Here is a 56909-nt window from a genome sequence, read left to right on the forward strand (position 1 = left end):
CAGGCCCGGGTGGTCGATCTCGACGGCTGGGTGGCGTTGCCGGCGTTCGTGCCGCCGAAGGAGCGCCGCGGTCTGGTGCTGATTGATCCGCCGTTCGAACGGAAGGACGAGTTCGAGCGGATGGCCGACGGATTCAGTGCGGCGTACGCGAAATGGCCGACCGGCAGCTATCTGCTCTGGTACCCGGTGAAAAGCCGCCGCGCCACCGATACCCTCGCCCGCCATGTCACCGAGGTCGCCGGCGCGGCCGGCGGTGCGGGAAAATGCCTGCGGCTGGAATTCAGCGTGGCGCCGCAGAGCGCCGAGGGCGGCCTGACCTCAGCCGGTGTTCTGGTGGTGAATCCGCCCTGGACATTGGCCGGCGAGCTAAAGGCCATCCTTCCCGAATTGGAAAAGCCGCTGGGCCAGGGCGGCGCCGGCCGTTTCAGGCTCGAATTGCCCAAACTCTAGCTACTCGGATCCGAACCGCCATCCGATGCGAAAAGTCGCATCTGGACCGTAGGCAATCCCCGCAAATTCGTATTATGCTTTAGTCCATTAGGACTGGCTTTACGTTACCCGCTTCCGCGAATGGAGGCGGCGGAGTGACAAGGCCTCAAGGCGTATTTCACGGACCCGCGGCACGCGGGTCTAGCTCGCATGGCCAAGCTTTCCGGCAGCGCAATGCCAGGCCGCGTCGATGCGCTGGCGCGTAGCGGCAAGCAATGCGGGGAGGAGTTTCCGGATGGCCATGACGGGAACGGTGAAGTTCTTCAACGGTGAACGCGGCTATGGTTTCATCAAGCCGGATGACGGCGGTCGCGATGTGTTCGTACATATCACGGCGGTCGAGCGCGCCGGACTGAAAGACCTGATCGAAGGTCAGCGCATCGCCTTCGAGGTCGAGCCCGACAAGAAGGGCAAAGGCCCCAAGGCGGTCAATCTGGTGCTGTCCTGACCTGTGCGACGGTCGAGGCGTGCATGATATGCGCGCCTTTGCCCCGCATCGAAATCGACCGGTCGGAGAAGAAGCGGGCCGCGATTCCGGCCGGGTCGAGATCCCTGACATCGCGGAAGCCAAGCCCTGACAATTTGGCGCACAGATCGTCGGTGTCGAAATAGCCCTTGATGGTCTCTCCAATCGCGGCGACCCGTTGCGCCAATGCGTCGTGCGCGGCGCGGCGCGCTGGATCCACCATGGTCTCCGGCGGGTTGACATAGTCGAAGACCACGTCGGCGCCGCCAGGCAACGCAGCGATGTAGCCCAGCGTTGCGAGGATCGCGGACTCGGTCAGATACGGCACCACTCCCAGCCAGGTGAAGAACGTCCGTTTTGTGCGGTCGAATCCGGACGCCGTCAGGCAGTCGGCCAGGGTGTCGCGTTCGAAATCCACCGGCACATAGCGGACATGATCCGGCACCGGGATCGCCGCCTCGGCCAGCCGTTGACGCTTCCACGCCTGGGTCTCGGGATGATCGACCTCGAAGATGCGTAACGTCGCGGCGGGCGTTGTCCGATACGCATAGGTGTCCAGCCCCGCGCCCAGCACGACGAGCTGGGCTGCGCCGTCGCCGGCCGCCTGCGCGAGGGCGTCTTCGGCAACGCGGCTGCGAACCGCAATAAACCAGCGCAGCTTTTTTCTCGCGGGATCGTTCTCGAGATTGCGGAGCAACGCATCGGCGTCGGAACCAAGAATGCGCAGCGCCAGCGGATCGCTGAAGATCACGCCGCGATCAAGCGTCTGATGCGCGGCGCGCAGACCGGCGGCGCCGAGGGCAGTCTTGCTGGGTTGTCCGAGCTGCATCGCGCCAGCTTAGTCGGGCGGCATTCGGCTGTCCACGCGGCGAACCGGTCGGCGCGGTTAGCATGGCGAAGTGGACAAAAAAATCCCGGCCCACCGGGCCGGGAGTTGTGATGGTGACGTTTTTTTGTCGCGAGTATCTTGATCGCGATTAGAAGTGATAATTGACGCCAGCGCGGACCAGGCCGAATTGGTAGCCGTTCGGCAGGCCGGTGATGCTGAATCGGCTGTCGGACAGATCGACATAGAGGTATTCGACCTTGGCACTCCAGTTCGGCGCGAAGCCGAATTCGGCGCCGACGCCTGCGGTCCAGCCGGCGGAGGTGTGGGATTCCGACAATCCGAAGGTCTCGGCGCGCAGGCCGCCGAACGCCAGACCGCCAGTGCCGTAGAACAACACGTTGCTGAATGCGTAGCCGACCCGGCCGCGCACCGTGCCGAACCACGGGTTGGAGAACTTCCAGGGTGCGAACGTCTCTTCGGCGCCATTGGCCTGGATATCGCCTTCGACGCCGAACACCAGCGCGCCGGACTGCCAATTGTAGCCGCCCTGGATGCCGCCGGCGAAGCCCGACGGCTTGGCGGCGCTGTTGGTCACATCGCCCCAATTGTAACCGAGATTGCCGCCGATATAGGGCCCGGCCCAGCTATAGGCATTGAGCGGCTGATTGACGGTGTAGGGCGCACGCGATCCATACGAGAGATCGGCGGCCTGCCCCGCTGTCACACCCGCGGCGAATACGGCCGCCGCCGCCATTGCAATCTTGCTCATCTCGACTCTCCTCGACGCCGCGGCCGGATCTAAACCGGCCGCCGGTCATGCCGTCGGCCTATGAAACCGAGCGACGAAAGCCGGCCCGCATGGTTACGGGTTTCCAGCTTTTTCTGAGAAGATTTATCGAGAGTTTTAAGTTAAGCGGTTGTTAAACCGGCTCCGTGGCAAGGTATTGTTGTTAATAGGGCCTTACTTTCATGGTGCTTGGAACCACCCGGCGGCTGGATCGCCGCGACCGCAGATCGACGTTGCCGCGCTGGCAGCGGCGGGGCGGAGCACCTAGCTTAAATCCATGATTCACGACCCCACCGAGATTCCCGATGCGCCCGCCGCGGCGGCATCGGAATCCGTCGCACCGACGCCGGTCTTGGCCGAACCATCGCCGCGGTCGACGGCGGCGTCGCAGGATATCGACGCCGCAACGGCCTCGCTCGCCGCCGACGAGGACGACGAATCGCGGCTGCCGGAGATTGTCGACGATTCCGTCGACGCCGTCCCGGAAGGACCGCTCGCGGTCGGCCGCGCCGCGATCGCGCATGCCGTGCGTCATGCGCCGACCTCGCCCGGGGTGTACCGGATGCTGAACGCGGCCAACGACGTGCTCTATGTCGGCAAGGCCAAGAACGTGCAGAAGCGGCTGTCGTCCTATGCGCGGCCGACCGGCCATGTGATGCGGATCTCGCGGATGATCGCCGCCACCGCGATGGTGGAAATCATCTCGACCGCGACCGAGACCGAGGCGCTGCTGCTCGAGGCCAATCTGATCAAGCAGCTGCGACCGCGCTTCAATGTGCTGCTGCGCGACGACAAGTCGTTTCCCTACATCCTGATCAGCGGCGATCACTGGGCGCCGCAGATGCTCAAGCATCGCGGCGCGCAATCGCGGCCGGGGCGCTATTTCGGCCCGTTCGCCTCGGTCGGCGCGGTCAACCGCACCATCACCGCGCTGCAGCGCGCGTTTCTGGTGCGCTCCTGCACCGATTCGTTCTTCGAAAGCCGCACCCGGCCCTGCCTGCTCTATCAGATCAGGCGCTGCGCCGGCCCCTGCACCAGTGAGATCGATTTTCCCGGCTACACCGAGCTGGTGCGCGAGGCGACGGACTTTTTGTCCGGACGAAGCCGATTGGTGAAGCAGGAACTGGCCGCCGAAATGGAGAAGGCTTCCGCCGAGCTCGCCTTTGAAACAGCCGCGCTCTATCGCGACCGCCTGGCGGCGCTGTCGGCGATCCAGTCGCAGCAGGGCATCAACCCGCGCACCGTCGAGGAAGCCGACGTGTTCGCCATCCATCAGGAGGGCGGTTATTCCTGCGTCGAGGTGTTCTTCTTCCGCACCGGCCAGAACTGGGGCAACCGCGCCTATTTTCCGCGCGCGGAGAAGTCCTTCACCGCCGAGGAGGTGCTGGCGTCGTTCCTGACCCAATTCTACGACGACAAGCCACCGCCGAAGCTGATCCTGCTGTCGCACGAGATCGAGGAAAGCGAATTGCTGGCGAGCGCCCTCGGCATCAAGGCCGGGTTCAAGGTCGAAGTGGCGACGCCCAAGCGCGGCGAGAAGAAGGAGCTGATCGTCCACGCCTTGACCAATGCGCGCGAGGCACTCGGTCGCAAGCTCGCCGATACCGCAACGCAAACCCGGCTGCTGCAGGGGCTGGTCACGACGCTCAAGCTGCCGCATCCGCCGAAGCGGATCGAGGTCTACGACAACAGCCACATCCAGGGCAGCAACGCGGTCGGCGCGATGATCGTCGCCGGGCCGGACGGCTTCGTGAAGAATCAATATCGCAAGTTCAACATCCGCTCTGAGGGTCTGACCCCGGGCGACGATTACGCGATGATGCGTGAGGTGTTGCAGCGGCGGTTCAAGCGACTGCTGGCGCCGCCGGCCGAAGGCGAGGCGGCCCGGCCGAAGGACGACGACGTGCCGCAATGGCCCGACCTCGTCATCATCGACGGCGGCCGCGGCCAGCTCAACGCGGTGCGGGAGATCTTCACGGAACTCGGATTGACCGGGGTGACGCTGATGGCGGTCGCCAAGGGGCCAGACCGCGACGCCGGCCGCGAAACCCTGTTCATGCCGGACCGCGAGCCGCTGAAGCTGGAGCCGCGCGACCCGGTGCTGTATTTCATCCAGCGATTGCGGGATGAGGCGCATCGGTTTGTCATCGGCTCGCATCGAAAGCTGCGTAAGAAGGATATCCGCGAAGCCGGCTTGCAGGAGATTCCCGGCATCGGGCCGTCGCGCAAACGCGCTTTGCTGCACCATTTCGGCACCTTGAAGGAAATCGAGCGGGCCTCGATCGGCGATCTCGGCAAGGTTCCGGGGATCAGCGCCGAAAGCGCGCGCAGGATTTTCGACTATTTTCACGCCCGGCCGGGGTAACGGGTTGCTGCCACGTCACCAGAGTCTGCTTGCCGAAGCACCCACTCCTGGTCTTCACCTTTTCCTGAAACCGAGCGGATAGGCCGCCTCGGGAGGTTGACCTTCAAGCGCGGGCAGTATTGGTAACTCAGATGAACAATGTTTCGACCAGAAGGTCGGCGAAGCATTCGCTGTCTCTTCCAAATCTTCTGACCTACGCCAGAATCGCTGCGATCCCGGTGGTGGTCGGCTGCATCTATGCGCAGTCGATCATGGACGGCCCGCTGTGGCTGCGCTGGCTCGCGTTGGCGGTGTTCATCGCCGCAGCGGTGACGGATTTCCTCGACGGCTACTACGCGCGAATTTGGGATCAGCATTCGGCCTTCGGCCGGATGCTCGATCCGATTGCCGACAAGCTGCTGGTAGCATCCTGCCTGTTGATGTTGGCGGCCGATGGCATCATCCACGGCTGGACGCTGTGGGCGGCGATCGTGATCCTGTGCCGGGAAATCCTGGTCTCAGGCCTGCGGGAATATCTCGCGGCATTGCGGGTCAGCGTGCCCGTCACCAAGGTCGCCAAGTGGAAGACCACGATCCAGCTGATCGCGATCGGGTTCCTGCTGGCGGGCGAGGCCGGCGACCAGGTGCTGCCGTTCACCACCCAGCTCGGCCTGCTGCTGCTGTGGATCTCGGCGATCTTCACCATCTATACCGGCTACGACTATTTCCGCGCCGGCATCCATCACCTCATCGAAGAGGATGAACGATGAAGGTGAAGTATTTCGCCTGGGTCCGCGAACGCATCGGCTTGGCTGAGGAAACGGTGGAGCCGCCGGCTGGGGTGCGCACCGTCGGCGACCTGATCGACTGGCTTGCGACCCGCGGCGATGAATACGCGCATGCATTCGAGACCCCGGGCGTGATCCGCGCCGCGATCGATCACACCCATGTCAAGCCGGACATGACGATCGCCGGCGCCCGCGAGATCGCCTTCTTTCCGCCGATGACCGGCGGCTGACCTTGCGGCAGCACTGGCGATAACGACATGACGGTTCCGGTGACCATCCGTATCCAGGACGCCGATTTCGATATCGCGCGCGAAATCGAAGCGTTGACCCGCGGCCGCACCGACATCGGCGCGGTGGTGAGCTTCTCCGGGATCTGTCGCGGCAGCGAGGCCGACCAGGATATCGCGGCGCTGACGCTGGAGCACTATCCCGGCATGGCCGAAGCCGAGATCCAGCGCCATGTCGACGACGCGCTGTCGCGCTGGCCGCTGACCGGCCTGACCGTCATCCACCGCGTCGGTCGCCTTGTGCCGGGCGACAATATCGTGCTGGTGCTGACCGCATCGGCACATCGACAGGCGGCGTTTTCCGCCGCGGAGTTTCTGATGGACTATCTAAAAGCCAATGCGCCGTTCTGGAAGCGCGAGGAGCGCGCCGATGGCTCGACCTGGGTCGAGGCGCATCACCGCGACGATGAAGCTGCAGCCCGCTGGGAAAAGAACTGATGGCCAAAATGAAGAAGAGCAAGATGGCAAGAGCCAAGACCACAAAAGCCACGACAGCCAAAGCAAAGGTGGGAAAAGCCAAGGCACCAAAGGCCAAGGCGGGACAAGCCGCCAAGCCGGCGGCGAAAAGCCGCGAGGCCGCGGCGGCATTTCCCAAGGTCGCGCCAGGCGAACTCCGCACCCTGTTCGATTTCGTCCGCTACGCGGTCAGCCGCTTTGCCGAAGCCGATCTGGCGTTCGCGCACGGCACCACCGATCCGGTGGCGGAAGCCGCGTTCCTAGTCTGCGACACGCTGAACCTGCATCCCGACCAGTTCGACATCTTCGCGATGGCGCGGGTCACCGCTGCGGAAGCCGAACAGCTGCTCGAGGTGATCCAACGCCGGGTCACGACCCGGAAGCCCGCGGCCTATCTGGTCAACAAGGCCTACATGCTGGGGCTGCCGTTCTATATCGACGAACGGGTGATCGTGCCGCGCTCCTTCATCGGTGAAATTCTCGGCTCGCATTTCGACGGCGGTGACGGCTCGCTGATCGAGGACCCCGAGGCGGTCGAATCCGTGCTCGACCTCTGCACCGGCTCCGGCTGCCTCGCCGTGCTGGCGAGCCAGCGCTTTCCCAATGCGCGGATCGACGCGGTCGATCTGTCGCCGGACGCGCTCGAAGTCGCCGCGCACAATATCGACATCTATCAGCTCGACGATCGCGTCACGCTGCTGCAGGGCGATCTGTTCGCCCCGCTCGGCGACGCCCGCTACGACCTGATCATCTCCAACCCGCCCTATGTCGACGATGAGGGCATGGACGATCTGCCCGACGAATGCCGCTACGAGCCGGAACTCGCCTTCTACGGCGGCGCCGACGGGCTCGATCTGGTGCGCCGAATTCTCGCCGAGGCCAAACAGCATTTGACGCCGCAGGGCGGCCTGCTCTGCGAAATCGGCCGCGGCCGCGACAACATCGAAGCCGCCTTCCCCGACCTGCCGCTGCTGTGGCTCGACACCGAAGAGTCCGAAGCCGAAGTGTTCTGGATCGCGGCGGTAGATCTGTAGGACGCTCTTCACCTTAATCGCGCCGCGCGCTCAATCCTCATGGTGAGGAGCCCGCCCCTTGGCGGGCGTCTCGAACCATGAGGCCAGGACGCATCCTCATCCTTCGAGACGCCGCGCAAGATGCGCGGCTCCTCAGGATGAGGGGTCGTGCGCAGCGAGAGACCTACGCGCTGAATTTCAGAAACGTGAATTCGGTGTCGTCATAGGCGCGGCGTTCGAGTTCCGCGAAGCCTTCGGGCGCGACGAAGCCGGCGTCCCTGGCCTCCTCGACCACCACGAGCGCCTCGGGGACCAGCCAGCCGCCGTCGCGTAGCGAGGCCAGCGCCTTTTCGGCGAGTTTCATACGGTACGGCGGATCGAGAAACACCAGCCCGAACGGCTCCATCGGATGCGCCGGGCCGAGATTGCCGGCGTCGCGGCGATACACCTTGGTGACGCCGCCGAGCCCCAGCGCCTCGACATTGGCGCGCAGCAGTGCCCGCGCTTCCGCGCCGTTGTCAACAAACAGCGTGAACGCCGCGCCGCGCGACACCGCCTCGATGCCGAGCGCGCCGGTGCCGGCGAACAAGTCGAGCACGCGCGCGTCCAGCATCGGGTTGTCGTAAGCGTGCATCAGGATGTTGAACAGCGACTCGCGCAGCCGGTCCTGGGTCGGACGAATCTCGCGCGACGCCGGCGCCACGATGTTGCGGCCCTTCAGCCGTCCGCCAACCACGCGCATCGTGTCACTCGTCGCGCGGCTTCAGGTCGCGCTTGCCCTTGTAGGGGCGGGTCGGGCGGCGCGGCGGGCCGTAGCCGCCGGCTTCCGCCTCGTTGCGGGCGCGGGATTCGTCGCTGCCGGTGCGCTGCACCAGCACGCGGCGGCCCTTGCGGTCTTCCACCGCGCCGCGCTTGAACACCGGCTTCTTGACCACGACGGGATCGAGATCGGTATCGCCCTTGCTGGCGGTCGGACGGCCAAAATCGGCACCGGCGAGAGCGGCGACCTTCTCGCCGAGCTGTTCGCGCAGCACCCTTGTCTTGACCTCCTCGACCTCGCCCTCCGGCAGTTCGCCGAGCTGGAACGGACCGTAGGACACCCGGATCAGCCGGTTCACCTCGAGCCCGAGATGCGCCAGCACGTTGCGGACTTCGCGGTTCTTGCCTTCGCGGATCGCGAATACCAGCCAGACATTGGCGCCCTGGTCGCGCTCCAGCTTGGCGTCGATCTCGCCGTATTTGACGCCATCGACCTCGACGCCCTTGCGCAATTCGTCGAGCTGCGCCTGCGTCACCTCACCATGGGCGCGAACGCGATAGCGCCGCAGCCAGCCGGTTTCGGGCAATTCCAGCGCCCGCGCCAGGCCGCCGTCATTGGTCAGCAGCAGCAGGCCTTCGGTGTTGAAATCGAGCCGGCCAATAGAGATCAGCCGCGGCAGGCCTTCCGGCAGATTGTCGAACACGGTGGGCCGGCCCTCCGGATCCGAATGCGTGGTCATCAGGCCGCGCGGCTTGTGGAACAGGAACAGTCGGGTGCGCTCGCGCGGCGGCAACGGCTTGCCATCGACGGTGATGACGTCGCGCTCGGTGACGTCGAGCGCCGGCGAATTGATCTGGCGGCCGTTGACCGAAACGCGGCCCTGCGTGATCCATTCCTCGGCATCGCGGCGCGAGCACAGCCCGGCGCGCGACACCACCTTGGCGACCCGCTCGCCGGCCTTTTTTTCCTTCGGCGGACGCGCGACGCGTTTTTCAAAATCCGGCTTGCGTTCGCGATAGGCGCCACGGCCGCCGAACGCCGGGCGCTTGGCGAACACCTTGCTGTCGTCTTCGTTGTCGCGGCGCGGACGCTCGGCAGCCGCATCGTTGCGCGGATGCTCGTGCCAGTCGCCGCGCGGCTCGCGGGGCCGGTCGAATTTCGGGCGCTCGCGGACCGGCCGATCGCCGACCGGGCGATCCTCGCGCGGACGGGAAAACCGCGGACGCTCGGCGCGCTCCTCGCGCGGCTTGTCGAAACGCGGCTTGTCGAAGCTGCGCTCGCCGTCGCGCGCGGGGCGCGAATTGCGTCCGGCATGATCGGGCGACGAAGCGTCGCGCTTCTGCCACGGCTTGGTCTCGCCGCGATCGGGACCGCGATCCGGGCGGCTGCCGAAATCCTTGCGCGGGCCGCGATCCGGCGCGCCGCGACCGAATTTGCGCTCGCCGCCGAATTTCTTGTCGCCGTCGCGCGACGGTCGTGCGCTGAAAGGACGGTCGCCCGACGGCCGCGGCCGATCGCCGTCCTTGCGGAAGCCTTCGCGCGGCGCGTAAGGGCGTTTCTCGCCAGCACCTTCGCGGGGGGTGTAAGGGCGCTTCTCGCCAGCGCCCTCGCGCGGCGTATACGGGCGTTTGTCGCCAAATTTCTTGTCACCGAATTTCTTGTCGGCGAACCGAGCCGCCGGTCGGCCCTCGCTACGCGCCTCACCGCGCTCGCTGCGCGGGGTGTAGGGACGCTTGTCACCGCCACCCTCGCGTGGCGTGTAGGGACGCTTCTCGCCACCGCCTTCGCGCGGCTTGTAAGCCCGCTTCTCGCCGCCGCCGTCGCGCGGGGAAAACTCCTTGCGCGGGCCGCGATCCGGGCGGTCGCCGCCGCTACGCGCGGGGCGCGGCGAATCGGAAAAATCCCGGCGCGGCGGGCGCGCGTCGTCGCGGCGCGGCGCCGACCCTTCACGCTTGCCGGCGTAGGGCTTACCCGGTCCGGAATACGGCTTGGTGCCGTAGCTCTTGCGCTCACCGCCGGCGTCGGCCGGCTTGGCGACGTAGCTGCCGGCCTTCTTGGCGAATTTCTTCTCGGGGCCGCGGGCGGCGCCGGAGCGGCCCTTGCCACCACCGGATTTGCCGCCGGGCGGTCGGCCGCGCGAGGGGCCGTTGTTTTTGTCGTTGTCGCGGGGCATGACTGGTCTCACTTGCGTCGTCGGAATGGCGATCAGGCTGACGGGAACGGGCTCGCGCGACGCTGACGCGCGCTCTTTGACCAAGGCGCAATGTCACGCAAAACCGGCATCCACTTTTGCTGAATGCGCCCTCCTAGCAGGTTTTTCGGGTTGATACGAGATATGACGGCAGCATCTTTCATGGATTTGGCGCTGAAAGCGGCCGAAATCGCGCAAATTGCCGGAGAAGTGCCGATCGGTTGCGTGGTCGTGCGCGACGGCGAGGTGATCGCCAGCGCGGGCAACCGCACCCTGACCGATCGCGATCCGACCGCCCATGCCGAGATCGTGGCGATCCGGGACGCCGCGCGGCGCATCGGCAGCGAGCGATTGGTCGACTGCGATCTCTACGTCACGCTGGAGCCGTGCACGATGTGCGCCGGCGCGATTTCGTCCGCGCGGATCCGGCGGCTGTACTACGGCGCAGCGGATCCCAAGGGCGGCGCGGTGGACTCCGGCGTGCGGTTCTTCGCACAGCCGACCTGCCATCACGTGCCGGAAGTGTACCCGTCGGTCGGCGAGACCGAGTCAGCGACGCTGCTGCGGGAGTTCTTCAAGGCGCGGCGGTGAGGGCCGCACTGCCGTCATCACCCGCGAAAGCGGGTGACCCAGTAACGGCTGACGCCTGCGAGTACTGGGTGCCCCGCTTTCGCGGGGCATGACAGTAGAGAGCGTGGCGCGTCGGTGCGCTGTCTCGAACGCCGTCACGTCGTCGCAAAGAATTCCAGCAGCGCTTTTACCGTCGCCTCCGGATCTTCCTCGGTGAGGAAGTGTCCGGAATTGACCGGTCCGCCCCGCACGTCGGTCGCCCATTTCTTCCAGGTGTCGAGCGGCGTCGCGACGGATTGCGCGATGCCGGCGTCGCCCCACAGCGCCAGCATCGGCACCGCGATCTTGTGGCCGGCGTCATGATCGGCCTTGTCGTGTTCGAAATCGGCATAGGCGCCGGCACGATAATCCTCGCACATCGCGTGCAGCCGCATCGGATCGTTGAACGCCGCGAGATAGTGCTGAAGCGCCCTCGGATCGAACGCGCTGAGATCCTTGCTCTTGCTCCAGCTCGCCAGCTTGGTCTTCAGGAAAAAATCCGGGTTGGCGCCGATCAGCGTTTCGGGCAGCGGCGCCGGCTGTGCCAGGAAGCTCCAATGATAGATCTTGAGCGCGTAGGCGCGGTCGATCCGCATCCAGTATTCATAGGTCGGCAGGATATCGAGCACCGCGAGCTTGCTCAGCCGGCCGGGATGATCGAGCGCCATCCGATAGCTGACGCGGCCGCCGCGATCGTGGCCGGCCAGCGCGAACCGCACATGGCCGAGTTGCTCCATCGCGTCGATCAGCTGCGCTGCCATCGCGCGCTTGGTGTAGGGCGTGTGATCGGCGTCGCTCTCCGGCATATCGGACCAGCCATAGCCCGGCAGATCGGCGATAATCAGGGTGAACTTCTCCGCCAGGCGCGGCGCCACAAGGTGCCACATCACATGGGTCTGCGAGAAGCCGTGCAGCAGCAGGAGCGGCGGTCCCTTTCCGCCGACGCGAGCGAAGATTCGGCCGGACCGGGTGTCGATCCACTCGGACGCATAGCCGGGAAACAGGTCGGCGAGGTCGGGCATGGCGGATTCCTCAATCACTTCGAGCGAGCACGACGCAAGATCCTCATCCTGAGGAGCGGTCCGAAGGACCGCGTCTCGAAGGATGAGGCCGCCCCCACCCTTCGAGACGCGCGCAAACGCGCGCTCCTCAGGGTGAGGGCGGAACAACTCCACTAGCTGCCGCGACGTGACAACCCAACTACTTGCCGCGGCGTTCCCGCGCCACCGCCTGCCAGCCGATGTCGCGGCGGCAGAATCCCTCGGGCCAGTTGATCACCCCGATCGCCTCGTAGGCGCGGCGCTGCGCTTCGGCGACGGTCTTGGCCGAGGCGGTGACGTTGAGCACGCGGCCGCCATTGGCGAGAATCCAGTCGCCCGACGCGATGGTGCCGGCGTGGAAGATCTCGACGCCTTCGATTTTGGCGGCGCGGTCGAGCCCGGCGATGCGGGTGCCCTTCTCGTAGGCGCCGGGGTAGCCCTTCGCCGCCATCACCACGGTCAGCGCCGGATCGGGAAACCAGCGCAGGCTGAAATTCTTCAATTGCCCGTCGCAACAGGCGAGCAGCGCCGGCACGATGTCCGACATCATCCGCAGCATCAGCACCTGGGTTTCCGGGTCGCCGAAACGGACGTTGTATTCGATCAGCTGCGGACCGTCCTCGGTGATCATCAATCCGGCGAACAGCACGCCCTTGTAGGGCGTGCCCATTGCGCGCATCGCCCGCAGCGTCGGGGTGATGATCCGGTCCATGGCCAGTTGGCAGATCGCGTCCGTCATCACCGGTGCCGGCGAATAGGCGCCCATGCCGCCGGTGTTCGGCCCCTTGTCGCCGTCAAAGGCGCGCTTGTGATCCTGCGCTGTGGCCAGCGGCACCGCGTGCTCGCCGTCGCACAGCACGAAGAACGAGGCTTCCTCGCCGACCATGAACTCCTCGACCACGGCCTCGGCGCCGGCTTCGCCGAAACCACCGCCCAGCATCATGTCGATCGCGGCCTCGGCTTCCGGCAGCGTCATCGCCACCACCACGCCCTTGCCGGCGGCTAGGCCGTCGGCCTTGATCACGATCGGCGCGCCCTGGGCGCGGATATAGGCCTTGGCCGCGTCCGAATCGCTGAACCGCTCATAGGCGGCGGTGGGAATAGCGTGAGCCTTGCAGATGTCCTTGGTAAAACCCTTGGAGCTCTCCAGCCGCGCCGCCGCCTTGCTGGGACCGAACGCCTTGATCCCGGCGGCTTCGAGATCGTCGACGATCCCGGCGGCCAATGGCGCTTCCGGCCCGACCACCACCAGATCGACGGCGTTGGCCTTGCAGAACGCGATCACCGCGGCGTGGTCGGCAATATCCAGCGCGACGCAGGTCGCCTGCTCGGCGATGCCGGCATTGCCGGGCGCGCACCACAATTTGGTCAACAGCGGCGACGCCGCGATCTTCCACGCCAGCGCATGTTCGCGCCCACCTGAACCGAGCAGCAGAATATTCATCGACAAGCCAGACCCGGAACGCGGTGGACGATGCGCGAGGGTGTAGCATGGCCCGGGCGCACCGCAACAAGCCGCGGCGCGAAGCTCACAGGGAGATTGGGCGATCCGTCGCGAGGCCGGCGGATTTCGCCCGCCAGGCCCTGACCAGCGCGATTCCCCAGCCGAGGAAATAGCCCGAGCAGGCACCCGAGACCGCCTGGCCGGCGATCGCGACACCGGCGAACGCATCCAGCTTCATCGCCGCCACCACCGCGACCGCATATTGCAACAGGAACACCGTCAGGTTGCGAACCAGCGGCACGACGCTTCCCGGGCGCACGACATTGCCCTGTTCGTCGACATCGATCGCACCGGCGCCGCGAATCAAAGCGACGGTCAGGAATACGGCCGCCGCCGCAAACCAGATCAGCACCAGGCTTGCCGCCTTGCCGCCGAGGACAAGGCGGGACAGTCCCATCAGCAGGAACACCGCCGGCACGATCAGGACGCGCCAGATCGGCCGGGTCGTCGGCCGCAGTGCCTGACCGCCCTGCCAGGCGAGGAAGGCCAGCAGCGCGAACACCCAGATCGGCGTGTTGACGAGAATTTGCATCGCGGTCTGCATCGCTTTGTTTCCTGTCTGATGGTTGCGGCTCAGGTCGGCGGCATCGCGATGATGTCGCGCAATGTCGCAACATGCCGGGCGAAGGCGCCGCGACCGACGACGGTGACGGTCACGGTGGTCTGCGGCTTCTTGCCGACAAAGGCTTTGTCCACCGCGACGTAGCCGGCCTTGGCCAGCGTCTCGATATGCGCGCCGAGATTGCCGTCGGTCGCGCCGGTGAGTTTCTTCAGCCGGGCGAATTCGAGCCCCTGCCCAGCCGGCAGCGCGTTCAGCGCCGCCATGATCCGCAGCCGCAGCGGCTGGTGAATGATATCGTCGAGTTCGGCCATGGCTCAGCTCCGGCGCATCCAGAGGCCGCCGAGCATCAACCCGCCACCGTTCACCGCCGCCATCCACAATTCGAACCACGGGCCGAGATACGCATAGCCGATCAGTGTCAACGCCGCGGTCGTGAGCCCGATCGCCACGAAGACGTTGCCGACCCAAAGTCCGACGATGACGTAAGCGAGCATGAAATACAGCGGCCAGAACGTGCCGGTCTCGCGGGGGCCGAAATGCCCCAGCCAGCAGGCGAAGGTGCCGAAAGCGATGAACAGCACGAAGGCGGCGACCGCGCGGTGATCGAAGCTCCGCACGCCGGTGCGCGGAGCGGTCACCGTGCTGATCAGGAACGAACCGCCGGTGCCGACGACGTAGATTGCGATCCACGACGCATCGGCGTAACGCGGCCAGGCGAAGGTGATGAGATGTCCCACCAGCGTCAACGCGCCCCACAGGATCATCATCAGGCTGGCGCGCTGATAGGTCAGTGACTGCCGCACCCGCCGGGCGATGTCGTCGATCTCCGACAGCGCGGCGGCGGCCGCTTTCGCATCGATCGTCATGTCCCCGCCCCGGCGCTGGCGACGTCGTCGGCGATCGCCGACACCGCCGCCGGATCGCTGACGATGCCCATGTGATTGACGCCCTTCACCAGCCGAACCACGGCCGACGGCACGACGCTGCGCACCGCGGTGTCGTATTTGTCGGCAACCATCAGCTCGTCATCCGTGCCGGAGAAGACCGTGATCGGTCGGGTCGCCGCCGCAAGATCGGTGCGGAAGTCGGCATGGGTGCCGAAATTGCTGCGCAGCCGTTCGGTGTAGCTCGCCACCAGTCGCCCTTCGGAATGCGGCGGCACCGCGAAGGCCACAACGGGCAACGCGTCGCAGCAGTTGATGCCCAACTTGTGCAACAAGATCAGCCCGACAATGCGCGGAACATCAGCGTTGGCCCAGCCGCCGGTACCCGGGCGGGTGGTCGGCGCGTCATAGCCCAGATAGGGCGCGAGCAGCACCGTGCGCGCGAACAAGTTCTGGATCTTCGAGCCGGCGACCCGCAGCGCAAAGCCGCCACCCGAGGAGTGGCCGATCAGCGTCAGCGGCGCGGTCGGGTTGGCTTGCCTGATCACCGCGACCAGTTCGGCCAGATCGTCCTCGAGCTGACCGACATAGCCGATGTCGCCCCGTGTGCCGGAAGCGCCATGGCCGCGAATATCCACCGCGTAGGTCTGCACGCCGCGCAGCGCCAGCGCCGAGGACAGTGCGTGGATCGTGGTCCCGCTCGACCCTGACGATCCGTGGACGACGACGGCGATTCGATCGGTCGCCGCGCTACGCGCCGGATAGTGACGGTAAGCGAGCGCCGTGCCGTCGCGGCCCTGGAAGCGTTCGAGTTCGGGTAGCCCCGAGAAATCCACCGATTTACGGGCGTCCGAGATCGAGGTCAGTTCCGGCGGATGCTCAAGCGGCCAACCGACCAGCCCGGCCAGAATCAACGCAACGAGGCCGGTGGCGGCGAGGCCCCAGCGGATGGTCTTCAAACTCCCGGAAACGATGGTGGCGACCATTGTCAAAACCTCCCTGAAAAGCGTCCGACTGATTATTTACAGAGAACTCTGTAATACAGAGTTGAAGCTCTGGCAAGGGTTGATGGCGGCGACCGCCAAAAATCCCTACCTTGCAGACCAACCTGAAAGTCGCCGAATCGATGGCCAAGCTGCTCGCGCCCGATACCCTTGTGAATGCTCCGGAATTCACCGTCACCGAGCTGTCCTCGGCGCTGAAGCGGACGGTCGAGGACGCCTATGGGCATGTCCGGGTGCGCGGCGAGATTTCCGGCTTTCGCGGGCCGCATTCCTCCGGCCACTGTTATTTCGCGCTGAAGGACGAAGGCGCCAAGATCGAGGCGGTGATCTGGAAGGGCGTCCACAGCCGGATGCGGTTCAAGCCGCAGGAAGGCTTGGAAGTGATCGCCACCGGCAAGCTCACCACCTATCCCGGCTCCTCGAAGTACCAGATCGTGATCGAGGCAATCGAGCCCGCCGGGGTCGGCGCACTGATGGCCTTGATGGAAGAGCGCAAGCGCAAGCTCGGCGCCGAAGGTCTGTTCGACGAGGCGCGCAAGCAGCTGCTGCCGTATCTGCCGGAGGTGATCGGCGTGGTGACGTCGCCGACCGGCGCGGTGATCCGCGACATCCTGCATCGTCTCGAAGATCGCTTCCCGCGCCACGTGCTGGTGTGGCCGGTGCGGGTGCAGGGCGAAGGCTCGGCCGAACAGATCGCGGCCGCGATCCACGGCTTTAACGCGCTGCCGGAGGGCGGCAAGATCCCCCGGCCCGATCTGCTGATCGTGGCGCGCGGCGGCGGTTCGCTGGAGGACCTGTGGTCGTTCAACGAAGAGATCGTGGTCCGCGCCGCCGCCGAAAGCATGATCCCGCTGATCTCGGCGGTGGGGCACGAGACCGACATCACGCTGATCGACTTCGCCGCCGACAAGCGCGCGCCGACGCCGACCGCGGCCGCCGAGATGGCGGTGCCGGTGCGCGCCGAATTGTTCGTCGAGGTCACAAGTTTGGCGCGTCGCACGATGCTGTGCTGGCAACGCGCCCAGGAATCGCGCCGCAACGAACTGCGCGCCGCGGTGCGCGCGCTGCCGGCGGCCGGTGAGTTGCTCGCAATCCCGCGGCAGCGGCTCGACGGCGCCGCGGCGGCGCTGCCACGCGCGCTGAAGGCCAACACCCACGCGCATCATCGCCGCTTCGCGCAGGCCAGCGCCGGCCTGACGCTACGAGTTCTGCGCGATCAGGTCGCGCATGCGGCACATCGGCTCTCCGTGAGCGGCGAACGGCTGACGCACGGCGCCCGGGCCGGGCTGCGGCAGCGCCGCGAACGCTTCGCCGGGCTTGAGATCAGGCTGAAGGCGTCGAAGCTGGCCAATGCGCAGGCGCAACGCGTCCGGATCGGCAGCGAGCGCGAACGCACGGTTCGCCTCGCCGAGCGAGCCCGGCGCGCGCTATCGACGCTGATCGAACGCAAGCAGGCCCGCGTCGCGCATGCCGGACAATTGCTCGCCGCGCTGTCCTACCGCGGCGTGCTGGCGCGTGGCTTTGCGCTGGTGCGCGACGCCCAGGGGCAGTCGATCCACGCCGCCGCCGGCATCGGCGCGGGCGCGAGACTCAGCCTCGAATTTGCCGATGGCCGTGTTGGCGCGACGGCCGACTCGGACGGAGCGGACGCGACCCGTGCGGCGAGGCCGGCCGCAGCGAAGCCCGCCTCCAGCGCGACCGCTGCAAAGCGCAGCGCCAAAGCGGTCGACCAGGGATCGCTGTTCTAGCCAGCAGCAAGCACGCTACCGGCCCAGCCATTTGACGACCCGCTTCTGCGCGTCGTCGCGGGCGACAGGATCGCTGCCGAGATGACCGTGATCGGGGCCGTCCGACGCCGCCGAGATCATCCCCAGCGGCAGATCCGCCCGGTCGAAATCCTGATAGGCGCCGGGATAGACCACGATTCGCGCCAGCGCACTGCGTCCGCGGGCGCCGTCGATCATCTGCCGGCACGCCACGGGCGAGCTGATATCGTCGTTTCCGCCGATCATCAGCAGCGTCGGAACCCGCGCGCTCCATCCCAGCCCCGATGACAGCCGGCAGTCGGGATAGAACACCACCGCGGTGTGAAAATCCGGCTCGCGCTTGCCGATCGCCAGTTGCGGCCGCACCGCCCACAGCACGGCGCTGGCGCCGTTGCCCCAGCCCAGCAGGCTGATCCGATCGGGCGCGACCCAGCTCTGCTTCGCCAGCCATTGCCGCGACGCCAGGATATCGGTGACGCGCTCGCGCCGCGCCAACACGCGGCGATCCTTGACTCGGCATTGCGGTCCCAATTCGCGCGAGGCGTAGCTGTCGGGCAGCAATACGGCGCGGCCGGTCTTGAGCAATTGTTCGGCCCAATCGGCGTAGCGCGGTTGGATCGGCTCCAGTCTTGCCGCCAATCCACCGCAACCATGCAGCGCGATCACCGCCTGGAACGGTCCGTCGCCATCGGGCTTGTAGAGCGTCGCATGCAGCACGCCATCGGCGCGCGGAATCTCCACCACGATCGGCGCTGGCAGCGACGATGCGCTGGCGGCGTGGCTGACGGCGAACAACGCCGCGGACGTCAAGATTGACAGCAGGCGCATCGCGCGTCCCCAGTCGCCGGGGTTTTCCGGCAAACGCCACGATATCACGCAGGAAAATCCCGGATTCATCACAAGTGAGTGGTTTGCAAAGCGGCCGCTGCGACATATTTATGGTAGACGGTATTGTGGGTTGCGTGGCCGGAGATTGAAATTTTCCGCCTGAATTTTCTGGAGAACAGCCGTGCTGAATAAATTCGGCCCCTCGGGCTCGGGCGAAGCCCAGGTGCAATATCTGGACGGCGACTTCCGCGTGATCTCACCCGGCACCTATGTGCGCTGCGCGATCACCGGGGTGCATATTCCACTGGACGAGTTGAAATACTGGAGCGTGGATCTGAAGGAAGCCTATTCGGTTCCGAGCGCCGTGCTGCAGCGGCATTTTCCCGCCGCGCTGAAGCCGAAGGCCTGATCCCGCGGTCGTCGTCGCCCCAAACTGCGGAGCTGATCCGCGATCAGTGAGCGCGAAACGATTTCGCGCGTGCTTCGGCGAGTCGATCCACCATGAAGCGGCGCAGCCTCGCCGGGTCGTCGAACTTCAGAGTGACGGCGAACGCAACGATCTTCGCCGCAGGCGATGCTACATCGCCGCCGAGCCGCGCCAGATCCTTCTGGGTGGTCACCAGGGCCAGCCCGTCGCGGCAGGCGGCATCGATCAGGCCATCGATTTCGGCTGCCGAAAAGGAATGATGATCGGGAAACGGTTTTTCCGCGACGACGTCCACGCCGCTCTTGCGCAGCGTTGCGAAGAAGCGTTGCGGATCGCCGATGCCGGCAAAGGCCAGCACGCGCTTGCCGGTCAGCGCGACGACCGAAGCGTCGTCGGGTTTCAGATGCGCGCGCAGCACCAGACCGCCTTTGGCTTCGACTGCGGTCGCCACCGCGGCGGCGGCGGTGCCGTCGCCGACGATGACCAGCGCATCGGTGCGCGCTAGTTGCGGCGGCAGCGGCGCGCGCAGGGGACCCGCCGGAAACACCCGACCATTACCCAGCCCGCGATCGCCATCGATCACGATCAGCGACGTATCCTTGACCAGCGCCGGATTCTGAAATCCGTCGTCCATCAGGATCACGCTGGCGCCGCGCGAGCGCGCCAGCGCTGCACCGGCGACGCGGTCCCTGGCAACCACGACGGGCACCCGACGCGCCATCATCAGCGGCTCGTCGCCGACGTCGGCAGCGACATGCCGTTCCGGATCGACGCTGACCGGGCCGCGCAGCCGTCCGCCATAACCGCGGCTCAGAACCACGGGCACCTCGTCCAGTTCCCGCAGCAACTCGACCAGCGCCAGCGTCGTGGGCGTCTTGCCGGCACCGCCGACGTGAAAATTGCCGACGCAGAACACCGGGACGCCAACCTCGACGCCGGACCACGTCATACGCTGCGCGGCAACGGCGCCGTAGACAGCGCCGAGCGGCATCAGCAATCGTCCTACCCACGATGACGGCCGGTGCCAGAAGGCCGGCTCATGCATCGGCTGCTCCCATCTCGATGCGCAATTGCAGCAGATAGGGTTCGAGCACCGCCAGGGTGCGATCGAGCGCGCCGCCGAGCCGATCGACCACGCGAGTCGCGGCATCGATCGAGATCTGTCGCGCCGCCGGATCGGCCAGCAACTTCCCGAGCCGCTTCACCAGCGCATCAGCATCGGCGGCCTGATAGGCGCCGCCGGCGCCGTCGAGCGCTTTGTACACCTCGGTGAAGTTGGAAACGTGCGGCCCGTGTACCACCGCAGCGCCGAGCTTGATCGCCTCGATCGGATTTTGACCGCCATGCTCGACCAGCGAGCCGCCCATGAACACGATCGGCGCCAGCCGGTAGAACAGCCCGAGTTCACCCATGGTGTCGGCGACGTAGATCGCGGTCGCCGCGGTCGGCAGTTCGTCGCGCGACCGCAACGCCACCTGCAGGCCCGCGGCTGCGATCATGCAGGCCACCGACTCGCCGCGATGCGGATGCCGCGGCACGATCACAGTCAGCAGCGACGGAAAAATGCCGCTCAGCGTCTGATGCGCCTGCAGCAGCATTTCCTCTTCGCCCGGATGGGTCGAGGCCGCCACGATCACCGGCCGGCCGCGCGTCACCGCCATCAGCCGCTCCAGCTTGGCGGGGTCCGCCGGCGGCGGTTCGACGTCCATTTTCAGGTTGCCGGTGGTGATGACGTTACGGCTCCCGAGCGCCACGAAACGCTCGGCGTCAACGCCGGATTGCGCCATGCAGATATCGAACCTGCCGAGCAAGGCACCAATGGTCGCCGCCGCGCGGCGCCAGCGCGGAAACGACCGCTGCGACATCCGGCCGTTGATCAGCACCATCGGCAGCCGCCGCGCGGCGCTGGCCAGGATCAGATTGGGCCACAGGTCGGACTCGATGAACAGCGCCAGGCTCGGCCGCCAATGATCGAGAAAGCGCGCGACAAAGCGTGGCGAATCATAGGGCACGAATTGATGGATGATGTCGGCCGGGAATCGCTTGGCGACTACCGCCGCGGAGGTCACGGTGCCCGAGGTCAGCAGGATCTGAATCTTCAGCGCCCGCAGCCGTTCGATCAGCGCCGCGGCGGCCAACACCTCGCCGACGCTGGCGCCGTGAATCCAGACCAGTGGCCCCGGCGGCCGGGCGGTGTTGCTGATGCCGCGCCGCTCATTGACCCGCGCGGGGTCTTCCTTGCCGTATTTCAGCCGCCGGCCGATTAACACCGATGCCAGCGGAGCGGCGGCCGCCGACAGCCTCTGATAGGCGCGCAGCGTCCAAGGTAATTGATCAGCCATGATCGGCCTCGCCTGCCGCCGCGGCGGCCGCGCATCCTACCAGCCGTTCGGATCGGCTTAGGCGGGCCCCGGCGACAAAGCGGCGAGCGCCGGTACGCGACGAATTGTAGGACGACATGGTCAGCGCGGAGATTTCGCGTCTTGACCGGGATCGAGCAGCCGATGGAGGTGAACGACGAAGTAGCGCATGTGGGCGTTGTCCACCGTCTGCTGGGCCTTGGCTTTCCATGCCGCGTGCGCGGTCGCGTAGCTCGGAAACACGCCGACGATGTCCAGCTTGTCGAGATCCCGGAATGTCGTGTTTTCGAGGTCCGTCAATTCGCCCCCGATTACAAGATGGAGCAATTGCTGCGCATTGTCCGACATCAAAATGATCCTTGCCACGGCAAACGGAAGCGCGAACGGTCAGCCCACGGAGCGATCGCGAAAATGCTCGACGATATGAGCATGACGGTCGCGCCCCGCAGCGACCAACACGCCATGGGTGACCTCGGGACGGTTGTAAACGATCGCGTCGCCCGCGAGAGTGGTCATTCTACCATTCGCTTCGTGCACGATCAAATCCGCAGCCGCAAGGTCCCAGTCACGACTTTGGCCGCCGGCAAACGCGGCGTCGAGCTGGCGGTCAGCGACCCGACACAGCCGCAGCGCCAGCGACCCGATCCGCGGATGCAAGGTTGCGCCAGCGGGCATCGCCAGCCGCTCGACCAGCGGCTTCGGCCCCGCCACCTTGGAAAAATCGAGCGCGATGCCCTCGGTGGCGCGCAACGCAGCGCCGTTGAGCGAAGCACCCTCGCCACGCGCGGCGAAAAAGAACTCCTCGGTGGCGGGAGCGAATACCGCAGCCAACAAGGGCGACGCATTCGCGACCAACGCGGCCGAGACGCACCAGTCCTCGCGACCGGCAAGATAACCGCGGGTGCCGTCGATCGGATCGATGATCCAGACCAGCGATTTGTCCAGCCGCGCGGAATCATCGGCGCTTTCTTCGGACAGCCAGCCGTAGTCCGGCGTGGCGTCCTGCAGCCGGTCGCGGATCAGGTCGTTGACCGCGATATCCGCCTCGGACACCGGAGACGAGGCCCCTTTGGTCCAGTTCCGCAATTCGGTGCGAAACATCTTGAGCGCCAGCGCGCCGGCCTCCCGGACGGTCCTCTCCAACAACGCGGCGTCGCGCTTCAGGTCTTGCGGGTCAGCGACGACACTAGCGTCCGGCAATCGTCAGTCCCTCGATCCGCAGCGTGGGTGCATTGATGCCATATCGGAAGCTGAGATCGTTCGCCGCGCGCAGCGATTTGTACATTTCAATCAGATGTCCGGCAATCGTCACTTCGCTCACCGCATAGGTGCATTCGCCGTTCTCGATCCAGAATCCGGCAGCGCCGCGACTATAATCGCCGGTGACGCCATTGACGCCGGAGCCGATCAGGTCGGTGACGTAGAACCCCTCCTTGATGTCGGACATCAATTCGGCGGGGGTCTGTTCGCCGGGCTCGAGGTGAAGATTGTAGGGACCGGGTGACGGCGACGACGAAACGCCGCGGTGGGCGTGGCCGGTGGTGGTGAGCCCGAGCTCGCGCGCGGTCGCGCAATCCAGCAACCATGAACTCAGCACGCCGTCGTCGACGACCGCGAGCCGCTTCACCGCGACGCCCTCGGCGTCGAACGCCTGCGAGCGCAGCCCGCGCACGCGCAGCGGATCGTCGACGATCCGAATGTGGTTGTCGAATAGCCGCTCGCCGAGACGGTCCTTGAGAAAGCTGGTCTTACGCGCGATCGAGGCGCCGTTCGCGGCATTGACCAGATGGCTGACCAGCGAGCCCGCCACTCGCGGATCAAAGATCACCGGCACCTTGCAGGTCGCGGCCTTGCGCGGATTGGCCCGCGCCACGGTGCGCTCGCCCGCGGTTCGTCCTACGATTTCAGGGGACAGGAGATCGACCGCGTGCAGCGCCGAGGTGTGGTCGTAGTCGCGCTCCATGGTGGTGCCGTCGCCGACGATCGCGGTCATCGAGATGCTCTGCCTGGAGCGCAGATAGGTGCCGTGGAAGCCGGTCGAGGTCACCAGCACCATGCCGCCGATGCCCGACGAGGCCGAGGCGCCGCCCGACTTGCTGACGCCCTTGACGGCGAGTGCCGCGACCTCCGCCTCGCAGGCGCGGCGTTCCAGTTCGGCGGTCGACGGCGTTTGCGGATCGAGCAGATCGAGATCGGGAAAATCCCGCGCCAGCAGCGAGGGATCGGCGAGCCCGACATATTTGTCGTCAGGCGCGACGCGCGCCATCGCCACCGCGCGTTCGGCGAGTTTGGCGACGCCGTCGCCACTGATGTCGTTGGTCGACACCACCGCCTGGCGGCGACCGACCAGCACCCGCAAGCCGACGTCGTCGCCTTCCGAGCGTTCGGATTCCTGCACCCGGCCGTCGCGCACCTCGACGCCCTGCGAGACACCCCGCACCGCCACCGCATCGGCGGCATCGGCGCCGGCGCGTTTGGCGGCCTCGACCAGGCGCTGCGCCAGCGTGCTGAGCGCGGACTGATCGAACAGGTCCGCATTGGCGGAGCGCCCGGAGGACGATGTCGAGCCGGATGATGTCGCGGTTGGTGAAGAGATCACAAATGAAATCCCGAGGATTGAAGGCAGCGCGCGGGCGGCTGCGAGGAGGATGGACAACCCATGAGATGTGCCTGTTTGGCGCGGACTTCAACCATGCAACCGGCATTGGCGCAAAAGATTATCGGCAATTGTGCAACGCCTCGTCAATCATGTCGGCGAAGGATCTGTCAATCATGCGCAGCAATGCAATGCCAGTGAGATCCGATTAACCAGCCTTTTTAAGCGATTTCGGACGCAGCTCTGGCACGCTCTCACCCATCGACCGGGACAATAATTCCGGCGGGGAGAACACAGCCGTGAGGCGTCAAACAGCAATAGGCGGGGCCTATCCCGCTGGGTCGAGCCGTGCATTGCGGCTCGACCCTCTTTCACTGCCGGTCCGCTTCGACGCACAGGATATGCGCGCCGACGGCGGAATCCGGCAAGTCGAATTGCACCGCGAACGAGTCATCCTGCGCCGCGCTATCGGCGGCATGCGGATGGCGGTCAACGTTCGGGTCAGCGACTTTCTCGGGATCGCATCGCGCGGATTGGACAACGCTCGGATGCTGGTGCTGGTGCATCGCGATCCGTCGCTGTCGATTCCGCTGTGCGTCAGCGCCGACGCCGACGAGATCGAGACCGCATGGCAATTGTGGAGCGACATCTTCGCTCTGCCGCAGCTGCCGGACGTCAAGCCGTGCGAGCCGGCGCAGCGCCGCCGCCGTCACAACGCGATCCGGGCGCGGCGGCCGAAATTCCTGGTACGACGTCGCGCGGGAGGTCTGCTGAACCCGGCGGCCATGTATCAAGGCGAACGCGAGATTATCGCGCGGGAGTGATGAGGGTCAAACTGGCTGCGGCAATCGGCGGGTCAGCGCGATCCGCTGAAACAACCACAACAGCGCCGGGCACAACAAGGCGACCGCACCGCCGAAGTCGAACGCCGCTGCGGCGGTGCCAGCCGCCCTCGAATAAGCGCCCGCGAGCATCGGCCCCATCATCATGCCGAGATAGAACACGGTATAGAACACCCCCATACCGATGGCCCTGGTTCCCGGAAGCAGCGATCGGGCCGGCAGGCTCATGATCGGTCCCGCCGCCAGCCCGCCTGCCAGCCCGAGTGCAACCACGCAAGGCATCACCGCTTCGATCCGCGTGATCGCGAACAACAGCCCCCCAGACAGCACGCATCCGGCGACGATGACGGACTCCGCGCGACCGATCCGGTCCGCGAGCCACCCGCCGAGCGGAACCGACACCGCAGCGAGCCAGAGCACCGTGCTGATCGCGGCGCCGGCCTGGGTGATCGACCAGCCGCGCTCGACCAGCATCGACGGCCCGAAACTGAAAATGATCGCGAAGCCGATATTGTACAGGCTCCAGATCGAGCCTGCGACGATCACGGAAACCAGCGTGCCACGGTCAAGCCGGACGCCGTCGATCCTCGCCGCCGTCGACCGTGGCGGAGGCTGGTAGATCGTCGTCAGCAGCATCCCGCACGCCACCAGTCCGATCACCGTCAGATACACGGCGTTGACGCCGGCGGCCACGCCGATCGGCGGCAGCAGCAGCAGCGAGATTGCAACTCCGACAGGCCAGGAATTGACGAAGATCGCCATCGCGGTGGCGATCTCGCGGCCGACGAACCAGTCGGCTACCATCTTCGTCATCTGGACGTTGAGCAGCACACCGCCGGTGCCCGCAACCAGCCGGCCCGCGAGCTGGCCGCTCCAGCTGGTCCACAACGTCATGATCAGGCCGCCGGCGAACATCAGCCCGAGACCGACGAACACCGCGCGCTTGTCGCCGATCCGCTGACCGATCGCACCCCCGGGTAACGCCAGGACAATTCCCGGCGTGAAATAGAGGCCGATCAGCAGTCCGACGCCGGCGATTCCGATATCGAAATTGTCGCGCAGCAGTGGAGCCACCGCAGCGACACTCTGGAACTGAAACGCCATCGTCGCGCGAACCGCGAACAGCACGGCAAGCATCACCCAGCGGCTACGCATGTGCCCTCTCGTTTGTCGCGGTCGATCGAAATGCGTCGATTGCGAAAGTGTCGGCTCGGCAGCGGACTATGCCGACCTCGCATTTCGAGAAAATCGATCCGGAGCACGACGTTTGATCCGGATCGTGATCGCTGGATATCGACCTAACTATCAGGCCGGAGTCGCGAGCGGCTTGCCCTTCTCGACCACATAGGTGCTGGTGAGACGGACCTTGCCTTCGGATGCCTTGCCGCCAGCATGCGGCGTATTGGGCGGCACCTGAAATCCATCCCCTGCCTTCAGGATGCGGGTCGCCTGGCCTTCAATCGGCAACTCGAGGCTGCCTTCGATCACATAGCCGGATTCGATTCCCGGATGGGTGTGCCGTCCGACCGGAATCCCGGCCTCGATTTCCGCCTCGACGATGATCGTCACATATCCCGGCATTGGGCCATCGGTCTGCGACAGCACCTTCCGCTTGACCCCGGGGGTCGGTGCGGGCGCCGTGCCCTGCGCCGATGCGTCGGTTGCGATGAACCCGGTCACTGCGCAGATCGCGCAGGATGCAAGACCGGCGAAGCCTCGTCGTGTGAGCATGGTGGTCCTCCCTGTGGTGTCCGGATCACAGCGTCCGGACTTCCGAGCCAGCAACCGGACGCACTGGGCGGTCACCGATTGCGTCTTGATTGTTCTCCGCCGGATCGGGTTTTGCAACGTCGAACTCTGCCGCACTGCGGTGCCGCGATTCGCCGCTGACTTCGGGAAGAAAACCCACGTCCGTACCAGGCGCAACGTTTGGATCGAGTTCGAGAGCGGCACCAGCGGCTCTCGTAGAGGCAACGACCGATCTTGAGACGGTCCTCAGAGCTATAATCAGCCGGGCGATCAGGACCGCTTTAGTCGCGGATTGGCTCGGGCCGGGTCCGCTATCCGACCAGACGGCGGCAATTGAGTTCCGGTCCGCTCGGACCGACGTCTCCCCGCCATCCGGCCATTCAATGAAGTCCGACTTAAGCCCCCACTAACTACAATTGCTAACGACGCTTCCACCTGTCGCGTGCAACCGTGTCGTAGGCGGGGGCGAAATGAAAAAATCTCTTTCAGGCGGCAATGACGATCGACGAGCAGCAAACCGGAGTTCCGACCGGGTCGGTTGGGAACTGCGGCTGCGACGATGACGCCGCATGGTTCCCGTCCGTTCCGCTGGGTTGTCGTCTGCGGTGCGCTGCTGATTCTGGCGATCGCGGTCGGAACCGCGACCATGATCGGTCACTTCCGCGACCGGGCGATCGCGAACAGCGAGCGCGAGCTTGAAAACACCGTATCACTGCTCGCGCGGCACTTTGACCAGCAGTTTGAAGATCTCGAGACGATCCAAAGCAGCCTGATCGACTACATGCATGCGGCCGGGATCAATTCTCCGGACGACTATGAACGCAAGATGTCCGGTCGCGACGTCCATCTCATGCTGGAGACCAAGCTCAGCGGATTGTCCTATATCGGCGGCCTCAACCTGTTCGACCAGAACGGGACGCTGATCAATTCATCAGGTTTCTGGCCGGTTCCAGAGGTCAACGTCGCAGATCGGAACTATTTCAAGGAATTCAAATTCAACCCTCGGTCGGCGGCGATATTGGTCGAGCCGGCCTACAGCCGCGTCACGGGAGCCTGGACGATCATCCTGGCCCGCAAGCTGGTCGGGCCGAACGGCGAGTTCCTCGGGTCCATCGGCAGAGGCGTCGAACCGGCTTACTTCGAGAAATTTTTCTCGTCGCTGGCTCTCGGAGAAGGCGGCGCGATCACCATGTTTCATCGCGACGGGACCTTGCTGGCCCGCCACCCGAGCATCGAACCGATCATTGGACGCAATTTCAAGACCGGGCCGCTGTTCCAGAACGTGTTGTCAAAGGCAAGCTACGGGACGACCCGGCTGCTGAGTCAGCTTGACGGCCGGGATCGGTTGGCCGCCGCCCAGGTTCTGAAACGTATCCCGATCGTCGTCGCGGTGACCACGACCGTATCCGCTGCGCTGGCCGACTCGCAGCAGCAAACCAGATTTCTGGTCGGCATGGCCGGTCTGTTTGCGCTGGTGATCTTTGTCATGCTTCTGATGATCGTGCGCCAGCTGTCGCAGGACCACAAGACGTCCAGACGCAAGCTGGCGCAGGAAAAGCAGCGGCTCGACATCGCCCTCAACAACATGACGCAGGGGTTGCTGCTGTTCGATGCAGCGGGACGGATCGTATTCTGCAATCGGCGTTACATCGAGATGTACGGACTATCGCGCGATGTGGTCACGCCAGGCTGCAGCTTTCGCGATCTGATGGCGCATCGAAGGGATACCGGATCGTTCCGGGGCGACGTCGACGATTTTTGCGAGCGTGTCCTGCACGACCTCGCGGTGGAGCAAACAACCCAGATCGTGATCGAGACCGTCGACGGGCGTTCAATCCAGGTCGTGAACGAGCCCTTGGCAACCGGGGGATGGGTCGTCACCCACGAGGACATCACGGAGCGGCGCAAAGCCGAGAGCAAGCTGGAAAAGACCCAAAGGCTGCTCAACGGCGTGATCGAACACATGCCGGCGATCCTCAGCGTCAAGGACGTTCGCACCCGCACTTACCTGATCGTGAATCAGGCCGCCAGCCTGCTGTTCGGTCTTCGGAGCGAACAGATGATTGGAAAGACTGCCCATCAATTGTTCGAACAGTCCCAGAGCGAATATTTCGACGGGCATGACAGCGACGCCATCCGCTCCGGCGGAATTTCGGTGGTGCATGAGCATACCGTGACGAATCGGTGCCGCGACACACGTGTGTTGACCACGACGAAGCTGACAATTCCGGATGAAGCGGGCGCGCCTGAATATCTGATCAGCTTTTCCGAGGACATCACCGAGCGGCGCCAAGCCGAAGCCAAAATTTCCCATCTGGCACATCATGACGTCCTGACCGGTCTGGCCAATCGCATGTTGCTGCGCGAGCGGCTCGAGACCGCGCTGTCGTCAGGACGGCAAGGCGTCGTGCAGGCGGTGTTCTACGTGGATATCGACCACTTCAAGAGCATCAACGACACCTTCGGGCACGCGATGGGCGATGAGCTTCTCAAAGCAGTCGCCGGCAGGATGAGCCGCTGCGTGAGTGATGTCGACACGATCGCGCGTCTCGGCGGCGACGAATTTATTATCTTTCTGACAAGCCTCAAAGACGCGTCGGAAGCCGAACGTTTCGCCCAGAAGATACTGGAGATCGTCGGCGAACCGGTTCAAATCGGCGATCGGATTATCGACGTCGACCTCAGTATCGGGATCTCCATTGCGCCGAATGATGCGACCTCGTCGGATCAGCTGCTCGCGAATGCGGATGCGGCGCTGTACGAAGCCAAGGCCGCTGGTCGAGGTCGGTACTGCTTTTTCAAGCGCGAATTCGATACCAAAATCAAGAACAAGCGTATACTTGAACTCAACCTTCGCGCGGCTCTGGCGAAGGACGAAATCGAGATCCACTACCAGCCGATCATCAACCTTCGCGACGGCAGGATTAACGGCTGCGAGGCGCTGCTGCGCTGGCGCCATCCCGAGCAAGGCACGATCTCACCCGCCGACTTCATCCCTGTTGCCGAAGCGACCGGCCTCATCAACCAACTTGGCGACTGGGTACTGAACAAGGCCTGCGCCGAGGCCGCAACCTGGCCTGGTGACATCAGACTCGCGGTCAATGTCTCGCCGATTCAGTTCAGGAGTCAGACCCTGGCGCTGAAGGTGGCCGCCGCACTTGCGTCGTCAGGCCTTTCAGCAGGCAGACTGGAACTGGAAATCACCGAGGCGGTTCTGATCGGCGATGACGAGGCGGCACTCGCCATGTTGCATGAACTGAGGGAGATCGGGGTGCGCATCGCGCTGGACGATTTTGGAACCGGCTATTCCTCGCTCAGTTATCTGCAACGCTTTCCGTTCGACAAGATCAAGATCGACCGCTGCTTTATCAAGGATATCGCGGAGCCCGACGGGTCATCCTGCATTGTGCAGGCGGTCGTGAACATCGCCGCCGCGCGCCACATGACCACGACGGCGGAAGGCGCGGAGACGCAACAGCAACGGGACATTCTCCGCCAGCTCGGCTGCACCGAGATGCAGGGCTTTCTGTACAGTCCGGCGGTCCCCGCGGCAGAGCTCGCGCGACTGTTGCTTGCGCGTCGTGACAGGGCGGCGGGCGCGACCTAGATCAAACTCAACCGGCCCGCAACGCCGCATCCACCAGCAGCCCCGCCGCCAGCAGCAGGCCGGCGTCGCGGTTCGACTTGAACAGCCGCAGGCACCGCGCAGTGTCGCGGATGTCGAGCCTAGCGATCTGCCAGGCCAGATGAGCGGCGAACATCGCAAGGCCGAGCCACGCCGGCCAGCGCGCATCGGCCAGCATCAGCGCCGCACCGATCAGCGCCACCGCGAGGCCGTAGAACGCCATTAGCGCCGGCGTGGTGCGCGCGCCGAACAACAGCGCGGTCGACTTGATGCCGATCAGCAGATCGTCCTCGCTGTCCTGATGCGCGTAGATGGTGTCGTAGCCGATCACCCAGGCGATCGAGCCGGCATAGAGAAAAAGCGCCGCGACATCGATCCGGGCGAGCGTCACTGCGAACCCCATCAGCGCGCCCCATGAGAAGGCGAGCCCGAGCACCACCTGCGGCCAATAGGTGATCCGCTTCATGAACGGATAGGCCGCGACGATGATCAGAGATGCGATGCCGGTGGCGATCGCGAAGGCGTTGAACTGCAGCAGCACGGCGAGCCCGACCAGTGCCTGCAATACCAGGAAAGCCAGTGCCTGGATCACCGTGACCTGGCCCGCCGGAATCGGCCGAGAACGCGTCCGCTCCACCTTGCCGTCGAGATCGCGGTCGGTGATGTCGTTCCAGGTGCAGCCGGCGCCACGCATCGCGAACGCTCCGATGAAGAACAGAGCCAGGAAGCCGGGAAGTCGGGACAGATCGTGGGCGACACCCGCGGCGATCGCCGCCGACCACCAGCACGGCAACAGCAGCAGCCAGGATCCGATCGGCCGGTCGAGCCGGCACAGCCGCAGATAAGGCCGCGACCATAGCGGCGCGTGGCTGTCGACCCAGTTGCCGGTCGCATCCGCAACACGGGTTGCCGCGCCGCTCATCGCGCGAGCACGTTGCCGTTGAGGGTATCGAAGGTGGTTCCGCCGTTGCGCTTCGCCGTCACGTTCGCTTCGGGAAGCGCCGACGACGATCCCAAAACGTCACTCAGGCTCGGTCCGATCGGGCCGCGCTGCTGCTGCTGTTGCGCCACGTTGCAAACCCGTTGCTGCATCGCCTCGGTGTTCTTGTGGCCGGCTCTGAGCTGCTTGGCGATCTCCGGCGGGATTCCGCATTTCTGACTGTTGGTCTCGACGTATTTGACCATCTTGATTTCCGCCTTCGCGAATCCTGCGATCAGCTTGCAGGCTTCGTCGGGGGGCGCATGCCGGTCGCCGGCAGCCTTGATCGCGGCGCCGCGCTTTTCGGCGTCCTGGCGCAGAACCATGAACCCCTTCATGCATTCGTCGTCGCCGGGCGGCGGCCCGGCCTGCGGCGCGCTGAACGCCCCGCCGGCAACTGGCGCTGCGCCCGCGGACGGAAATGGACTTGGCGCCGAACTGATCGGCGCCGCGGGAGCGCCATTGACCGGTGGAAACGGCGAAGCCCCGCTTGGCGCGGCAGTTTGATTGGGGAGCGGCGCAGGAAACGCTCCCTGCGCAAAGGCAGCACCCGCATGGGCAGCGAACACCGCCATCGTCAGTGGCACAATCAAACGTCGGATGATCAAAGCTGCTCCTCCGGCAAAGTTCGATGGTCCCCAAGAGATCCGCCATCCGGCGGTCGGCGATCGGGGCCTTTTACGATTCCTGCCAGCCCTTAACAACCCGTCGAATTGGGCGACAGCGCGGCGCTTCGCCGCTCCGACGCTGATATTGCCGGAGCTTTAGGCTAAAAGCCGCCGAAAGGAACCTTGGTCATGAGTCGAACCGATTTTCGCAGTCCCCGGCTGTTCGTCGATGCCGCACTTGGCGTTGGTGCAAAGGTGCCGCTCGAGCGCGATCAGAGCAACTATCTCGGCAATGTGCTGCGGCTGGCCGCGGGCGCCACCGTGCTGGTATTCAACGGCCGCGACGGCGAATGGCTTGCCGCGATCGCGGGCTCCAAGCGGCCCGACCGCCTTGATGTCATCGCCCAGGCCCGGCCGCAGGATCGTCTGGCCGAGCTCGCCTACGTGTTCGCGCCGCTGAAGCACGCGAGGCTCGATTACATGGTGCAAAAGGCGGTCGAAATGGGCGCCGGGGCGTTGCGGCCGGTGCTGACCCGCCATACCCAGGTCAGCCGGGTCAATACCGAGCGGATGCGCGCCAACGTTGTCGAGGCCGCCGAACAATGCGGGATTCTAAGCATCGCGACGGTCGATGAGCCGGTCACGCTGGAGCGGTATCTGAGCCAGCGCCGGGAACAGCCGGAGGGCCAGCGACTGATGGTATTCTGCGACGAGGCCGCCGAGATCGCCGACCCGGTGGTGGCGCTGCACGGCGCCCGCGACGCGGCCGCGCGCGGCATCGACCTGTTGATCGGCCCAGAGGGTGGATTCGCCGAGGAGGAACGGGAACTGCTGCTGCGGCAGCCTAATATCCTGAGACTGGCGCTGGGGCCCCGGATCATGCGGGCGGATACCGCGGCAGTGGCCGCGCTGGCGCTGGTGCAGGCGGTTGCGGGGGATTGGAAAGGTAATTAGGTAGTATTCGACTTTTGCCTCGGCGCCCGGTTAAGCCACTTCACCGATCGCGGGTCGAAACTCCGTTGCGGCCATGTTAAGGGCTGCGCCGACCGCACGCTGCCCCTGCCGATATTGCTGGACCTCGACATGACCAAGACCGCCGCCCCTCGCGCGACCGGATCCGCCGAGTGGGCGGAAGCGCTGCTGTTATCGTTCGGCAAGGCCGGCTATCTGCAGGCTCACCCGGCGATCCTGCAGCCGGCGGAACCGTTTCTCGACTTGTCGGGCGAGGACATCCGCAAGAGCCTCTACCTCACCACCGATGCCGGCGGCGAGGAACTCTGCCTTCGCCCGGACCTCACCATTCCGGTGGCGCGGGACTACCTGGCCTCGGGTGTCGCCGGCCAGCCGGCCGGGTTCTGTTATCTCGGCCCGGTGTTCCGCCAGCGCGGCGGCAAGCCGAGCGAATTTCTCCAGGCTGGGATCGAATCCTTCGGGCGCCAGGACCGCGCCGCGGCGGACGCCGAAATGCTGGCGCTCGGGCTCGAGGCCACCGCCGCGTTCGGCCTCACCGACATCGATAACCGGACCGGTGACGTCGCGCTGTTCGCCGCCCTGGTCGAGGCGCTCGACCTCTATCCGGTGTGGCGGCGGCGGCTGATGAAGGATTTCAACCGCAAGACCAGCCTGGCGCAGGATCTGGAACGCCTCACGCTCGCCACCGGAACCAGCCGCAACGAGTATGAGGGCGTGCTGGCGGCGCTCGCCGGAAGCGACCGCAAGGCGGCGCTGGCGCTGGTCACCGACCTGATGTCGATCGCCGGCGCCAGCAATGTCGGCGGCCGCTCGGTCGCCGAGATTGCCGACCGCTTTCTCGAACAGTCGACGTTGAAGGGCGGCGCCCTTCCGCGCGACGCGCTGGAGAAGATCAAACGATTCCTCGCCATCGCCGGCGATCCAAACCAGGCACTCGGGCAGCTGCGCGCGCTGGCGGCCGATGCCAAGCTCGATATCAACGCCGCGATCGATCAGTTCGAGAGCCGGATCGGCTTCATGGCCGCACGCGGCATCGACCTCACCAAGACCCGGTTCTCGACCTCGTTCGGGCGCGGCGTCGATTACTACACCGGCTTCGAATTCGAGCTGCACCGCAAGGGCGATGGCGACGAGCCGCTGGTTGCGGGCGGACGCTACGACGGGCTGATGACCCAGCTCGGCGCCGCCGCACCGATCCCCGCGGTCGGGTTCTCGATCTGGATCGAGGCAATGACCCAATCCGGCCGCAACCCGGCCACAGCCGGCCTGCCCGGGAGCGCGTCATGACCACGCCATTCGTGCTTGCGGTTCCGTCCAAGGGGCGGCTGCAGGAAAACGCCGAAGCGTTCTTTGCCCGTGCCGGCCTCGCGCTGGCAAAGCCGCGTGGCGTCCGCGACTATCGCGGCACCATCGCCGGGCTCGACAATGTCGAGATCGCTTACCTGTCGGCGAGCGAGATCGCCTCGCAATTGGCGCGCGGCGCGGTGCATCTCGGTATTACCGGCGAGGATCTGATCCGCGAAAACATCGTCGACGCCGACAAGAAAGTCGCGCTGATCGATAGCCTCGGCTTCGGCGGCGCCAATGTGGTGGTCGCGGTGCCGCAAGCCTGGATCGACGTTCGCACCATGGCCGATCTCGACGACGTCACCACCGGATTTCGCGCCCAGCACAATCGCCGCATGCGGGTCGCGACCAAGTACATCAACTTGACGCGCGGCTTCTTTGCCTTGCATGGCGTGGTCGATTATCGAATCGTGGAAAGCGCCGGCGCCACCGAAGGCGCCCCCGCGGTCGGCACCGCCGAGATGATCGTCGACATCACCAGCTCCGGCGCGACGCTCGCGGCCAACGGCCTCAAGGTGCTCGACGACGGCGTGATCCTGCGCAGCCAGGCCAATTTGGTGGCCTCGCGCGACGCCGACTGGAGCCCGGAGGCACTGGAAACCGCGCGTGTCATCCTCGACCACATCGCCGCGCGCGCCCGTGCCAATAAATACAAGGAAGTCCGCACCCGCTTCGCGGGCTGCGACGCAGCCCTACTGGCGGAGGCGCATAACCGTTTCGGGGTGGTCTCGCCGTTCGGCGGGCCGACCTCGTCGGGGATGATCACGCTGCACTGCCCCCCGGCGCAGCTCTATGCGCTCGGCAGCTTCCTGCGCGAACACGGTGCCGACACCGTTTCGGTCGCCTCGCTGGAGTACGTGCTGGACCGGGACAATCCGCTGTTCAGCAAACTTGCAGCATTCCTCGTGCAATAATGGCGCGGATGCCGCTGTGCCGTCCTGGCGACAGCGGGCGGCAATTGCCATATGTTGAGCATGACTGCTTTCTCGTGGAAACCGATCAATGATGCTGGGATCTGACGTCTCTGGCCTGTCCGCCAGCGCCGGCTCGACCGCGGCCCTGGGGCTGTCGATCGTGGTGCCGGTCTACAACGAGGCGTCCGGGCTGACAGTTCTGCATGACCGGCTGACCGCAATGGCCGCGAAACTGCGCCAGCGCCATGGCTTGGCCTGCGAGGTGGTCTACGTCGATGACGGCAGCGCCGACGCCACGCTCAGCATCGCCCGCGGCCTGCCGGCGGCGGCGCTCGACGTCCAGGTGGTGTCGCTGTCGCGCAATTTCGGCAAGGAAGCCGCATTGATGGCGGGACTCGACCACGCCCGGCGCGGCGCGGTGTTGTTCATGGATGGCGATGGTCAGCATTCCCCGGAACTGGTCGAGAAGCTGGTCGCCTATTGGATCGATGACGGCTACGACGTCGTCTATACGGCGAAGGCCCACCGCGACAACGAGTCGTGGCTGCGGCGCACCGCGGTTCGCAGCTTCTACGCGCTGATCAACTGGGGTGCACGGCAAAAGATCCCGGAAGATGCCGGCGACTTTCGCCTGCTGTCGCCCCGCGCCGCCGCGGCGCTGCGGCAACTTCCCGAGCGTAACCGTTTCTTCAAGGGCCTCGCGAGCTGGATCGGCTTCCGCCAGATCCGCGTCGACTACGAACCGGCGCCGCGGGCGCACGGCATCACCTCTTTCAGCCCAGCGAGACTGGTCGGGCTCTCGATCGAAGGGATCACGTCGTTTTCGGTGGCGCCGTTGCGGATCGCCAGTCTGCTTGGACTGCTGCTGGCGTTCGGGGCTTTCCTGTTCGGTCTTTCGATCCTGTGGGAGACCCTCGTGACCGGCCATTCGGTGCCGGGCTATCCGTCGCTGGTGATCGGCCTGATGACGATCGGCGGCGTCCAATTGATCATGATCGGCATCGTCGGCGAATATATCGGCAAGATCCTGTCCGAGCTGAAGGCGCGGCCGATCTATTTCGTCGCCGAGCACAGCGTCAAGCGCGCCGAGCTGGATGTCGTTCCGGGCCAGCCCCAACGAACAGCCGCCGCCGAATGAGCGAGGCCGCGCCGCGCCGAATCTGGCTGTGCGCCGACGATTACGGCATCAGCCCGGGCGTCAACCGCGCGATCCGCGACCTGATCGAACGCCGGCGCATCAATGCCACCTCGGTGATGGTGGTCGGCCCGGCGATCGGCCGCGACGAGGTCCGCGCGCTCAACGATGCGATGACCGCTAATCCGGAATGCGCGATCGGCCTGCACGCCACGCTGACCGCGCCGTTCTGTCCGTTGACGATGCATTTTCGTCCGCTACATGGCGGGTTGTTTCTGCCGCTGGGCAAGAAATTGCAGGCCGGCCTGCTGCGGCGGTTCGACCGTGAAATCATTGCCGCGGAACTGACGGCGCAGATCGCCGCCTTCGTCGCGCTGTTCGGCCGGGTGCCGGACTACGTCGACGGCCATCAGCACGTGCAACTGTTTCCGCAGGTGCGCGACGCCTTCCTGACGGCGGTACAAGCCGCGGCGCCGAATGCCTGGGTGCGCCAATGCGGCCGCGTGCGACCGCTGGCGCAACGGCTCGGCAAACCGAAGGCGTTGTTGCTTGATGTTCTGAGCGTGCAGTTTCGTGCCCGCGCCGCGCGAGCCGGCGTCGCTTTCAATTCCGGATTCGCCGGCGCCTACGATTTTCATAAGCAGACTGATTTCGCCGCGCTGATGGGCGGATTTCTCGAGGGTTTGCCCGATGGCGGGCTGGTGATGTGCCATCCCGGCCATGTCGATGACACCCTGATCAGCCTCGATCATTTTACCCACCAGCGCGAGCGCGAGCATGCCTTCCTCGCCGGCGATCAGTTGCTGTCGCTGCTTGCGGCCAGCAACGTCGTCCTGGCCGCGCCAACAGCCGATCCCCCCGCAAGCGCCGTTGCGCCCCCTACATAAATTTAATCCGGCGCGGCACTTATTGCGTCACAAAGCGTCCTTACATCTCCCACGCCCGCGCGACGAGTCACCTCGGTGAAGCGACCACGTGAGGTAATGCGATGCTTAGGGAGACCATCATGACCCCGCAAGAACGCCAACTGGTTGACGACCTATTCGAGAGGCTCGCCCGCGTCGAAGCCACCCCACGCGATCCGGACGCCGCCGAGGCGATCACGCAGGGGCTGCGAATTGCGCCCAATGCGACCTACGCATTGGTGCAGACCGTACTGCTGCAGGACGAAGCCCTGAAGCGGGCGCACGACCGCATCCAGCAACTGGAAGGCGCCGGCGAGCCCGCGCAGCCGCGCGGCGGATTTTTGGATTCGATGCGCGAGACGATTTTGGGCCGCGACCAGTCGCAGCCGCGCGGTTCGGTGCCGAATGTTCGCCCGCCCGATCTTGGAGGCCGTCCGGTTTGGAACACCGGACAGGTGCTGGGGTCGACCGAACGGCCTTCCGATTCCCGGCAGGATCGGCCCTACAATGAGCCGCAAGGCGGGCAGTATGGTCAGCCGCAGCCGGGACAGTACGGCTCCTATGGCGTGCCGCAGGCGCCGATGGGCGGAGGCGGGGGCTCGTTCCTCGGCACCGCGGCGGCGGCCGCGGCCGGCATGGTCGGCGGATCGCTGCTGCTCGGCAGCATCCGCTCGATGATGGGCGGCAATCAGCACAGCTTTGGCGACCAGTCCGCGCTCGGCGGGGGTGGCGGCCACAGCCCGTGGAGCGGCGATCAGTCCGGCGGCAATCTCGCGCGTGACGCCGGCCTCAACGACATCGGCAACAACAACGGACCGTCGGGGCATCGGGCCGATGACAGTTCGTCACGTCAGGGAATGTTCGACCAGGCGTCGAACGACGACCACGACGACATGGATCTGGATTCGGACGATTTCGACGGCGGTGGCGGCGACAGCGACTTCGCCTGAGCATCGAACCGCAACAACGCAAACGGCCGCCCGATCGCAGGCGGCCGTTTCTGTTGGTGTCTAGACCTTTCAGATCACGATGACCCGCGCACCGACATTGACGCGGCCATAGAGATCGATGACGTCCTCATTGCGCATCCGGATGCAGCCCGACGAGACGTTGGTCCCGATCGTCCACGGCTCGTTGGAGCCGTGAATCCGATACAATGACGAGCCAAGATACATCGCGCGGGCGCCGAGCGGATTTTGCGGGCCGCCTTCCATGTGGCGCGGCAGATCAGGACGGCGCGCCAGCATTTCCGGCGGCGGGGTCCAGGCCGGCCATTCCTTCTTCGCCGAAATCGTCTTCACGCCAGACCAGGTGAAGCCGGGCCGACCGACGCCGATGCCATAGCGCAGCGCCTTGCCGTTGCCCTGCACCAGGAACAAGAACTTGTTCGGCGTATCGACCACGATGGTGCCGGGGCTTTCCTTGCCGTGATAATCGACGAACTGCTTTTCGAATTTCGGATCGAACGTCGGGTGCGCCGGCTCGATCGCCTCCTCCTGCTGCCGCATCGCTTGCTGCGGCTCGATCGGCGGCAGCAACTGGCGACGCTGGTCGTAGCGCGGCTGGTAGACCGGCTGCTGTTCGTAGTTCGACTGGCCGCCGTCACTAAACAGGAATTCGATGAACCCGCCGCCCATCGAGGAGCGCGACGCGGATGCGGTGCGAACCGGCGGCGGCGGCGCGGGCTGACGGGCGTAGATCACGGTGGGCTCGACGATCGATGCGGCTTCAAACGCCACCGCCTGATGCAGTCCCGCGCCGAGGCAGGACACACTGGTAAGAAACGCAACTGTGGACTTTCTGAACATCGACGTACTCTGCACTGTTTCGCCGTGGATGCGCCCGAGAGCGCCTGTGAACGTGCTTAACTAAAACCAAAACAGCCTCGGTTTGGTAAACAGAACCGGCGTTTCGATTCACCACGTCGTCAACGACGCGGTGTTCTTTCCGACAGCGTTTATTTTCAGTGAATCCGCGGACGCCATGGTTAATCGTTGGTGTCCGTGCGTCGACCAAAGCGAGATTGCCCGCGTGAACGCGTCGTTAAACAGATAGCACTATCAAGGTGTATTGATTGGAACTGGGATGAACCGATGTCGATCCAACGCAAGCGCTTTCGTATTGAAGAACTCACGCTCGGAACTTCGCCGATCCTTGCAGACATCGGCAACGACAGCGGTCCCGGTCACCGCGAGATCATGACCGAGCTGCGCGCGATCCGCGAGCAGATGTCCAGACCGCACCGGGTCGGTCAAAGCACCAAGGAAATCGACGAGTCGGTCGCGCACGAGGCCGCGGAAGCAAAGGCGATGCTGGCGACCTACCGCGCCCAGATCGAGCAATGCGAGAAGCTCAAGATCGAGCTCGACCTGATCCACGACGCGATCAACCAGACCAAGCGGGAAATCGCGGTTCTGCATACCAAGAGTTTCAACGGCGAGGAGATGGCCAAGGTCAACGGCGAGCTGGGCGCCGTGGTCGGTGGAACAGAAGAGGCGACGCAACAGATCCTCGAGGCCGCCGAGGCGATCGATCTGGCCGCGAGCGCGCTGACCAAGGTGAACTCGCCCGATCAGCAGAAGCTGCTCAGCGAGGAAATCCAGGAGCGCGTGATCTCGATCTTCGAAGCCTGCAACTTCCAGGACCTGACCGGCCAGCGCATCAACAAGGTGATGACCACGATGAAGTTCATCGAGAACCACATCACCGTCATGATGGACATCTGGGGCGGCGTCGACGAAATCAAGGCGCACGCGCCGCCGATCGTGGACACCCGCGACGGCGACGCCAAGCTTTTGAACGGACCGAAGCTGGACGACGATGGCCACGCCTCGCAGGACGACATCGACGCGCTGTTCGACTGATCGCAACAACCTCAACGCCGCGTGGCGACGCGCGGCGGCCTGATCGCCAGGAAACAGCCCAGCGCCACCACGGTGCCGGCCAGTCCGAACGCGATCACCACCGGATCGGACAGGCGCTCGACCGCGGACGCCACCACGAACGGCGCCAGCGCCTGAACAAACAGCGCGGGCCGCGCGATCCGGCCGATCACCCGCCCATAACCCACCGGACCAAACATCAGCAGCGGCAACGCGCCGCGCGCGATTGTCATCACCCCGTTGGCGGCGCCGAAAGCGACGCAGAACAGCGCCGCCACCGGCACCGATATTCCGACCAGGGCCAGCATCGCGAACGACAACGCCATCAGCGTGATCGCGCCACGGGCGATCCATAACGGATGGGTGCGGCCGGCCAGCAGAAAATCGACCAGTCTTGCGGCGACCTGGGCCGGACCGAACATCGCCCCGAGCGTCACCACGGTGGCTGCACTGATGCCGCCGCGCTGCAGCATCGCCAGCAGATTCGAGGTGACCCCCGAGAGGATGAAGGCGTACAGCGCGAATGCCGCGGCCAGCAGGACGAACGGCCAGCCCTCTGGCTGCATCAGCGGATCGGGGACGACGATGGGGTTCACCGCAGCCGGCAATGGTGTCACCGCGACCGCCGCTGTCCGCGGCAATGCGAAGCCGTGCAGTGGCGCGATCACGCAGGCCATCACCGCCGCGAAGCACAGATAGGTACCGCGCCATCCGACGTGCTCGAGCAGGATCTGCGTCGCCGGCCAGCCAACCGTGGAGGCGAAGCCGCCGGCGAAAGTGACGAAGATGATCTGCCGCCGCGCCGAGGTTCCGAACAGCCGCGCCAGCGTGGTGAAGGCCGGATCATACAGCGTCGAGGCCATCGCCGCGCCGATCAGCAGCCAGCTCGCAAGGTAGATCGGACGCTGATCCGCGGTGGCCAGCAGCGCGAGGCCGAGCGCGCCAGCGAGCGCCCCCGATGACATCACGATATTGCCGCCGTGACGATCGATCAGGCCGCCGACGATCGGCGCCATCACCCCCGATGTCACCAGCCCGAGTGAAAATCCGGCCATGCAGAACGCCAGCGACCAGCCATGCGCGGCCGCGACATGCGGCATGGTCAGGACCGGCGGATAGATCAGCATGCCCCAGCATAGGATCTGGGTCACCGAGAGAACGACGACAGCGCGTTGAGGCCCCAGCAACAGGTTGCGCAGTCGCCCCATCAGATCATGACGTCAGGCCAGCGATCGGACTGCACCTCATGCGCGGGGCGCGCAGCGGACATAGACCATGTTGCCGTAGCGGGTGGCGGCATCCTTGTCGATGAAGCGGGTCACCAGAACCCGGCCGTCGAACGACACGATCTCGCGGTCCTGCTCGCCGCCGGAGGGCCCCGGCGGGCCGATATAGTTCTTGCCGCTGGGGCTGCCCTTCAGCCGTAATTCCTGCGGCGTCGCCTGGTCGGCCAGATGCATGATCACGCCGCCGGAGCTGCCGGCGCCGATCACATAGGGCTGCTTGCATTGTCCGCGCGCCGCCGCCTCGGTGCGGGCCCGGTCGGCGGGATTTTGGAACGACGCCAGCCCCCAGCGGCCGACGATTTCGTCGGCCCGGATCGTCGCTGGCATTTCCGGCGCAACCGCGGGTTCTTGCACCGCAACCTGCTGCGATCCCCCGAAACCGCCGAAAGTGCCGCAAGCCCCGAGACTCAACGCCAGCACCGAAGCGAGTCCCAGATGAGAAAATGCGCGTGCGTAGCGTGAACTGATCATGACTATCCCCAAGCGAAACGTCCCCGACCGCACCCGCCGTCCAGACAAGCGCAAAACTCCTGACAGAGCAATGCGGTCTCATTAACTACGCTGGTGCTCTGATCTGGTTTCCTGAACCATCCTATATTGACCTCACCAAGGTCTTAAGCCCTTGCTTGACAGGATCGGCGCCAAGTCATATTCCGAGCACACAATTAGCACTCCCGCAGCACGATTGCCAAGAACGTCGCCGCATCAGCCAGTGCTCCGCACCCGCTGACTGGCATTCGAAGCAAAGCGATCAAGCAAACGCACAGGAAACCCTCATGGCCAAAACCAATTTCCGCCCTCTGCATGACCGTGTCGTGGTCAAGCGTGTCGATGCCGAAACCAAGACCAAGGGTGGCATCATCATTCCCGACAGCGCCAAGGAAAAGCCGCAAGAGGGTCTGGTCGTCGCGGTCGGCCCCGGTGGACGCGATGAAGCCGGCAAGTTGATCCCGATCGACATCAAGACCGGCGACAGGGTGCTGTTCGGCAAATGGTCCGGCACCGAGATCAAGCTCGACGGCGAGGAGCTCCTGATCATGAAGGAGTCCGACATCATGGGCGTGCTGAGCTAACCAGCAATCACACATCATCGCTCTCTGAGTCATGCCCGGACTTGATCCGGGCATCCATCATCTTCAAAGCCAAGGCAGATGGATTGCCGGGTCAAGCCCGGCAATGACGCCGTTAAGAGCGCATCGACCCAGAAACCCCAGGAGCGAATCAAAATGGCAGCCAAGGACGTCAAGTTTTCAGGAGACGCGCGCGACCGCATGTTGCGCGGCGTCGATATCCTCGCCAACGCGGTCAAGGTGACGCTCGGCCCGAAGGGCCGCAATGTCCTGATCGAGAAGAGCTTCGGCGCTCCCCGCATCACCAAGGACGGCGTTACCGTCGCCAAGGAGATCGAGCTCGAGGACAAGTTCGAGAACATGGGCGCACAGATGCTGCGCGAGGTCGCCTCCAAGACCAACGATCTGGCCGGCGACGGCACCACCACCGCGACCGTGCTGGCCCAGGCGATCGTCCGTGAAGGCGCCAAGTCGGTCGCCGCCGGCATGAACCCGATGGATCTGCGCCGCGGCATCGAGATCGCCGTCCAGGCCGTCGTCAAGGATCTGGTCAAGCGCGCCAAGCCGGTCGCCTCCTCCGCGGAAATCGCACAGGTCGGCACCATCTCGTCGAACGGCGACGCCGCGATCGGCAAGATGATCGCGCAGGCGATGCAGAAGGTCGGCAACGAGGGCGTCATCACCGTCGAAGAGAACAAGTCGCTGACGACAGAAGTCGACATCGTCGAGGGCATGAAATTCGACCGCGGCTATCTCTCGCCCTACTTCGTCACCAATGCCGAGAAGATGAGCGCCGAGCTTGAGGACGTCTACGTGCTGCTGCACGAGAAGAAGCTGTCCGGGTTGCAGGCGATGCTGCCGGTGCTGGAAGCCGTGGTGCAGTCGGGCAAGCCGCTCTTGATCATCGCCGAGGACGTCGAGGGCGAAGCCCTCGCTACCCTGGTGGTCAACCGGCTGCGCGGCGGCCTCAAGGTCGCGGCCGTCAAGGCGCCGGGCTTCGGCGATCGCCGCAAGGCGATGCTGGAAGACATCGCGATCCTGACCGGCGGTCAGGTGATCTCCGACGAACTCGGCATGAAGCTGGAGAGCGTCACGCTCGCCATGCTCGGCCGCGCCAAGAAGGTGGTGATCGACAAGGAAAACACCACCATCGTCTCGGGCGCCGGCAAGAAGAAGGACATCGAGGCCCGGGTCGGCCAGATCAAGGGCCAGATCGAGGAAACCACCTCGGACTACGATCGTGAGAAGCTGCAGGAGCGGCTCGCCAAGCTGGCCGGCGGCGTTGCCGTCATCCGCGTCGGCGGCGCCACCGAAGTCGAAGTCAAAGAAAAGAAGGACCGCGTCGAGGACGCCCTCAACGCGACCCGCGCCGCGGTACAGGAAGGCATCGTACCCGGCGGCGGCGTGGCGCTACTGCGCGCCAAGAAGGCGGTCGGCCGCATCCACAACGACAATTCTGATGTGCAGGCCGGCATCAACATCGTGCTGAAGGCTTTGGAAGCCCCGATCCGCCAGATCGCCGAGAACGCCGGCGTCGAAGGCTCGATCGTGGTCGGCAAGATCCTCGAGAACAAGTCGGAGACCTTCGGTTTCGACGCCCAGACCGAGGAATATGTCGACATGCTCGCCAAGGGCATCGTCGATCCGGCCAAGGTGGTCCGCACCGCGCTGCAGGACGCTTCGTCGGTTGCAGCGCTGCTGGTCACCACCGAGGCTATGGTCGCCGAACTGCCGAGAGACGCAGCCCCGGCAATGCCGGGCGGCGGTGGCGGCGGAATGGGTGGCATGGGCGGAATGGGCGGCATGGGCTTCTGAGCCACGCCGACACTGGAACTCGCATCGAAGGCCGCCTCCGGGCGGCCTTCTTTTTTGGCGTTTGCTCGAGGATTTGCTAGGCAATGCCTTGGTTCCGATTCAATGCGAATCGAGAAAGCTCGACACGCTCGAAAGTCGCCCTGCGAGGATTCCGGAATGCGCGCGCTCATCTTCAGTCTGCTGCTACTGGTCCCTGCGGCCGATACCGCTTTTGCCCAGACCAAAGCCGCAAAGCAGCCCACGGGCGAGACCGAAACCCGCTACTTCACCTCGATCGACGGTTTCATGGATGGCAACGCCGACGTCGTCCTGAAGGAGACCCGGCAGGGCAAGACGGTCAGCTCAGCGGTGCTCGACGTCTGTTATCCCGCGGACAAGACCTCCGACCGCAAGGACCGCTTCGTCGTCAATCTGGCTGTCAACGGCCAGACCCTGAGCGGAACCACGCAGAGCCTCGGCGACAAAGCCCCGGTCGCGGTGAAGCTGACCCGCAAGCCGACCGGCGACACCTTTGAATTCAAGGGGCAGGTTACCGTCGGGACGACCGTGAACGAGATCGCTTCGGCCGACAATACCGACCTCAGCGAAAAGGAATTCCACGACAACCTCTCGACCGACGACAGCATCGCCGCGGCGCCCAAGGATTTCACCGAAGTCTCGCCCGAAGCGATCGGCGTCAGGGTGAAGCTCGATGCGACGCTGGATTTTCTCAAAGGCCTGAAAGGCCAAAACGTCGAGATCGCGCTCAGCAGCCTGAATGCCGGCTGCGACGCGCTGCGAGCGGGCGAGCAGGTGATCACGCTGGCGGTCGATCCGGATCGCGCGGCGGACTTCGTTGCCAAAGCCAAGGCGACGCCGGGCGTCGTCAACGCCGGCTGGACCACCGGCGTGTTCGACATGGACCGCAGCATCCGCTTTGCCGCCGCGGATTGGCGCGACGGCGACAAGCTGAACCGCGACAAGCTTGCGACCGCGATCGCCGCCGTGCTGTCGAAGACCCTGGCGGCGAAATTGTCGACCGCGGTGTGGAGCGACACCACCGGCAAGCTGAAGCTGACGTTCAAGCGGCCCAGCGCCTTGCTGCCGGCGCTGCAACTGACCGAAACCTTGGAAGTCACCGCGCTGGCCGCGCCCGACAAGCCGGGATCCACCGACCGACTGATGCTCTGGCTGGGCACCCCCTCGGTTTCGACCGCGGACGAAACGCCGGGCGCGAAGCTCAACCTGAACGACGATTCCGGCAGTGACGAAGAAGCCGAGCCAAAGGACGGCGCCGCCTCGCTCGACGCGCTGGCCAAGGAATTCAAGGCCCAGCGCTGGGATTCCGACAAGTCCGCCTGGAAATGACTCGCTAGCCACTTTCGTCGAAGTCGGGCGCGACCGCCCGGCCGGCGAATTGACATGCCGCCGCATAGCGGCAAAGAAGCCCTTCCTTCCAGCTCCGGGATTTCAGGTTGAATGGCGCGCTATGACGCAGTGGTGATCGGCGCGGGCCTTGGCGGCTTGACGGCAGGCGCGATCCTGGCGCGCGAGGGCCGCAAGGTTCTGGTGATCGAGCGCGGCAACTCGGTCGGCGGCGCAGCGTCGAGCTACAAGGTCGGCGATCTGTTTGTCGAAGGTTCGCTGCATGTCACCAGCAATCCGCACCATGCCGAAGACCCCAAGCATGGCGCGCTGAGCCGCGCCGGCGTGCTCGACGCGGTGAAATGGATTCCAACTGGCGCGCTGTATGAGGCGCGCGGCGGCCCGCTGGGCCGTCCGTTTCTGCTTCCAGACAATTTCGCCGCGGCGCGCGGCGCGCTGAACGAACGGTTTCCGGAAGCGCGCCACGGCATCGCGCAACTGCTCGACGAGATGGAACGGATCGCTGCAACCGGCGACATCACGCTGAACGATCAGGATCTGCAGCTGTCGCTATCCGACAAGCTCGACCGACTGTTCGGCGATAATGAAGCCATCAAATGCGCGCTGGCGGCGAACTTGTCCTACTATCACGACGACCCCACGACGCTGCGGTGGGCTAGCTTCGCGATGGCGCAAGGCGGCTTCCTGCGCGGTGGCGCCTGCTTCATCCAGGGCGGCTCGCAGCGGCTGTCCAGCGCGCTGGCTCGCGCGATCCGGATGGCGGGCGGCGAGGTGTTGTTGCGCCGCAGCGTCAGCGCGATCGCACTGAATGCCGACGGCGAATTTGGCTACGTCACCCACACCGCGCGGGACGGCAGTGATCCGCAGATCGTCGAGTGCCGGCGGATTATCGGTAATGCCGCGCCGGCGATCCTGGCGTCGCTGCTGCCCGAAGCCGACGCGACGCGTTTGAATGACAGCTACGCGCGGGAAACGCCATCGATCTCGCTGTTCGCCCTCACGCTGGGACTATCGACGCCGCCGCGGGCGTTCGGCGTGGGCAGCTATTCGACGCAGCTGCTGCCGGACTGGATGACGACGCTCGCAGGCTACACGCAGGGAAAGTCGTTGATGGCCGAGGAGCCGGCCGGGCGGATGCCGCCGCTGGCGATCGTCGACTACGCGGCGATCGATTCCGGCGTGCCGGCACCGCCTTACGTTGTTTCCGTGGTCGGGCCGGACCTGCTGTCAAACTGGAGCGCGCTCGAGCCGGACGCCTATCGCGCCAAGCGCGGGCGCTGGCAGCAAGCCATCGTCGACTATCTCGACGCGCAATATCCCGGACTTGCCGCCGCGGTGACGGCGTCGTCCTTCAACACCGCGATGTCGGTGCAGCAATATCTCAACGCGCCGCAAGGCTCGGTCTATGGTTTCGCGCCGACCTTGCCGGAACCGAACGGTCGCGCGACCGACCGCTCGCCGCGCACCGTCCTGCCAGGGCTGTATCTGGCCTCGGCCTATGCCGGATTAGGCGGCTACACCGGTGTGGTGCAGTCGGCGGAAACCTGCGCCGACATCATCCTGGGCGGCGCCTGACCGGTCAATTGGTGTTGAGCCGGAACCGCAGCGGCTGGGCTCCGAGAAACGTGATCAGATCGCCCTGCCGCTTCCACGTGGTCGCCTCGCTCAGCGCTGCGACCAGCGCATCGTCGGCCTGCGCACGGTCGGGCGGACAAGCGCGCTCTTGTAGCGGACCCGGCACGAAGATCACGGTATTGCCGGCGATCGAGAACTGACCCTTGCCGCCTTTGCACCATAGCTCCAGCCTGGTCTCGCCATTGTCGCCGATCTCGAGGGTGGGAAGCCGCTTCGAGCTGGGCTGACGCGCCGCATCCAGGGTCATTTCCAGCCCGAACGGAAATTCGTCGGCGGCATAGGCCGGTGCTACGCCCGGCATCGCTACCGACAACAGGAGTGCAATGGCGACGTATCTCGGATCGGTTGCAGAAATCATCTTGCCTCGGGGCTCTGATCAGACGCCCGGCTTTCTACCCGGGGGCCATCGGCTTGACCAGACGCGCCGTCGCACAAATTCCGGGCGCACAAAAAATCCCCGCGACGATAGCCGCGGGGATTTTCGTCGTGACCGAACGCGAGTGCTATTTCAAAACCATCGCGGTGAACGGATAGACATAGGCCTGCAAGGTCACGAGCACGCCGACAAGGCAGGCCAGCACGATCGAATGCAGGAACACGTAACGCAGGATCGAGCCTTCGTGGCCGTACCAATTGGTCGCGGTGGAGGCGACCACGATCGATTGCGCATCGATCATCTTGCCCATCACGCCACCGGACGAATTGGCGGCGCCCATCAGGATCGGCGACAACCCGAGTTGCTCAGAGGTGATCTTCTGCAAATTGCCGAACAGCACGTTGGAGGCGGTATCCGATCCAGTCAGCGCCACGCCGAGCCAGCCGAGCAGCGTGCCGAAGAACGGATACAGCACGCCAGTGGCAGCGAAGGCGAGGCCGAGCGTCGCGTCGACCCCCGACAATCGGGTCAGCGTGCCGATCGCCAGCATCGCCGAGATCGTGATCAGCGAAATCGCGCAGACCCTGATGGTACGGCCATATTCGGCGATCATCTTCAACGGCGAGAAGCCCATCAGGAAGCCGGAGATGATCGCGGCGATTAGCATCCCGGTTCCGGTGAACGACAGGTAGGTGAAGGCGAACACCGCGCCCTGCGGAGTCGGCTTCGCGGCCACCGGCGGCACCGAGTTAATCATATTGTGCAGCTCGGGCACCGGATAGGCCCAGACGAAGATCGAGTTCGCCCAGGTCTTGAACGCGCCGTTGCCCCAGACCAGCATCACGATGCAGACGATGATCCACGGCAGCAGCGCTCCCCAGAGCTGCGCCGAGGTCAGCGCGGTCTTGTCCATCGGCTTCGGCGGCGCCATGGTCGCGGCCGATTCATCCTTGCCGCGCAGCTTCGCCGACAGCCACAGCTCTTTCGGCTGCCACACTTTCAGGAACAGGATCAGGCAGGCCATCGAGATCAGCGAGGCGCCGATGTCGACGATCCAGGGATTGATGTAGTTCGAGATCACGAATTGCGGGATCGCGAAGGACAGCCCCGTCACCAGGATGGCAGGCCAGATCGCCAGCATGCCGCGCCACCCGGCGAAGGCGGTGATCAGCCAGAACGGCACCAGCAGCGAGAAGAACGGCAACTGCCGTCCGACCATGGCGCCGAGGACGTAGGGATCGAGCCCGGTAACCGAGGCGAGACCCTGGATCGGGGTGCCGAGTGCGCCGTAAGCGACCGGCGCGGTATTGGCGATCAGCGACAGGCCGGAGGCCGCCAGCGGCGAGAAGCCGAGCCCGATCAGCACCGCACCGGTGATCGCCACGGGGGTGCCAAAGCCGGACGCGCCTTCGAAGAACGCGCCGAAAGCGAAAGCGATCAGCAGCAATTGCAGCCGGCGGTCGGTGGTGACGCCGCCGATCGCGCGCTGCAACAGTTCAAATTTCCCAGTCTCCACGGTAATTCGGTAGAGAAAAATGACGTTGAGCACGATCCAGCCGATCGGAAAGAAGCCGGTCACCACGCCCAGCAGCGAGGCCCGGATCGACATGTTCGCCGGCATCGTGAAGATCACGATCGCGATCAGATTGGCGGCGATCAGCGCGATGATAGCGGCGAGATGTGCCTTGACCTTGCCGGTGGCGATCAGCACCAGCAGCAGCACCACCGGAATCGCCGCGGCGATGGTCGACAATGCCGTACTGCCGAGCGGATTATAGATCTGGTTCCACATTTGAGCTCTCCCCCCGATTTTTTGCGCCGATTCCGGCTTGGTCTGCTTCCGCCCGGCATCGTGACGATCCGCCTTTGCAGAAAGCGCGCCCGCCACGACCTTGCCGTTGCCAGGGCCACTCACAAACTCGCGAATTGCAAAGGCTGTCGTCACTCACCTTTGCAGTCATGGTAGGGTGCCGCGGAAGGCCGCGACAAGTCGCCCTAGGACGTTTTACCTACAACTTTAGTCTTAGCGCCTCGAAATGCATATCGGGCTTAGCCCCCTCCCGGAGACGACAATCTGTGACCAATATCCGATCTACGCTGGCGACCGTATGGCGGATCGCCGCGCCCTATTTTCGTTCCGACGACCGCTGGATGGCCTGGGGGCTGCTTTCAGCGGTGATCATCATCGAACTCGCCGTGGTCGGACTGACGGTGTTGTTCAACCGCTGGAACAACGTGTTCTACAATGCGCTGCAGGAGCGCAACCTCGACGTCTTCACCTACCAGCTCGGCTATTTCTGCGTGCTGGCGGCGATCAACATCGCGCTGAAGGTGTACCAGCTCTATCTCAACCAGTGGCTTCAGATCCGCTGGCGCCGATTCATGACCGAGCGCTATCTGGGCGGCTGGCTGCACGACGCCAACCACTACCAGATGCAGCTGCTTGGCGACGCCGCCGACAATCCGGACCAGCGGATCGCGGAGGACACTCAGCTGTTCGCCGACCGCACGCTGGCGCTCGGCGTCGGGCTATTGAGCGCCATCGTCACCCTGGCCTCGTTCGTCTTCATCCTGTGGGGTCTTTCCAACGAGGCGCCGCTGCATCTGTTCGGCAACGACATCCCGATCCCTGGCTATCTGGTATGGGGCGCGCTGATCTACGCCGCGTTCGGCACGGCGCTGACACATTGGATCGGCTGGCCGCTGGTCGGGCTGAATTTCCAACAACAGCGGCTGGAGGCCGATTTTCGCTTCAACCTGGTGCGGGCGCGGGAAAATTCCGAACAGATCGCGCTGCTGCGCGGCGAGGAAGCCGAACGCGGCCGGCTGTCGCTGCGTTTCGGGCGCGTGTTCGACAACTGGCTCGGCATCATGCAGCGGACCAAGCGGATTACGGCTTTCACAGCCAGCTATTCGCAGGCGTCGATCATCTTCCCCTACATCCTGGTGGCGCCGGCCTATTTCGCCCAGAAGGTTCAGCTCGGCGGCATGATGCAAACCGCGTCCGCGTTCAACAGCGTGCAGGACTCGCTGTCGTTCTTCATCACCGCCTACCGGACGCTGGCGGAATGGCAGGCCGTGGTGACACGGCTCGACGGTTTCGAGAACGCGATCGCGAGTGCCACCGCACTCAAATCCCACGCCGACATCATCCAGGTCGCCCCGGCCGACAACGGCGCGATCGATCTCACCGGCCTGCTGGTCAACTTGCCGGGCGGGATCCCGTTGGTCAGCGCCGAGAAGTTTCAATTCCGCGACAACGAGCGCACCCTGATCACCGGCCCCTCAGGTTCCGGAAAATCGACCCTCTTCCGCGCGATTGCCGGGATCTGGCCATTCGGATCGGGTTCGATCGCAATCCCTGCCGACGCCACGCTGATGATGCTGCCGCAGCGGCCGTATTTTCCGGTCGGCGCCCTGCACGCCGCGATCGCATATCCGGCGGAAGCCGGGGCCTTCAGCGCGCAGCGGCTCGCCGAGGTCCTCACCGAAGTTGGGCTGCCGGCACTGGCGCCGCGGCTTGAGGAACATGCCCATTGGAACCGGATGCTGTCGCTTGGCGAGCAGCAGCGTCTCGGTCTGGCGCGCGCGCTTCTGCATGCCCCGCAATACCTGTTTCTGGACGAGGCCACCGCATCGCTCGATGAGCCGTCGGAAGCGGCGCTCTATCGGCTGCTGGAGCAAGAACTGCCGGCAACGACCATCGTCTCGATTGGCCACCGCTCGACGCTGGAAGCGTTCCACCAGCGCGACGTGCTGCTCGCCCGCTTGGGCGACCGGTTCACCTTGCAGGACCGCGTCAAGGAAGCCAGCCTGCTCTGAGTGCGCGGCCGGAAATGCTGCCGAACCTATCAGGCCGTCGAACCTCGTCTTGATCGCCGCAACGACGGCATGAGTCCGCCGCGATCCGTCGGGCGGGTGACGGCGGCGGGCCGATGAGCCCAGGCTGGGCCGCAGCCTGGCACGCGACAAACAAAAAGGGCGGCAGATTGCTCTGCCACCCTTTGCGTGGAGGAGAAGGTCTTACTTCAGATTGGTCATCGCGGTCAGGTCAGCCGAAAGCTTGACGATGCCGGTCGCGCCGCACCACTTCGAACCAACGCCAGTCGGGTTGATCGCCGAGAAGCTGTTGCTGAAGGTTGCGGTGTTGTCGCTGGTGAAGGCGTTGCAATTGGCCTTCGACAGGTCGGTGTCCGAGTAGCGCAGATCCAGCGTGAACACCTTGTAGGTGAAGCCGACGCCGATGTTCCAGGTGTTGTAGTCGGCATACTTGATGCCGCGCGGGAAGGCCAAGGTGCCATAGAACGAATCCGAGGTTCCGAACCACTGGCGGCCGTACTCGCCGGAGATGTACATGCCGACGCCGCTGCTGCCGAAGGTGGTGCTCGGGGCGGTGAACTTGCCGGTGATCGACGCGTAGTTGCCCCAGGCGCCGGTGTTCAGGAAGCTCGGGGAGTAGAATTCATTGGCGCCAATCGCGAACATGTCGTTCACGGTGTACATGACCTTGGCGTAGCCTTCGTAGAAGCTGACGTCCTTCTTCATCACGTTGCCGTTGATCAGGAAATTGGCGGCGCATTCAGCACTGAGCGGCCTGCCGGCAGTGTCGGCAGCGGCTCCGTAGTAGCAAGTTCCGCCCGGATACAGATAGCCCCAGACGCCGAAGTCGAACGCGAAGGCGCCGAAGGTCGGGCGGATACCGCCGTAAATATCGACTTCAGCAGCTGCGCGGTTCGGGAAGGAGATGCTCTCGAACGAGGTGCCGACGTAGAGCTGCAGGTCCTTGGTGACGTTGTAGCGCGGCTCGAAATAGGCGGTGACCGAGGGCTTGTGGTTCGACTGGGTGACGCCGCGGAACACGTAATCGCTCATGATCGCGCTGCCGAAGGCGATATCCCAGGGGTCGAACGCGACCACCGGAGGAGCCTTGGTGTAGACCTTCGCGGGCAAATCAGCCGCCTGAGCCGAACCGACCCCGATCGCGAGCACCGCTGCGACTGACAACATAGTTTTATTCATGACGATCCCCATCGATTGAAAGCCAGTCCGATCCGAGCGTCCAAGGACAAAACGATATCGACTGCCGCGACATTCCGTAACTTGTTCCCAATCTGCGGCGAAGTGGCCAAGCCGGGAAGCAAAAAACACGAGCAAGTGCCGACTTTTTGGGCAATTTGCTCAGATCGCGGTTGGTTGTTTATCGGTGTTGTATTTAAACCACAATTTTGCAACCAATTCCCAGCACCTACGTCCGATTTTGACCGTAGATCTGGGCCTTTTGCGAGGAATTTTGAACTGTCGGCGGATGGATTTTCCGTCACTTCTGCAAGCCGAATCAGAGTGGGCGGATCGCTCGTGTGGGCATCGAGCCTCCAGATCCGGACAGGAGCGCGACCGCCTGTTGCGGCAGGATCACAATGCCTGGGCGAGACCGCCGCCTTGGCCAGACCAAAGGCCGCGGCGCCGCCGCGGCCTTCGACAAGCAAGGATGGATATTGCCGCTCCGGCAGCGCGATCAGTTTCAGATCGTGTCGTGAGGCCGACCCGGCGATTCAATCGCCGTATCCTTGTCATCTGAACTGGCCGGATAGGAATCGGCCGGAGCCGGGTCAGCTGGAGACGACTCGACGGGGACCGACTCCGCCGGAGATGGATCGGCCGGAAATGGATCGGCCGCGGACGGAGCCACTGTGGGCTCAGGCGATTCCCAGCTCGCTTCCGGTTCCACGGGCGCAGGCGCTGGCTTCTTCGGCCTCGGCTTCCTCGGCGCGGCAGGCTTTGCCGCGACCGGAGCCGGAGCGGGAGCCGGCGGCGCAGCTGCTATCTTGGTGGCGGGACTCGCGGCGATCGCGGTCTTGGCGGATTTCTTAGGCGCTGCCTTCTTCGGCGCGGACTTTTTCGCCGATGCCTTCACTGTCTTTTTGGCGGTCTTCTTCGTCGCCTTCTTCGCAGCCTTTGGCGCCAGCTTTTTGGCGGCTTTCTTGGCAGTGTTCTTGACAGCTTTCTTAGCCGACTTCTTGGCCGATGCCTTGACGGATTTCTTCGTGGCCTTCTTACCGGATTTCTTCGCTGTCGTCTTGGCGGCCTTGTTCGCTAACAGCAGCTTCTTGGACTTCTTGGATTTCTTATCCTTCTTGTCCTTCTTGCCTTTAGCCATCGTGGTCCTCCTGTTGCATTGATCGCTTTCATCAAGCGTTCCGCGTCAGCACGGGCCCCGATCGATCAGTTCAACCCCGGCCGGGGACCGCCCGTCGCCCAATCGAGAAGTTCAATCGTGTGCACCACAGGGACCGACGTTCCGCTGGCAATCTGCACCATGCAGCCGATATTGCCCGCGGCGATCATGTCCGGCTTGAGCGTCGCGATGTTGGCGACCTTGCGATCGCGCAATCTGCCCGCAATGTCAGGCTGGAGAATATTGTACGTGCCCGCCGAACCACAACACAAATGACTCTCTGGTACATCTTTCACCACGAATCCGCAGTTGGAAAGCAATTCTTTGGGAAGCTGCGCGATTTTCTGTCCATGCTGCAGCGAGCAGGCGGAGTGATAGGCGACGACGATATCGTTTCGTGGCTGCGGCACAGCCATTTCCAGCCCACCCACATATTCGCTGATGTCCTTGGCGAGCGCTGACACTTTCGCCGCGGGCGCTGCAAATTGCTCGTCCTCGCGCAGCATAAAGCCGTAGTCCTTGATCACCGTACCGCAGCCCGACGTCGTCACCAGGATGGCATCGAGCCCGCCGCGCTCGGCTTCCTTCAGCCACGCGGTGATGTTGGCGCGCGCGAATTCCAGTGTCCTCTCGTCGCGGCCGAGATGGTGGATCAACGCGCCGCAGCATTGTTCGTCCGGCACCAGCACGACTTCGATACCGTGCCGCGTCAGCAGGTTGACGGCGGCGCGATTGATCCGCGGCGCCAGCACCTGCTGGGCGCAGCCATGCAGCAGCGCGACCCGCCCGCGGCGCACCCCGAGCGCGGGAAACACGGTTCCGGAGGACGGCCCTTCGGGCGGCAAATGGCGCGGCGCCAGCGCCAGCATCGCCTTGATTCGGTTGAGCAATGTCGGAGCGGCCAGGCTGTGGGCGGAGGGCAACAGATTCATCACCGGGCGAACGAACCGCGCCATTACCATGCCGAAGCGAAACAGCCCCGGATGCGGCATCAGCCACGCCAGCAGCGCACGAATACCGCGATCGGCGAGCGGCCTCGTGTAGTCCTTCTCGATCCTGGCGCGCGCCTGATCGACCAGATGCATGTAGTTCACGCCGGACGGACAGGTGGTCATGCAGGCGAGGCAGGACAGGCAGCGGTCGATGTGTTTCACCACCTCGGCGGTCGGCGGTGCGTTCTTCTCGAGCATCTCCTTGATCAGGTAGATCCGGCCGCGCGGGCTGTCGAGTTCGTCGCCGAGCAGCACATAGGTCGGGCAGGTCGCGGTGCAGAACCCGCAATGCACGCAGGCGCGCAGGATCTTGTCGGCCACGGCGATGTCGGGATCGGCGAGCTGGGCGAGGCTGAATTCGGTTTTCATGACGCGGGTCCTCGCGCCATCCGGCCGCGATTGAGAATGTCCCGGGGATCGAAGCTGTGCTTGACCCGTTGTCCGAGCGCGGCCAGACCGCGCTCCTGCGGGTGGAAGACGTCGACGGCGCGCCGGAGTTCCTCGGACGCCCGGATCAGCGCGGCGTGGCCGCCGATGGCGTCGACGCGCTGGCGCAACGCCCTGGCGTTGGCGTCTTTGGACGGCGGCAGCGCCGCCCAGATCAGGCCGCCGGCCCAATCGTAAAACACCTCGCCCTGACTCTCCCGCGCCAGCGCCTGGCCGAATGCGCCGCCGGAGGCCGGCGGACAGACGATCCGCCACACCGGCCACAAGGCGCGCGGGCCGCTGGCCGCATAGGGCGCGACGTCGCGGATCGCCGCCCAGGCCGCGGCGGATTCCGCGTCCTCGATCACGTCGGCGGGCCCATAGGACGAAAGCGCCGCGCGCAGCGAGCCGGCGCGATGGGCCGCCGACGCGGTGATTCCCTCCAGCCGCAGCAGCGTCAGCGATTGATCCGGCGCGCCCAACTCGCCGAGCGGGGCTTGCGTCGTCCGCAGCGCCGAACCCGGCAGATGCGCGGCGCCGGAGACATCGAACGGCGAGCCCAGCGCAGCGGTCATCGCCCTGTTCGCAGCCACATCGTCGAGCCCGCGCAGCACCAGCGTGCGTTCGCTCTCAGGTCGCGGCATTACCTTCAGCGTCACCTCGGTCATCACCGCAAGCGTGCCCCAGGAGCCCGCCAGCAGTTTGCAAACGTCGTAGCCGGTGACGTTCTTCACCACCCGGCCGCCGGCCTTGAAGCTCTCGCCGAAGCCGGACACCGCATGCGCGCCGAGCAGATGGTCCCGCGCGCCACCGGCCTTGATCCGCCGCGGGCCGGCGAAGCCTGCGCCGATCATGCCTCCGATGCTGCCGCGCCCGGCCGGCGTCCCCAGCAGCAGCGAGGTGTCGATCGGCTCGAACGCGAATTGCTGATTCTTCGAATCGATCAGCGACAGCACGTCGGCCAAGGGTGCCCCGGCCTGCACGGTGATGATCAGCTCGTTCGGCTCATACGCCGTCACCGCGTTGAGCGCCGAAAGGTCGAGCAGCGCATTGGTCGCCATCGGCTGACCGATCAGCCGCTTGGAGCCATGGCCGACGATCTCCAGCGGCTGTTCGCCAGCAATCGCCGCGCGCACCGCGTCTTCGACGTCTTTGGCGTCGCGGACTTTCAGCGTTTCCACAATCAAAACCTCGGAATATCTGGGAACGCCAGCTTGCCGCCATGGACATGCATGCGGCCGAGTTCAGCGCAATTATGCAGCGTCGGAAACACCTTGCCCGGATTGAGCAGACCGTTGGCGTCGAACGCGCATTTCAGCCGCTGCTGCTGGTTGAGGTCGATGTCCGAAAACATCTCCGGCATCAGGTCGCGCTTCTCGATCCCGACGCCATGCTCGCCTGTGAGCACGCCGCCGACCTCGACGCAGAGCCGCAGGATGTCGGCGCCGAAGGCTTCGGCGGCGTCCATCTCGCCGGGCTTGTTGGCGTCGTACAGGATCAGCGGATGCAGATTGCCGTCGCCGGCATGGAACACATTGGCGACGCCGAGGCCGTATTTCGCCGACATCTCCTTCATCCGCCGCAGCACCAGCGGCAATTGCGCGCGCGGGATGGTGCCGTCCATGCACAGATAGTCCGGCGAGATCCGCCCCACCGCCGGGAACGCCGCCTTGCGGCCGGACCAGAACAGCAGCCGTTCCTTCTCCGACGTCGAGATCTGGCAGGTGGTCGAGCCGCAGCCACGCGCGATCGCCTCGACCCGCTGGATCAATTCGTCGACCTCGACCGAGGGTCCATCGAGCTCGATGATCAGCAGCGCCT

At 64.9% G+C, this 56909-nt stretch carries 54 protein-coding genes (2 of these 54 only partly in view); 24 read left to right on the forward strand and 30 right to left on the reverse strand.

The window, feature by feature from the left end; translation table 11 throughout:
- Positions 1 to 450 carry the 3' portion of a 23S rRNA (adenine(2030)-N(6))-methyltransferase RlmJ gene (gene rlmJ, locus HXX15_RS03460; RefSeq protein ID WP_296512685.1) on the forward strand. Its footprint begins 411 nt before the window's first position, so only the last 450 of its 861 coding nucleotides appear in the window; its start codon lies off the left edge, out of view; the stop codon is at positions 448 to 450.
- 274 nt (positions 451 to 724) lie between these two features.
- A complete protein-coding gene (locus HXX15_RS03465) occupies positions 725 to 937 on the forward strand; it encodes a cold-shock protein (protein WP_296512688.1) in 213 nt (70 codons plus the stop codon).
- On the opposite strand, the gene HXX15_RS03470 is transcribed toward HXX15_RS03465, so the two are convergent.
- Positions 918 to 1784, reverse strand: a complete 867-nt coding sequence (locus HXX15_RS03470; RefSeq protein WP_296512690.1) for an SAM-dependent methyltransferase — start codon at positions 1782 to 1784, stop codon at positions 918 to 920. The genes HXX15_RS03465 and HXX15_RS03470 overlap by 20 nt on opposite strands.
- Positions 1785 to 1932: 148 nt before the next feature.
- Complete coding sequence (locus HXX15_RS03475; protein WP_296512692.1) at positions 1933 to 2553, reverse strand: outer membrane protein; 621 nt, start codon at positions 2551 to 2553, stop codon at positions 1933 to 1935.
- A gap of 295 nt (positions 2554 to 2848) precedes the next feature.
- On the opposite strand from HXX15_RS03475, the gene uvrC reads away from it, so the two are divergent.
- The 5 genes from uvrC (at position 2849) to prmB (ending at position 7480) form a co-directional block, all read left to right on the forward strand.
- The gene (gene uvrC / locus HXX15_RS03480; protein ID WP_296512694.1) at positions 2849 to 4936 is read left to right on the forward strand and encodes an excinuclease ABC subunit UvrC; all 2088 of its coding nucleotides are present in this window, start codon (positions 2849 to 2851) and stop codon (positions 4934 to 4936) included.
- Positions 4937 to 5067: 131 nt separating this feature from the next.
- On the forward strand, positions 5068 to 5685 hold the full coding sequence (gene pgsA, locus HXX15_RS03485; protein ID WP_296512696.1) for a CDP-diacylglycerol--glycerol-3-phosphate 3-phosphatidyltransferase: 618 nt from the start codon (positions 5068 to 5070) through the stop codon (positions 5683 to 5685).
- Positions 5682 to 5933: a molybdopterin converting factor subunit 1 gene (gene moaD, locus HXX15_RS03490; protein WP_296512698.1), complete on the forward strand. Its 252-nt coding sequence runs from the start codon at positions 5682 to 5684 to the stop codon at positions 5931 to 5933. The genes pgsA and moaD overlap by 4 nt, the downstream gene beginning before the upstream one ends.
- A 27-nt stretch (positions 5934 to 5960) precedes the next feature.
- Positions 5961 to 6428, forward strand: coding sequence for a molybdenum cofactor biosynthesis protein MoaE (locus HXX15_RS03495; protein WP_296512701.1), 468 nt, complete (start codon positions 5961 to 5963; stop codon positions 6426 to 6428).
- Positions 6428 to 7480: a 50S ribosomal protein L3 N(5)-glutamine methyltransferase gene (prmB, locus tag HXX15_RS03500; RefSeq protein WP_296512703.1), complete on the forward strand. Its 1053-nt coding sequence runs from the start codon at positions 6428 to 6430 to the stop codon at positions 7478 to 7480. Before HXX15_RS03495 ends, prmB begins: the two co-directional genes overlap by 1 nt.
- 163 nt (positions 7481 to 7643) lie before the next feature.
- On the opposite strand, the gene rsmD is transcribed toward prmB, so the two are convergent.
- Together rsmD and HXX15_RS03510 are read right to left on the reverse strand one after the other, a co-directional pair.
- Entirely contained in the window at positions 7644 to 8201 is a 558-nt protein-coding gene (gene rsmD, locus HXX15_RS03505) for a 16S rRNA (guanine(966)-N(2))-methyltransferase RsmD (RefSeq protein ID WP_296512705.1), read from the reverse strand.
- 4 nt (positions 8202 to 8205) lie between these two features.
- Positions 8206 to 10392: a pseudouridine synthase gene (locus HXX15_RS03510; RefSeq protein ID WP_296512707.1), complete on the reverse strand. Its 2187-nt coding sequence runs from the start codon at positions 10390 to 10392 to the stop codon at positions 8206 to 8208.
- Between the two features lie 162 nt (positions 10393 to 10554).
- On the opposite strand from HXX15_RS03510, the gene HXX15_RS03515 reads away from it, so the two are divergent.
- On the forward strand, positions 10555 to 11001 hold the full coding sequence (locus tag HXX15_RS03515; RefSeq protein ID WP_296512709.1) for a nucleoside deaminase: 447 nt from the start codon (positions 10555 to 10557) through the stop codon (positions 10999 to 11001).
- Positions 11002 to 11135: 134 nt separating this feature from the next.
- Here the strand turns inward: HXX15_RS03515 and HXX15_RS03520 are convergent, their stop codons facing one another.
- The 6 genes from HXX15_RS03520 to HXX15_RS03545 form a co-directional block, all read right to left on the reverse strand.
- The gene (locus tag HXX15_RS03520) at positions 11136 to 12041 is read right to left on the reverse strand and encodes an alpha/beta hydrolase (RefSeq protein WP_296512710.1); all 906 of its coding nucleotides are present in this window, start codon (positions 12039 to 12041) and stop codon (positions 11136 to 11138) included.
- A gap of 178 nt (positions 12042 to 12219) precedes the next feature.
- A complete protein-coding gene (gene purD, locus HXX15_RS03525; RefSeq protein WP_296512712.1) occupies positions 12220 to 13503 on the reverse strand; it encodes a phosphoribosylamine--glycine ligase in 1284 nt (427 codons plus the stop codon).
- An 85-nt stretch (positions 13504 to 13588) separates the two neighbouring features.
- Positions 13589 to 14107, reverse strand: a complete 519-nt coding sequence (locus HXX15_RS03530; protein WP_296512713.1) for a hypothetical protein — start codon at positions 14105 to 14107, stop codon at positions 13589 to 13591.
- A 29-nt stretch (positions 14108 to 14136) separates the two neighbouring features.
- On the reverse strand, positions 14137 to 14436 hold the full coding sequence (locus tag HXX15_RS03535; protein ID WP_296512715.1) for a transcriptional regulator: 300 nt from the start codon (positions 14434 to 14436) through the stop codon (positions 14137 to 14139).
- A gap of 3 nt (positions 14437 to 14439) precedes the next feature.
- Positions 14440 to 14991 (reverse strand): hypothetical protein, encoded by a 552-nt coding sequence (locus HXX15_RS03540; protein ID WP_296512717.1) that lies wholly within the window; start codon positions 14989 to 14991, stop codon positions 14440 to 14442.
- Positions 14988 to 15995, reverse strand: a complete 1008-nt coding sequence (locus tag HXX15_RS03545; protein ID WP_296512718.1) for an alpha/beta fold hydrolase — start codon at positions 15993 to 15995, stop codon at positions 14988 to 14990. Before HXX15_RS03545 ends, HXX15_RS03540 begins: the two co-directional genes overlap by 4 nt.
- Positions 15996 to 16135: 140 nt before the next feature.
- Here HXX15_RS03545 and xseA point away from each other — a divergent pair, with 140 nt between their 5' ends.
- The gene (xseA, locus tag HXX15_RS03550) at positions 16136 to 17761 is read left to right on the forward strand and encodes an exodeoxyribonuclease VII large subunit (protein WP_296514800.1); all 1626 of its coding nucleotides are present in this window, start codon (positions 16136 to 16138) and stop codon (positions 17759 to 17761) included.
- A 15-nt stretch (positions 17762 to 17776) separates the two neighbouring features.
- On the opposite strand, the gene HXX15_RS03555 is transcribed toward xseA, so the two are convergent.
- Positions 17777 to 18607: a dienelactone hydrolase family protein gene (locus tag HXX15_RS03555; protein WP_296512721.1), complete on the reverse strand. Its 831-nt coding sequence runs from the start codon at positions 18605 to 18607 to the stop codon at positions 17777 to 17779.
- Positions 18608 to 18788: 181 nt separating this feature from the next.
- On the opposite strand from HXX15_RS03555, the gene HXX15_RS03560 reads away from it, so the two are divergent.
- A complete protein-coding gene (locus HXX15_RS03560; protein WP_296512723.1) occupies positions 18789 to 19016 on the forward strand; it encodes a DUF2093 domain-containing protein in 228 nt (75 codons plus the stop codon).
- 43 nt (positions 19017 to 19059) lie between these two features.
- On the opposite strand, the gene lpxK is transcribed toward HXX15_RS03560, so the two are convergent.
- The 5 genes from lpxK to HXX15_RS03585 all read right to left on the reverse strand — a co-directional run bounded on the left by lpxK (position 19060) and on the right by HXX15_RS03585 (position 23993).
- The gene (gene lpxK / locus HXX15_RS03565) at positions 19060 to 20079 is read right to left on the reverse strand and encodes a tetraacyldisaccharide 4'-kinase (RefSeq protein WP_296512726.1); all 1020 of its coding nucleotides are present in this window, start codon (positions 20077 to 20079) and stop codon (positions 19060 to 19062) included.
- Positions 20072 to 21376, reverse strand: coding sequence for a 3-deoxy-D-manno-octulosonic acid transferase (locus tag HXX15_RS03570; protein WP_296512728.1), 1305 nt, complete (start codon positions 21374 to 21376; stop codon positions 20072 to 20074). Before HXX15_RS03570 ends, lpxK begins: the two co-directional genes overlap by 8 nt.
- Before the next feature lie 120 nt (positions 21377 to 21496).
- A complete protein-coding gene (locus tag HXX15_RS03575; RefSeq protein ID WP_296512730.1) occupies positions 21497 to 21742 on the reverse strand; it encodes a DUF4170 domain-containing protein in 246 nt (81 codons plus the stop codon).
- Positions 21743 to 21781: 39 nt separating this feature from the next.
- Positions 21782 to 22594, reverse strand: a complete 813-nt coding sequence (locus tag HXX15_RS03580; RefSeq protein ID WP_296512733.1) for a 3'(2'),5'-bisphosphate nucleotidase CysQ — start codon at positions 22592 to 22594, stop codon at positions 21782 to 21784.
- Entirely contained in the window at positions 22581 to 23993 is a 1413-nt protein-coding gene (locus HXX15_RS03585; protein WP_296512735.1) for a TldD/PmbA family protein, read from the reverse strand. The genes HXX15_RS03580 and HXX15_RS03585 overlap by 14 nt, the downstream gene beginning before the upstream one ends.
- Before the next feature lie 296 nt (positions 23994 to 24289).
- Here HXX15_RS03585 and HXX15_RS03590 point away from each other — a divergent pair, with 296 nt between their 5' ends.
- A complete protein-coding gene (locus HXX15_RS03590) occupies positions 24290 to 24814 on the forward strand; it encodes a DUF6101 family protein (protein WP_296512737.1) in 525 nt (174 codons plus the stop codon).
- Between the two features lie 6 nt (positions 24815 to 24820).
- Here HXX15_RS03590 and HXX15_RS03595 read toward each other — a convergent pair whose 3' ends face one another.
- A complete protein-coding gene (locus HXX15_RS03595; RefSeq protein ID WP_296512738.1) occupies positions 24821 to 25987 on the reverse strand; it encodes an MFS transporter in 1167 nt (388 codons plus the stop codon).
- 150 nt (positions 25988 to 26137) lie between these two features.
- Positions 26138 to 26563 (reverse strand): cupin domain-containing protein, encoded by a 426-nt coding sequence (locus HXX15_RS03600; protein ID WP_296512740.1) that lies wholly within the window; start codon positions 26561 to 26563, stop codon positions 26138 to 26140.
- 577 nt (positions 26564 to 27140) lie between these two features.
- Between HXX15_RS03600 and HXX15_RS03605 the strand changes: the two genes are divergently transcribed.
- Positions 27141 to 30188 (forward strand): EAL domain-containing protein, encoded by a 3048-nt coding sequence (locus HXX15_RS03605; protein WP_296512742.1) that lies wholly within the window; start codon positions 27141 to 27143, stop codon positions 30186 to 30188.
- 7 nt (positions 30189 to 30195) lie between these two features.
- On the opposite strand, the gene ubiA is transcribed toward HXX15_RS03605, so the two are convergent.
- Positions 30196 to 31128 carry a 4-hydroxybenzoate octaprenyltransferase gene (gene ubiA, locus HXX15_RS03610; protein WP_296512744.1) on the reverse strand — a complete coding sequence of 311 codons (933 nt, stop codon included), beginning with the start codon at positions 31126 to 31128 and terminating at the stop codon, positions 30196 to 30198.
- Positions 31125 to 31790 (reverse strand): hypothetical protein, encoded by a 666-nt coding sequence (locus tag HXX15_RS03615; protein WP_296514802.1) that lies wholly within the window; start codon positions 31788 to 31790, stop codon positions 31125 to 31127. Before HXX15_RS03615 ends, ubiA begins: the two co-directional genes overlap by 4 nt.
- Before the next feature lie 192 nt (positions 31791 to 31982).
- Between HXX15_RS03615 and HXX15_RS03620 the strand changes: the two genes are divergently transcribed.
- From HXX15_RS03620 to HXX15_RS03645, 6 genes are all read left to right on the forward strand, one after another.
- Entirely contained in the window at positions 31983 to 32747 is a 765-nt protein-coding gene (locus HXX15_RS03620) for a 16S rRNA (uracil(1498)-N(3))-methyltransferase (RefSeq protein ID WP_296512746.1), read from the forward strand.
- A 129-nt stretch (positions 32748 to 32876) separates the two neighbouring features.
- The gene (locus HXX15_RS03625; RefSeq protein WP_296512748.1) at positions 32877 to 34052 is read left to right on the forward strand and encodes an ATP phosphoribosyltransferase regulatory subunit; all 1176 of its coding nucleotides are present in this window, start codon (positions 32877 to 32879) and stop codon (positions 34050 to 34052) included.
- Positions 34049 to 35026 carry an ATP phosphoribosyltransferase gene (gene hisG / locus HXX15_RS03630; protein WP_296512750.1) on the forward strand — a complete coding sequence of 326 codons (978 nt, stop codon included), beginning with the start codon at positions 34049 to 34051 and terminating at the stop codon, positions 35024 to 35026. Before HXX15_RS03625 ends, hisG begins: the two co-directional genes overlap by 4 nt.
- 88 nt (positions 35027 to 35114) lie before the next feature.
- Positions 35115 to 36164 carry a glycosyltransferase family 2 protein gene (locus HXX15_RS03635; RefSeq protein ID WP_296512753.1) on the forward strand — a complete coding sequence of 350 codons (1050 nt, stop codon included), beginning with the start codon at positions 35115 to 35117 and terminating at the stop codon, positions 36162 to 36164.
- A complete protein-coding gene (locus HXX15_RS03640; protein ID WP_296512756.1) occupies positions 36161 to 37048 on the forward strand; it encodes a ChbG/HpnK family deacetylase in 888 nt (295 codons plus the stop codon). Before HXX15_RS03635 ends, HXX15_RS03640 begins: the two co-directional genes overlap by 4 nt.
- A gap of 119 nt (positions 37049 to 37167) precedes the next feature.
- Positions 37168 to 38016 carry a DUF2076 domain-containing protein gene (locus HXX15_RS03645; RefSeq protein ID WP_296512758.1) on the forward strand — a complete coding sequence of 283 codons (849 nt, stop codon included), beginning with the start codon at positions 37168 to 37170 and terminating at the stop codon, positions 38014 to 38016.
- A 69-nt stretch (positions 38017 to 38085) separates the two neighbouring features.
- Here HXX15_RS03645 and HXX15_RS03650 read toward each other — a convergent pair whose 3' ends face one another.
- Positions 38086 to 38874, reverse strand: coding sequence for a L,D-transpeptidase (locus HXX15_RS03650; RefSeq protein ID WP_296512760.1), 789 nt, complete (start codon positions 38872 to 38874; stop codon positions 38086 to 38088).
- Positions 38875 to 39159: 285 nt separating this feature from the next.
- On the opposite strand from HXX15_RS03650, the gene HXX15_RS03655 reads away from it, so the two are divergent.
- Positions 39160 to 39930 (forward strand): protein phosphatase CheZ, encoded by a 771-nt coding sequence (locus tag HXX15_RS03655; protein ID WP_296512762.1) that lies wholly within the window; start codon positions 39160 to 39162, stop codon positions 39928 to 39930.
- An 11-nt stretch (positions 39931 to 39941) separates the two neighbouring features.
- Here the strand turns inward: HXX15_RS03655 and HXX15_RS03660 are convergent, their stop codons facing one another.
- Together HXX15_RS03660 and HXX15_RS03665 are read right to left on the reverse strand one after the other, a co-directional pair.
- Complete coding sequence (locus HXX15_RS03660; RefSeq protein WP_296512765.1) at positions 39942 to 41156, reverse strand: MFS transporter; 1215 nt, start codon at positions 41154 to 41156, stop codon at positions 39942 to 39944.
- A 36-nt stretch (positions 41157 to 41192) separates the two neighbouring features.
- Complete coding sequence (locus tag HXX15_RS03665; protein WP_296512767.1) at positions 41193 to 41705, reverse strand: hypothetical protein; 513 nt, start codon at positions 41703 to 41705, stop codon at positions 41193 to 41195.
- A gap of 305 nt (positions 41706 to 42010) precedes the next feature.
- Here HXX15_RS03665 and HXX15_RS03670 point away from each other — a divergent pair, with 305 nt between their 5' ends.
- The 4 genes from HXX15_RS03670 to HXX15_RS03685 all read left to right on the forward strand — a co-directional run bounded on the left by HXX15_RS03670 (position 42011) and on the right by HXX15_RS03685 (position 47059).
- Positions 42011 to 42307 carry a co-chaperone GroES gene (locus HXX15_RS03670; RefSeq protein ID WP_296512768.1) on the forward strand — a complete coding sequence of 99 codons (297 nt, stop codon included), beginning with the start codon at positions 42011 to 42013 and terminating at the stop codon, positions 42305 to 42307.
- A 153-nt stretch (positions 42308 to 42460) separates the two neighbouring features.
- Positions 42461 to 44119: a chaperonin GroEL gene (gene groL / locus HXX15_RS03675; protein ID WP_296512771.1), complete on the forward strand. Its 1659-nt coding sequence runs from the start codon at positions 42461 to 42463 to the stop codon at positions 44117 to 44119.
- A gap of 156 nt (positions 44120 to 44275) precedes the next feature.
- Positions 44276 to 45466 carry a hypothetical protein gene (locus tag HXX15_RS03680; RefSeq protein WP_296512773.1) on the forward strand — a complete coding sequence of 397 codons (1191 nt, stop codon included), beginning with the start codon at positions 44276 to 44278 and terminating at the stop codon, positions 45464 to 45466.
- A 111-nt stretch (positions 45467 to 45577) separates the two neighbouring features.
- Positions 45578 to 47059, forward strand: coding sequence for an FAD-dependent oxidoreductase (locus tag HXX15_RS03685; protein WP_296512775.1), 1482 nt, complete (start codon positions 45578 to 45580; stop codon positions 47057 to 47059).
- A gap of 4 nt (positions 47060 to 47063) precedes the next feature.
- Here HXX15_RS03685 and HXX15_RS03690 read toward each other — a convergent pair whose 3' ends face one another.
- A complete protein-coding gene (locus tag HXX15_RS03690) occupies positions 47064 to 47477 on the reverse strand; it encodes an META domain-containing protein (protein ID WP_296512777.1) in 414 nt (137 codons plus the stop codon).
- A 145-nt stretch (positions 47478 to 47622) separates the two neighbouring features.
- The gene (locus HXX15_RS03695) at positions 47623 to 49287 is read right to left on the reverse strand and encodes an L-lactate permease (RefSeq protein ID WP_296512778.1); all 1665 of its coding nucleotides are present in this window, start codon (positions 49285 to 49287) and stop codon (positions 47623 to 47625) included.
- 284 nt (positions 49288 to 49571) lie between these two features.
- On the opposite strand from HXX15_RS03695, the gene HXX15_RS03700 reads away from it, so the two are divergent.
- Positions 49572 to 51317 carry an ABC transporter ATP-binding protein/permease gene (locus HXX15_RS03700; RefSeq protein ID WP_296512780.1) on the forward strand — a complete coding sequence of 582 codons (1746 nt, stop codon included), beginning with the start codon at positions 49572 to 49574 and terminating at the stop codon, positions 51315 to 51317.
- 201 nt (positions 51318 to 51518) lie between these two features.
- Here HXX15_RS03700 and HXX15_RS03705 read toward each other — a convergent pair whose 3' ends face one another.
- From HXX15_RS03705 to HXX15_RS03725, 5 genes are all read right to left on the reverse strand, one after another.
- A complete protein-coding gene (locus HXX15_RS03705; protein ID WP_296512782.1) occupies positions 51519 to 52514 on the reverse strand; it encodes a TorF family putative porin in 996 nt (331 codons plus the stop codon).
- A 502-nt stretch (positions 52515 to 53016) separates the two neighbouring features.
- Complete coding sequence (locus tag HXX15_RS03710) at positions 53017 to 53652, reverse strand: hypothetical protein (RefSeq protein ID WP_296512784.1); 636 nt, start codon at positions 53650 to 53652, stop codon at positions 53017 to 53019.
- 65 nt (positions 53653 to 53717) lie between these two features.
- Positions 53718 to 55031 carry a glycolate oxidase subunit GlcF gene (glcF, locus tag HXX15_RS03715; RefSeq protein ID WP_296512786.1) on the reverse strand — a complete coding sequence of 438 codons (1314 nt, stop codon included), beginning with the start codon at positions 55029 to 55031 and terminating at the stop codon, positions 53718 to 53720.
- Complete coding sequence (locus tag HXX15_RS03720; RefSeq protein ID WP_296512788.1) at positions 55028 to 56269, reverse strand: FAD-binding protein; 1242 nt, start codon at positions 56267 to 56269, stop codon at positions 55028 to 55030. Before HXX15_RS03720 ends, glcF begins: the two co-directional genes overlap by 4 nt.
- Before the next feature lie 2 nt (positions 56270 to 56271).
- Positions 56272 to 56909 carry the 3' portion of an FAD-linked oxidase C-terminal domain-containing protein gene (locus tag HXX15_RS03725; RefSeq protein WP_296512790.1) on the reverse strand. Its footprint extends 856 nt past the window's final position, so only the last 638 of its 1494 coding nucleotides appear in the window; the start codon falls outside the window, past its right edge; the stop codon is at positions 56272 to 56274.

Origin of the sequence: Rhodopseudomonas sp. (genome assembly GCF_013377015.1) — a bacterium.
In the GTDB taxonomy this organism is placed as follows: domain Bacteria; phylum Pseudomonadota; class Alphaproteobacteria; order Rhizobiales; family Xanthobacteraceae; genus JARJEH01.

Coding starts and splice junctions, on each gene's coding strand:
- HXX15_RS03465 (WP_296512688.1), top strand. CDS start 725: ATGGCCATGACGGGAACGGTGAAGTTCTTCAACGGTGAACGCGGCTAT.
- HXX15_RS03470 (WP_296512690.1), bottom strand. CDS start 1,784: ATGCAGCTCGGACAACCCAGCAAGACTGCCCTCGGCGCCGCCGGTCTG.
- HXX15_RS03475 (WP_296512692.1), bottom strand. CDS start 2,553: ATGAGCAAGATTGCAATGGCGGCGGCGGCCGTATTCGCCGCGGGTGTG.
- uvrC (WP_296512694.1), top strand. CDS start 2,849: ATGATTCACGACCCCACCGAGATTCCCGATGCGCCCGCCGCGGCGGCA.
- pgsA (WP_296512696.1), top strand. CDS start 5,068: ATGAACAATGTTTCGACCAGAAGGTCGGCGAAGCATTCGCTGTCTCTT.
- moaD (WP_296512698.1), top strand. CDS start 5,682: ATGAAGGTGAAGTATTTCGCCTGGGTCCGCGAACGCATCGGCTTGGCT.
- HXX15_RS03495 (WP_296512701.1), top strand. CDS start 5,961: ATGACGGTTCCGGTGACCATCCGTATCCAGGACGCCGATTTCGATATC.
- prmB (WP_296512703.1), top strand. CDS start 6,428: ATGGCCAAAATGAAGAAGAGCAAGATGGCAAGAGCCAAGACCACAAAA.
- rsmD (WP_296512705.1), bottom strand. CDS start 8,201: ATGCGCGTGGTTGGCGGACGGCTGAAGGGCCGCAACATCGTGGCGCCG.
- HXX15_RS03510 (WP_296512707.1), bottom strand. CDS start 10,392: ATGCCCCGCGACAACGACAAAAACAACGGCCCCTCGCGCGGCCGACCG.
- HXX15_RS03515 (WP_296512709.1), top strand. CDS start 10,555: ATGACGGCAGCATCTTTCATGGATTTGGCGCTGAAAGCGGCCGAAATC.
- HXX15_RS03520 (WP_296512710.1), bottom strand. CDS start 12,041: ATGCCCGACCTCGCCGACCTGTTTCCCGGCTATGCGTCCGAGTGGATC.
- purD (WP_296512712.1), bottom strand. CDS start 13,503: ATGAATATTCTGCTGCTCGGTTCAGGTGGGCGCGAACATGCGCTGGCG.
- HXX15_RS03530 (WP_296512713.1), bottom strand. CDS start 14,107: ATGCAGACCGCGATGCAAATTCTCGTCAACACGCCGATCTGGGTGTTC.
- HXX15_RS03535 (WP_296512715.1), bottom strand. CDS start 14,436: ATGGCCGAACTCGACGATATCATTCACCAGCCGCTGCGGCTGCGGATC.
- HXX15_RS03540 (WP_296512717.1), bottom strand. CDS start 14,991: ATGACGATCGATGCGAAAGCGGCCGCCGCCGCGCTGTCGGAGATCGAC.
- HXX15_RS03545 (WP_296512718.1), bottom strand. CDS start 15,995: ATGGTCGCCACCATCGTTTCCGGGAGTTTGAAGACCATCCGCTGGGGC.
- xseA (WP_296514800.1), top strand. CDS start 16,136: ATGGCCAAGCTGCTCGCGCCCGATACCCTTGTGAATGCTCCGGAATTC.
- HXX15_RS03555 (WP_296512721.1), bottom strand. CDS start 18,607: ATGCGCCTGCTGTCAATCTTGACGTCCGCGGCGTTGTTCGCCGTCAGC.
- lpxK (WP_296512726.1), bottom strand. CDS start 20,079: ATGCATGAGCCGGCCTTCTGGCACCGGCCGTCATCGTGGGTAGGACGA.
- HXX15_RS03570 (WP_296512728.1), bottom strand. CDS start 21,376: ATGGCTGATCAATTACCTTGGACGCTGCGCGCCTATCAGAGGCTGTCG.
- HXX15_RS03575 (WP_296512730.1), bottom strand. CDS start 21,742: ATGTCGGACAATGCGCAGCAATTGCTCCATCTTGTAATCGGGGGCGAA.
- HXX15_RS03595 (WP_296512738.1), bottom strand. CDS start 25,987: ATGCGTAGCCGCTGGGTGATGCTTGCCGTGCTGTTCGCGGTTCGCGCG.
- HXX15_RS03600 (WP_296512740.1), bottom strand. CDS start 26,563: ATGCTCACACGACGAGGCTTCGCCGGTCTTGCATCCTGCGCGATCTGC.
- HXX15_RS03605 (WP_296512742.1), top strand. CDS start 27,141: ATGACGCCGCATGGTTCCCGTCCGTTCCGCTGGGTTGTCGTCTGCGGT.
- ubiA (WP_296512744.1), bottom strand. CDS start 31,128: ATGAGCGGCGCGGCAACCCGTGTTGCGGATGCGACCGGCAACTGGGTC.
- HXX15_RS03620 (WP_296512746.1), top strand. CDS start 31,983: ATGAGTCGAACCGATTTTCGCAGTCCCCGGCTGTTCGTCGATGCCGCA.
- HXX15_RS03625 (WP_296512748.1), top strand. CDS start 32,877: ATGACCAAGACCGCCGCCCCTCGCGCGACCGGATCCGCCGAGTGGGCG.
- hisG (WP_296512750.1), top strand. CDS start 34,049: ATGACCACGCCATTCGTGCTTGCGGTTCCGTCCAAGGGGCGGCTGCAG.
- HXX15_RS03635 (WP_296512753.1), top strand. CDS start 35,115: ATGATGCTGGGATCTGACGTCTCTGGCCTGTCCGCCAGCGCCGGCTCG.
- HXX15_RS03640 (WP_296512756.1), top strand. CDS start 36,161: ATGAGCGAGGCCGCGCCGCGCCGAATCTGGCTGTGCGCCGACGATTAC.
- HXX15_RS03645 (WP_296512758.1), top strand. CDS start 37,168: ATGACCCCGCAAGAACGCCAACTGGTTGACGACCTATTCGAGAGGCTC.
- HXX15_RS03650 (WP_296512760.1), bottom strand. CDS start 38,874: ATGTTCAGAAAGTCCACAGTTGCGTTTCTTACCAGTGTGTCCTGCCTC.
- HXX15_RS03655 (WP_296512762.1), top strand. CDS start 39,160: ATGTCGATCCAACGCAAGCGCTTTCGTATTGAAGAACTCACGCTCGGA.
- HXX15_RS03660 (WP_296512765.1), bottom strand. CDS start 41,156: ATGGGGCGACTGCGCAACCTGTTGCTGGGGCCTCAACGCGCTGTCGTC.
- HXX15_RS03665 (WP_296512767.1), bottom strand. CDS start 41,705: ATGATCAGTTCACGCTACGCACGCGCATTTTCTCATCTGGGACTCGCT.
- HXX15_RS03670 (WP_296512768.1), top strand. CDS start 42,011: ATGGCCAAAACCAATTTCCGCCCTCTGCATGACCGTGTCGTGGTCAAG.
- groL (WP_296512771.1), top strand. CDS start 42,461: ATGGCAGCCAAGGACGTCAAGTTTTCAGGAGACGCGCGCGACCGCATG.
- HXX15_RS03680 (WP_296512773.1), top strand. CDS start 44,276: ATGCGCGCGCTCATCTTCAGTCTGCTGCTACTGGTCCCTGCGGCCGAT.
- HXX15_RS03685 (WP_296512775.1), top strand. CDS start 45,578: ATGGCGCGCTATGACGCAGTGGTGATCGGCGCGGGCCTTGGCGGCTTG.
- HXX15_RS03690 (WP_296512777.1), bottom strand. CDS start 47,477: ATGATTTCTGCAACCGATCCGAGATACGTCGCCATTGCACTCCTGTTG.
- HXX15_RS03695 (WP_296512778.1), bottom strand. CDS start 49,287: ATGTGGAACCAGATCTATAATCCGCTCGGCAGTACGGCATTGTCGACC.
- HXX15_RS03705 (WP_296512782.1), bottom strand. CDS start 52,514: ATGAATAAAACTATGTTGTCAGTCGCAGCGGTGCTCGCGATCGGGGTC.
- HXX15_RS03710 (WP_296512784.1), bottom strand. CDS start 53,652: ATGGCTAAAGGCAAGAAGGACAAGAAGGATAAGAAATCCAAGAAGTCC.
- glcF (WP_296512786.1), bottom strand. CDS start 55,031: ATGAAAACCGAATTCAGCCTCGCCCAGCTCGCCGATCCCGACATCGCC.